Here is a 57,671-nt window from a genome sequence, read left to right on the forward strand (position 1 = left end):
CCCTTATATATTGCCTCCGACGTTAATGACTTAGAGGGCCTTATGCAGTTTTCGAGCAGCTTCCGAGATAGATCCTGTCAATGAGGGATATACGGTAAAGGTCTCGGCAAGGTCATCAACATGCAATTTTTTATCGACTGCTAATGCTAGAGGAAAGATGAGTTCTGAAGCACGCGGTCCAACAACCACACCACCGAGAACTGTTCCAGAATGTTGGCGTGAGAAAATTTTGATGAAACCGTCTTTGACTGCCATCATCTTTGCGCGTGGGTTCGTCGAGAGAGATAGCATGATGGTATCTGCACGGTACGTTCCTTGAGCAATTTCTTTTTCGGTGATACCAACGGTGGCAATCTCTGGTGAGGTAAAAATATTGGCGGCAACTTGGTGAGTACGTAGCGGTTTTACAGCGTCTCCCATCATATGTGCCATAGCGACTCGCCCTTGCATTGCGGCAACAGAGGCTAGAGGGTAGACGCCGGTACAGTCTCCTGCTGCGTAGATACTGGAGATGTTGGTACGTGATACTTTATCGACGATAATATGACCGCTTTGTGTGGTTTTGACTCCAGCGTTTTCTAGTCCAAGATTTTCGGTATTAGGAATAGAGCCAACAGCGATAAGGCAATGTGTTCCTTGAACTTTTCGTCCGTCTGCTAGAGAGACAATTACTTTGGTTCCGTCCTCGGAATAGTTAACGGCTTGAGCTCGTGAACGTGGAATGACTTTAACCCCTCTGCGGTCGAAGACATTTTCAAGGACTTCAGCGGCGTCTTCATCTTCTCCGGGTAGTACGCGGTCTCGAGAAGAAATGAGGGTAACGTGTGAGCCAAGACGGTTGTAGGCTGAGGCGAATTCTGCACCGGTGACTCCGGAGCCGACAACAATGAGTTCTTCGGGGAGTTCTTTGAGTGAGTATAGTTGCGTCCAGTTGAGGATGCGTTCTCCATCGGGTTTTGCTGTTGGCAGTTCTCGTGGGTGTGTTCCAACAGCAAGGAGGATGAATTCTGCTTGTAGTTCGTAGTTCAGGTTGTTGTTTTCTTGGACTTCTACGGTGTGTTGGTCTTTGAGTTTTCCGGTGCCTTCGATAATGGTGACTCCGGCTCGTTCTAATGATCGTTTAATATCTGCTGATTGTTGTTGGGCAAGTCGTAGGAGCCGTTCGTTAACAGTTTTGAGGTCGACGTAGGGTTTGCCTGTTGTTTTTTCTTCAGAAAAGCAGATTCCAAGATCTGCTGTTTCGTCGAGGGATGCCATAATATCGGCTGAGGCGATGAGGGTTTTTGAGGGGACGACGTCGGTAAGTACTGCGGAACCACCAAATCCTTGTCGTTCGATAAGCGTTACCTGTGCGCCGAGGGAGGACGCTACGAGTGCGGCTTCGTACCCGCCAGGGCCTCCGCCGAGAATGATAATAGTGCGTGATGCGTAATCTGTTGTATGAGTCACCCTTCTATTGTGATGCAGAAGATAATTTCATTCAAACTCTTACGCCTTTTTCGTGCAGGTTTCCCACCTTTGAACGCAATTTTGATAGGTTAGCATGTGTGATACATGAGAAAAGTACTTTAACGTCTGCTCTGCCTACTTCTTCCCCAGAGCACCCTGCACACATCCTTGCACAGCAAAGCGCTACACGCATCAGTGAGCTGACCGGAGTCGCTCAGCACGATATTGCTCTAACCCTCGGCTCAGGCTGGGGTGAGGCTGCTCAACTTATCGGAGAAACAACACACACAATTTCCGCAGCAGAGTTACCAGGATTCCACGCTTCTGGTGTAGCTGGCCATGCTGGAACAATTTCTTCTATCTTGACCCCTTCTGGCCAGCGCGCTCTTGTAATTGGCGCTAGAACACACTATTACGAAGGTCGTGGAGTCGACGCCGTTGTTCACGGAGTTCGATGTGCAGCAGCGGCAGGTGTCAAAACAATGATTCTGACTAATGGTTGTGGCGGTCTCAACCCGTCATATTCAGCGGGCATGCCAGTCCTCATTAGTGACCACATCAACGCTACGGCAACCTCTCCCCTATCGGGTGCTCATTTTGTCGATTTAACCGACCTGTATTCTCCTCGTATTCGCGCCATTGCGCAGGATATTGACCCCTCCTTACAAGAAGGCGTTTATTATCAGGCACCGGGACCTCATTACGAAACTCCTGCAGAGATTCGCATGATGCGCACGATGGGAGCTGATTTGGTGGGTATGTCTACCGCGCTAGAGGCCATTGCTGCTCGAGCTGCGGGACTAGAAGTTTGTGGTATTTCGTTAGTCACGAATATGGCTGCAGGTATTCAAGAGACTGCTTTGAACCATGAAGAAGTGATTCAAGCTGGTATCGATGCCGGACCTCGTATCTCGCGTTTACTTGCCGATATCATCGCAAAAATTTAATTCTTTTGTTCCTCATTCCACAGTCATTTTAAGGATTTTCTCGATGGATCAGTCCTCTGACCTATTAGCTCAAGCTGAACATTGGCTGAGCATTGACCCCGACGCCACAACACGTCAAGAACTCGAAAAGTTACTCTCGCAAGTTCGTGACGGTGACGTCCAAGCTGCCACAGACCTCGCCGAGAGATTTAGCGGCACCTTACAATTTGGCACTGCGGGGTTACGAGCTGCTTTAGGAGCAGGGCCAATGCGTATGAACCGTGTGGTGGTACGCCGCGCAGCAGCTGGTCTTGCCTCGTATGTGAGCGGGCGTTCAACGCACGAGAAGTGGTCTGGTATCACCGCTGTTGTTGGCTATGATGCACGCTATAACTCAGATATTTTTGCAGAAGAAACCGCCGCAATTTTTACGGCAGCCGGTATCCGCACACTCTTGATGCCTTCAGCTCTACCAACACCTGTATTAGCGTGGGCTTGCCGTAAGTTTAACGCTGAAGTTGGTGTCATGGTCACAGCTTCTCACAACCCACCCGAAGATAACGGTTATAAGGTATATCTTGGCGGTCAAGCTGTTGCAGAACACGGCCGTGGAGCTCAAATTGTGCCTCCCTATGATGCAGATATTGCTGAAGCAATTGCTCACATCGTTGATGAAGAAATTGTTTTAGCAGAACAAGGTTGGGAAGTTCTCGATCAGAACATCGCCTCAGAATATGTTGAAGCAATTAATCATCTAGACTCAACAGAACCCAGCGACTTACGTATCGTATATACAGCAATGCACGGTGTCGGTGGGCAGACCGTTCTTTCTGTTCTCAACAACGCAGGTTTTACTGAGGTATTTCCTGTGCAGGAACAATTTGTTCCCAACCCTGATTTTCCAACAGTATCTTTCCCTAATCCAGAAGAACCCGGTGCTTTAGACCTTGCTTTTACGTTAGCTCAGCAGAAAAACGCCGACCTCATCATCGCCAATGACCCAGACGCAGACCGTGCAGCTTTCGCAGTGTACGACCCCCACCAAAATTCTTGGCGTCAGCTTCGTGGAGATGAAATTGGTTCACTTTTGGGTGTGGCAATGATCGAGAAGCTCGCCAAAACACCAGAAGGCACTACGAACGCTACGTTTGCAAACTCAATTGTCTCATCTCGTCAGCTAGGTGCTATTGCTCAAGCTCACGGAATCCGTCATTATCAAACCCTCACCGGTTTCAAATGGATTGCTCGCATTGAGGGGCTTAGCTACGGTTATGAAGAAGCTATCGGCTATAGCGTTGCCCCAGATTTAGTCAAAGATAAAGACGGTATTTCTGCGGCACTTGTCGTAGCTCGTTATGCTCATCGTCTCAAAGAACAAGGTTCTTCTCTCATTGAGGTTCTTGACCGCATCGCCCAAGAACACGGTGTATACGCTACTGACCAGATTTCAGTTCGTGTTGAAGACCTTAGCCGTATCGGACAGATGATGAGTTCTCTACGAACGACGACTCCTCTCACCTTAGGTGATTCACCACTATGTACTCACGCTGATTTATCAGATGGTTATGAGGGTCTTCCCCCCACCGATGGTCTACTGTTCTTAAGCGAAGATAATTCACGAGTTATTGTTCGCCCTTCAGGTACAGAGCCTAAACTCAAATGCTATGTTGAGGTTATTGTTCCTGTCTCTGAAGAAGATGGTGCGCTCGTGGTAGCACGTCAACAGGCGCAAGAACGTCTAGAACGTATTGCGCATACGATGAAGATTGCTTTAGGCGTCTAGAATTATTTATTTTTGGGTTTCGCCTTGTCATCTTGCAGTGGTGTGCCCCATATTTTACGGTCATGGAGAATATTTAGATGAATACACCTACTACTGGCGGTTCAGCTGCACAGCTAAGCCCCACTGAACTAGCGCATATGATTGATCACACGATTCTTGCTTCTTCAGCGACAGAAGAACAAGTCCGTTTACTCTGCGCACAAGCTCGTGAACACGGTTTCGCATCAGTGTGCGCAAACCCTGTATGGGTTAGCGTCCTCGCCGAAGAACTAGCCGGATCTGAAGCAGTTCCTTGTGTTGTTATTGGGTTCCCTTTGGGTGCATCTGCACCAGAGGTCAAAGCCTTTGAAACTCAAACAGCTGTATCAGCTGGCGCTCGCGAAGTTGATATGGTCATTAACATTGCTCATGCTCTGAGCGGGAATCGTCAGGCTTTGGTCGAAGACATCCGTGGTGTTGTTCGGGCTGCTCATGATGGTGGGGCAATTGTTAAGGTCATTATTGAGACCTCTGAACTTAACGATGAGCAGAAAGTTCTTGCCTGTGAAGCTGCCATCGAAGCTGGCGCTGATTTTGTGAAGACCTCTACTGGTTTCTCTTCAGCAGGTGCAACGGTTGAGGACATCGCTTTGATGCGACGAACAGTTGGTGCTGATATGGGGGTTAAGGCTTCTGGCGGTATTCGTACACGTGAGCAAGCTCTTGCCATGATTGATGCTGGTGCTACTCGTATCGGAGCTTCTCAAGGTATCGCCATTATTGGTGCTGCAGATGCCGTTGAGGGCGCTTATTAATCTTTAAGAGGTGTAGAAAACTTAGGCACACAATGTGCATAAGTTTTCTACACCATCTATACTGAGGTTTAACTTCTTATTACATATCGTTCGCTTCTGCATTGAGAAAGACGTTTTTCTATGTCACACTACCAGCACGACTACCATAAAGAATCTAGTGGACAGTCTGGTCCGCAGTTCTCTGGTCAAGGTCAGCACCTTGAGAATATTAGTATCTTCTCGGTGTTTTTTGTTATCTTTTTGTCCGGTCTATGGTGCTTAAACACGTTCCCTGATGGTGGATCATTCTGGTTTGCGTTAGGAACACTCATCCTTGGTAGCATCTGGGGCGTTGTCTTCCATGTTTTGCCATCCAAGACAAATACTGCTCAGCGTACCAGCGGCACTGACTTGACCCAGCTCTAATCTTCACCGTCGAAGAGCCATTAAACGCTTAAGAAAAATAGCGGTGGGACATAAGAGAAATTCTTATGTCCCACCGCTATTTTTCTAGAACGTCACTCCCCGCCCACCTTAAAGTCTCATTGTGGGTCAATAATGACTTTGAGGAAGTTCTGAACCCAGTCAATGAGTGGACGGTCACTGAGATCTTTGCCCCCAACACGTGCAGTTTTAGGACGTGGAAGAAGAATCTGAGAATGTGTACTCTCCGGAATTTTCCGGTAAGTTGCATCAGGGTACATACGCTCTAAACGCATTTGACGAGATTCTGCAAGTTGATCTACCGGATAGAACCGGACTTTCGTTCCCATCACAACAATTTCTTGAACGCCTAAAGAACGAGCATAAATACGTAACGATGCCACTAAGAGAAGGTTTTCTACCGGTTCGGGAAGCTCACCGTAACGGTCCTTGAGCTCTTCTCGGATGTCGTTGAGTTCCTCTTCACTATTAGCTTGTGCGATTTGTCGGTATCCTGCAAGGCGTAAACGTTCAGAAGAAATATATTCATGCGGGAAGTGTGCGTTGACTGGGATATCAACTTTAACGTCAATATTCTTTTCTTCTTCACCATCAGAGCGGAACTGAGTGATAGCTTCGCCCACGAGACGAAGGTACAGGTCGAAGCCGACTCCTGCGATATGTCCAGATTGTTCTCCGCCAAGGAGGTTTCCTGCCCCTCGAAGTTCAAGGTCTTTCATCGCTAATTGCATACCGGAGCCAAGCTCATTATGTGTAGCCACAGCTTTGAGTCGTTCTAGTGCTACCGTTCCAAGGAGCTTTTCTGGGGGGTATAAGAAGTAAGCGTAGGCTCGTTCTCGGCCTCTTCCGACTCGTCCACGTAGCTGATGCAGTTGAGATAGGCCATAGTTCTGCGCTTGATCGACGATTAGGGTATTCGCATTAGAAATATCTAGACCGGTTTCAACGATAGTGGTGCAGACGAGTACATCAAATTTTCGTTCCCAAAAATCAACAATAATTTGTTCGAGTCGGCTTTCACTCATCCGCCCGTGAGCGATAGCGATACGTGCTTCGGGAACAAGTTCTTGTAGTTCTCGTGCCACAGATTCGATGGAAGAAACCCTATTGTGTACGAAGAAGACTTGCCCTTCTCGCATAATTTCACGACGAATAGCAGCAGTGATTTGTTGGTTGGTGCGAGCGCCCACGTAGGTGAGAACGGGATGTCGTTCTTCAGGTGCAGTGGCGAGGGTAGAGGTTTCACGAATACCTGTGAGTGACATTTCTAGTGTTCGTGGGATGGGTGTTGCTGACATGGCTAGGACGTCAACGTTTGTTCTGAGCTGTTTGAGTTTTTCTTTGTGTTCTACACCGAAGCGTTGTTCTTCATCAATGATGATGAGCCCGAGGTCTTTGAACTCAACGTTTTGTGAGAATAGTCGGTGTGTTCCAATAATAATATCGGCGCTGCCTTGCGTTATTTCTTCTAGTGCTTCTTTTGTTTCTTTCGCTTTTTGGAATCGGGAGAGGACGCGTATACGTACGGGGAATCCAGAGAATCGTTGTGAGAATGTTTCGTAATGTTGTTGTGCTAGGAGTGTGGTTGGTACGAGTACTGCCACTTGTTTTCCGTCTTGTACTGCTTTAAAGGCTGCTCGGACGGCAATTTCTGTTTTTCCGTATCCGACGTCTCCGCAGATGAGGCGGTCCATCGGTATTTCACGTTCCATATCTGCTTTGACATCGTTGATGGCAGAGAGCTGGTCGGGTGTCTCGTTATAGGGGAAGGCTTCTTCGAGTTCACGCTGCCATGGGGTATCGGGGCTGAAGGCATGTCCTTTTGAGGCTTGTCGTGCAGAGTAAAGTTTGATGAGGTCTGCAGCGATTTCTTTAACAGCTTTTCGAGCACGGCTTTTAGTTTTTGCCCAGTCAGAGCCTCCCATTTTAGATAATGTTGGTGCTTCTGAACCAACGTAGTGAGAGACTTGGTCGAGTTGGTCGGCGGGTACGAAGAGTCTGTCTTTAGGTCCTCCGCGTTTGGAGGGCGCATATTCGAGGACGAGGTATTCTTTGGAGGCTTTGTGTGGTGAATTGTGCGCTGTTCCTGCGATGGGGCGCTGTATCATTTCGATAAATTGCCCGATACCGTGTTGTTCGTGAACAACATAGTCTCCTGCTTTGAGGGCGAGGGGGTCTACAGCATTTTTTCTGCGTCGAGTAGGTAATTTAGTATTTCCGCTACGGGAGATGATGTAGTTGCTGGTTCGTCCGAGGATATCGGCTTCAGTGAGGAAACCAATTTTGGCGTCGTCGAGCATAAACCCTTTTCCTGTTTGAGCGGTGGTTAGCTCAATTATTCCGGGATCGGGGATGTTCTCTAGACTGTCGGTACGTGTGGCAGGAATTTCAGCTTGGTGGAGTACTTCGATGAGGCGGTCGAGAGGCCCGTTGCCGGCTGTTACGGCAACGATTCTCCATCCGTCACGTACTTTCTGGTGAAGTTCTTTGAGGAGTTCTTCAACTTTTCCTGCGTAGGAGTGCGGTTCTCTGGCGTTAAAGGTGATGGAGTCGATGTCGTTTTCGATGGCGTCGTCAATGCCTAGGGCTGTCATGGACCACCATGAGCAGTGGTTTTTGTGTGCGTGTTGGCGCACTTGTTGCAAGTTTTGGAATGATCCCTCGTTGAATTCTTCTCGGTGTTGTCCGACGTCTAGGGGTGCTTTTTCAGCGTCGTTCTCTTCGGATTCTGCGGCACTATCCCATGCTGCGTGAAGGAATTCGTCGTTTGTGGCGACTAAGTCTCTAGCTCGTGTGCGTATTTTTTCTGGTTCGAGGAGGAGTGCGATGGAATGTGTTGGTAAGACGTCGATAAAGGTGGTCATTTTTTCCACGAGTAGTGGGGTCAGTGATTCCATGCCTTCGACGTAGATTCCTCCAGCAATTTTTTCGAGCATAGTGCGTGCGCCAGGGAAGTCTTTTTGTAGTTTTGCGGCTTTGCTCATGACTTCGGGGGTGATGAGGAGTTCGCGGCAAGGTGGTGCGTAGAGTGTTTGTGGGTGTTCTTTTGAGGTGATGGTTCTTTGGTCTGCAACGGAGAACCATCGGATGTTTTCGATTTCGTCGCCGAAGAATTCTATACGTGCGGGGTGTTCTGCTGTCGGTGAGAAGAGGTCTATCATTCCTCCGCGGACGGCGTATTCTCCGCGTTTGGAGACGAGGTCTACTCGTGAGTAGGCGGCATTTTGTAGAGCGTGGATGACGTCTTCAAAGTTTTGTTCTTCTCCGCAGCGTAAGGTGACTGGCTCCATTTTTTCGAGTCCGTCTACGATGGGTTGGATGATGGAGCGGATGGGCGCAACGATAACTTGAGGTGTTTCGGTCTTTAGTTTTCTAAGGAGGCTGAGTCTCTCTCCGACGGTGTCACTGCGTGGGGAGAGTCTTTCGTGTGGGAGCGTTTCCCATGCTGGGAAGAGTGCTATCTTGTCTGGTTTTAGGAAGGATTCGAGGGCTAGGCGTGTATCTTCGGCTTCTCGTTCTGTTGCGGTGATGACGAGAGTGGTTGCTTGAGGTGTTGTTTTTTGGAGGTTCGTTGCAATGTGTGCAATGAGTGGGGGACGTGCTCCGTCGACGGTGCCGATGGCTAGTTCTGTGGTTCGTTTTTCTGGGTTTTGCGCCGCATATTCTCCGATACGAGCGAAGGTTGGTTCTGTTTCAAGAAGTAGGGTGAGTCCCGTGAGGCTCATTGGAGCTTCTTTCTGCTGTTTAGTGTGGATTTAAGCTGTTTATTATTATCGCATAGGAGCGTTGGTGTTGCAGGTTTGGTTTTGGGTCTTGTTTTTTCTTAACTGAACGGTGACTTGCTCAGATATTTTTATATTTGGTGCGTGGCTCATATTTTTCTTTGAGTTTTATCAATAATTATTTTTATTTAATTTTATTGTTGTTTTTTATTGCATAATTCGTTTTCTTAGCGTGACGTGGTTTTTTATCGACACTCTCACCATAGCGTAACCCATAGTGCGTTTTGCTTATATCTAGAGGAGATTTACACTGCCGCCTTTTGCCCAAAGAGACAGGCTCTAGGTTACTCGCCGGTAACACGGATCATTACCGCGAGGTCAAGGGGCCCTTGACTGATGGATTATCACTTTACTCGTCAAGAAGCTCTTGGGATGTTCTTTGGGTTCAAAAATATCCGTTTCAAGCTAATTTTAGCTGTTTTTGCAACCTTGTGTGTTCAACGCGCCACCCTTCCTTTCAATAAGGACTTCAAGAACTTCAAGGACTTTTATGCCGCGTTCAAGGTTCTTCCCTTTCCCCAAGAAAGACACGCCTCGTGTTTTTTGTTGGGCAAAAACCTACCTTTTGGCTATTATCTTCCTCACCAAAAAATATCCAACACCTAAACCCTTGAGCGTCTTTTTATTTCATATTAGTTACATAGTGTCTACTATATATTGTTCATTTTTGAAAACTTGTAGCATTTTTGAACTTTGTAAAGGATTTTTTCACCTTTATATATCCCCTAGGTGCATTTATGGGTACAAAATAATTCCAATTTTTTCCCAGTTCACTCTATAGAATAAAAAAAGTTTGCCCGTCCATAGGCAAACACTCGCATCACTCGCAAAACCACACCACTCAGTATCCACACTGAGAAAAACCTTTGCTGTCTACCCTTTTAGAGGCTTTAATGCATCGAGCACACAGAACACCTCTGCCTAGGCTAACGTCTAAGCAGCTCATGGGAGCGTCCCTCGTTCCTCTCCTTCTACTGACCGGATGTTCTGACGAACAGTCAGAGACAAAAAGCGCATCATCATCGCAACAGCTAGCTTCACCCGATAGCTCTACTGCCACATCCGCATCTCAGGACCCTAAAAACACCCCCGCTCAGCACAACGAAGCGTCAGCAGATTCAACACAGAAACCTGCTAACACAGAGCAAAAACATAAGGAGCCTGAGCAAAAGCTAGAAGAAAACTATGCTGGAGCAGAGTCACTTCAACATTCCAAAGAAGTACAACCTTCAGAAGAACACGTTGCCGAAACAGAAAAGCTCTACACCTCTTACCAGCAGGTACTTTCTGATATTGGAACAGTCAAACCATCTGAACCAACAGAAGAAGACCCTGCACAAAGTGGAGAAGACAGTGCCCCAGCAACAACAGTAACTCTCGACCAAGCCACTGAAGAGAAAATTACCTCTGTTGCAACAGGAAGCGCCGCTGAAAGCTTCATCGCTGCTGCCGAAGAGTTCGCAAATAATCAATGGACTCAAGAAGGCACAGCAAAGGTCGTCGGCACTCCCAAAATAGCTGACGATACATACAACGACCAGCCAGCAAAAATACTTCAGGTATGCCTTGACTCATCACAAGTTAAGGTCAAAAACGCTGTAGGAGACGTTATCAATAACACCTCAGCACCTGAACGTTCACTCAATATTTTTACTTTGATACAAGATAACGGTCAGTGGAAAATCGCATCTCACGATTTCCCGAACAACCCAGATTGCTAAAGGCTATGAAGAAGAAAACACTATCCCAAGCACTTTTAGCTTCTGCCGCAACCGCAGCTCTTGGGCTATCGTTCCTCACCACCACCTCGGCACAGGCGGAGAACACTAAAGATGGCTCATCCAGCGACAAAGCAGCAGCATCGTGCTACGAAATTAAACAAAATAACTCCCGTTCACGCTCCGGAACATACTGGCTTTATACCCCAGAGATGGACGCGCCAGAACAGTTCTACTGCGACCAAGAAACCAATGGTGGCGGATGGGTTCTCATCGGACGCGGACGTGAAGGCTGGACAGAACAATACGCTGGACAAGGAGACCCCCAAAAGCTAGCGACAAACCCTGACGGCACTGACGCCTTCTCCCCTATCCAACTTCCCTCACTAACTGTTGATGCGCTCCTTAACGGGCAGTCCCCCAGCGAACTATCAGATGGTGTACGATTCCGTCGTAGCACCAACGCTGAAGGAACCAAATGGCAGGAGCTTACTGCTCAACGAGCTCAAGCTAAAAACTGGACTTGGGCGCTCCAGGCAACTGCAAACTGGGAAAATATCAAGTTTGATAACCCTTCTTGGACCGATTGGAACCGGTTCTACCACCACTCTCTAGGACGCATCGGAACTTTTAACACCCGATACAATGTCCTTCGTTTCAGCACATCTAAAGAGTTCAACTGGAAACTTGGATTCCAGTTTGGTCCTCGCGTGTATGGAAACACCAGCCCTAACTCCTACCTATGGTCACCCAATGGGTCCTACGCAGTACCATTCACTCAGGTATATCTTCGCCCGAAACTTACTCAGGCTGACCTAAACCTCAACGCTATTGCTGATTCCGGTGCAGCGGCTTCCCAAAAAGTAGAACTACCTAATAGCTACTCATCTGCCATGAAATGGCGCACATCCGAAGCAACCGGAACTGGCACCAAATCAGAGATGAACACCTACGTTCAGGCCATCACACAGGTCGGTGACACAGTATTCACCGGTGGCGACTTTAAAAATGTTGTCAGTGCACGTGGAGAAACTGTCAACCAGTCCTTCATCGCTGGCTACAACGTTAAAACTGCTGAGCTCGTACGTTCTTTCACCCCCAAGCTCAACGGGCAGGTTAAAGCTGTAGAAGCTCTACCTAACGGAACTTTAGCTGTTGGTGGCGAGTTCACCGAAGTCAACGGTGAAAAGGTCGATGGCTTCGTCATCCTCAACCCCGTTACCGGAAAGATTGACCGCACCTACGATTGGCATATCCAAAACCGCCTTTCCTCCGGTGTAACCACGGTCAAGACCATCCACGCTAAAAACGGTTACCTCTACATCGGTGGTATCTTCACCCACGTTAAAGGCTCCGGATCTTCCGCATACGCATATTCCCGTAGCGCTGCACGCTTCGACCTCAACACCGGCTCCGTCGACTGGAAGTGGCGTCCAAACTTTAACGGCACTGTCAACGGCATCAGCGCAGCTGACGACAACTCTGCAGTCTATGCAGCAGGATACTTCTCAACCCTTGGTTCAGAACGTACCTGGAAACTCGCAGCCATCGATTACAACAACGGTACCCGTAAACAAGACTGGGATTGGCGCTTGTCATATAACAAAGGCAACCACAAGAACCAAGGTTTCCAGTTTGACGTCCAAGACGCTCATGACTCAGTATGGGCAGGCGGCGCAGAGCACCTCGTTGCGCAATACAACAAGAACGATCTTTCACGTCGTTCTGCAGCCATCACCAAATCTGGTGGCGATTTCCAAGACCTTCACAAGAGTGGCAACGTAGTGTACGCTGCATGCCACTGCGGTGACTGGATTTATGAAGGCGCACAGACACACGACCGCCCATGGGATGAATCTAGCAATATCCACATGGAACGCCTCGTCAACGCTTTTGACGCAAACACCGGAGCGGTTCTTCCAGAGTTCAACCCCATCATCAGCGGTGCTAGTGGATACGGTATCTGGGAGTCCTTCGTAGACTCCACCGGCGTTCTCTGGGTTGGTGGCGACATCAACCGAAGTGCTGGTGCTTCCGGCGTTCAACAAACTGTTGGTTTTGCTCGTTACGCACCCCGTGACGTCACTCCACCAGCAACACCTGCAAATCTTTCTGTAACGACTCGTAACGGTCAAGATATCCTCAACTGGGATAGCAAAACTAATGGCAAGACCACCTACCAAGTCCTTCGTGACGACCGCGTTATTGCAACCGTTGGTCTTGGCGTTACTACCTACGAGGTCGAGCACGCTGATAACGCTCGCTACTTTGTACGTTCTGTTGATGCAGCTGGAAACTACTCCGCATCAACCCCAGTGGCTATCGCAGGTCTCGGTAACGGTGTAGTTGACCCTGAGAAGCCAGAACCAGTAGATCCTGAGAAACCAGAACCAGTAGATCCTGAGAAACCAGAGCCAGTTGACCCTGAGAAGCCAGAGCCAGTTGACCCTGAGAAGCCAGAGCCAGTTGACCCTGAGAAGCCAGAGCCAGTTGACCCTGAGAAGCCAGAGCCAGTTGACCCTGAGAAACCAGAGCCAGTAGATCCTGAAAAACCAGAGCCTGTAGACCCTGTGGCACCTGTTACTGATAAGGTCCTTATCAACCGTGGCGAGCGCTGGAACGTTCTTCTAGACCCAGTCTGGGCGAATAACTCTTGGCGCGAGGTTGATACTGACGTTACCGGTTGGTACAACGCTACAGCTCCAATGGGTTGGAACAGTGCACAGCTAAGAACTGAGCTCAACTCAAATGTCTTCAAGCAGCCCACATCCATGTACACCCGCAAGGAAATCCAGATTGAGAATCCCTCGGATTATGTATCTTTGGAACTCAACATGCGTTTGGATGACGGCGCTATCGTGTACGTCAATGGTAAAGAGGTCAAACGCCACAATATGCCTTCTGGCTATGTTGACGCTTTGACTCGAGCTACTGCAGCTCCTGCTGACTGGTCTGCAATCAATAACCCAGTTATCATTCAGATTCCTGCCTCTGACCTCATTGAAGGCAAGAACGTTATTGCTGTAGAAACTCACGGATTCACCAACTGGTGGGCACGAGTCTCCTTCGACCTCTCCGCAACCTTGCGTGTTGGTTAGTCGAGACCATAAGTTGAGCTGAGGGCTCAACTCATGTGAGCTGGGGTGTGTTCTTTGAATGCTCAAAGAACACACCCCAGCTTTCTCAGCTTTAATACATCTCACAACAAGACCAAATATTTCGTGGCAACTCATCACCTAAACGATGTTTTCTCGGTACATATTGCCCCACAAACGTCGTTTTAACTTGGTATCTCACAGTATTCTCAAGATTTTGAGGATACTATCTAGTGTCACCGAATACTTCTGCTCTAGCAGATGTAGCCGAAGTTTTTCTCCTCATACACCATGCATTCCACACCATGGTTTGCACTGACTTGATTGGTATGTTTTCGTTTTGAGTACTCAACACACAGCATCTTCTCCGCAAGGTTTCCGTGAGACTCTCGCGGCGTTAGAATCTGCCCAAAAACCTGGCCACGGAGTCCCTGCTTACACTCGTTGGGTGAATCGTCGCCTTGCACGGTATTTCGCGGCAGCAGCTGTCAAATATGGAATCAGCCCCAACCAAGTCACCGCAATTAGCGCTTTCTGGTCCTTCACAGGAATAATCCTCATAATTTTCGCTCCCCCCACCTTCGGAACAGCGTTGAGCATCAGTATCCTTTTCGCTCTCGGATACGCCCTCGATTCGGCAGACGGACAAGTCGCACGAGTCACCGGAGCATCCTCCCCCGCCGGAGAATGGCTAGATCACGTCGTTGATTCCATCCGAGTACCAGCTGTTCACCTTGCCGTACTGATTTCATTCATCCGCTGGCAAGATGACTGGCCAATACACGGATGGGCATTATGGTGGATTCCTATTGCGTTTACGTTACAAACTGTTGGGCACTTCATGAGCCAAATCCTTGCAGAACAGTTACGCAACAACCGTAAAACAGCAGCACCTCCTGCCGGCGGCGCACTCAGGTCTTTCATCAACTTACACATGGATGCTGGCACACTCTGCTGGATTTTCATTCTCTGGGGTTGGGCACCAGCATTTATCGCTGTTTATGCCCTCCTTTTCTGCGCAAACCTTGCCACTACCGCGCTTTCTATGAAACGTAAATTCCAGTCCCTGAACACACCAGCTGACGTATAAAAGAGGTCTGAGCATGTCATTTCCAACTATCTCCGCAGTTATCGCAACTATCGGTTCACGCCCTGAGCTTCTTCGCACAGCAGTGCGTTCTATTATGGAGCAAGATTATCCAGGAGATATCGAAGTCATTGTCGTCTTTGACCACGTAGAAATTGATACGCTCACCGATATTCATATTCCGCAAAATCGTTCCCTCAAAACTATTGTCAATGAGCGTCCACAAGGTTTAGCCGGCGGTCGTAATAGCGGTATATTAGCTGCTTCTGGAGAACTTATCGGGTTCTGCGATGATGACGATTACTGGTACAAAAACAAGATATCTCGCCAAGTTCAACTCTGGGAAGAGAATCCACAGGCTATCGCCATTTCTAGCGGTATTACAATCCGCACTGCCGGCGAAGATGTACAACGGCTAGCACCTGAGCGAGCAACCTTCACAGATTTTCTTCTCTCCCGTATTACCGAGATCCATCCCTCCGCCATGCTCTACCGTAGAGCAGACCTTGACGGCGGAAAAATTGGTCTTGTAGACGAACAACTTCCTAGTGCCTACGGCGAAGACTATGATTTGTTGCTAAGAGCTACCAAACATGCTGATGTGCTCAGCGTCCAAGACCCTCTCATTCTCGTCTTATGGGATAGGCCTTCATTCTTTGCCGGAAAATGGCAGTCTATGGTAGACGGTCTCACCTATCTTCTACAGAAGTTCCCTGAATTTGAACAGCAGCCTCGAGGACTTGCCCGTATCAGCGGTCAGGTAGCTTTTGCGTATGCTGCACTGGGGAACTCACAACAAGCACGACGCTGGGCACGAGCAACACTTTCACGTGACATCACTCAACTTCGAGCGTGGGCTGCGTATATTGTTTCCACCGGTCTAGTCAAAGCACATGTTCTATTAGACTTTGTACAAAAAACAGGTCGGGGGCTATAAAACATGGCGCTAGCACTTCTTAAATCTCGTGGTGGCACACGTTTCGAACATCAACCGGACCCCTACTCCACCCAAAGTTTTGCTCATCTTCCAGCCTGGCCTCTATATACACTCCTTTACGGTTTCCCTATCATCTGGGCGTTGGGCCTTTGGCAGTTCCTACCGACGGTTCTTGCCCTCATCATGGTTGCCTATATGATGATTCGCGGGAATATTCTTGTCTATAAGACACAATGGCTCTGGTTTGCACTCACAATTTGGTGTCTTGTATGTACTGTCTCTCTTCACGGCGGTAGCGATATCCTCGCGTGGGGGCTGAGATTCGTCAACATCTTTAACGTTGGTGTCTACGGCGTTTACTTTTTCAATGCCCGAGAAAAGATATCGGCTCAGGGAATGCTTGGTGGGCTTGTCACGGTATGGTACACCGTCGTCATTCTAGGGTGGTTTGCATTATTCTTCCCAGATTTTCGTCTTATCACACCCATGAGTTATCTCATGCCAGGCGGACTTTTGAATAATCCTCTCGTCCGTGATTATGTGCAACCACCATTGGCAGAAGTACAGCTTCCTTGGGGTGCCCCAGAACCTTATATTCGTCCGTCAGCGCCCTTCCCTTACGCAAATAGTTGGGGTCTAGCCTTTACCTTCTTAACCCCCGTTGTTTTGGCAGTGATTACTGCAGCAACCAAGAGGCGTACAAAAATTATTTTGAGCTTATCCGTTGCGGCAGGTCTTTTCCCTGCAATCGCTACCAGTAACCGTGGCATGTTCATTGGCTTAGCATTATGCGTCAGCTATGTTATTTTCCGCCATGTCCTTGAAGGAAACTTGAAAGTAGCTTTCTACGGGTTGGTTGCAGCCATCATCGCTCTTATTGCGTTAGTTGCTTCAGGAACATTAGCTCAGATTCTAGGACGTCAAGAGTACTCAGATTCAACCGGTGGGCGTGCAGCTCTTTATAAAGCAACGTGGGAAGCTGTTTTAGATTCACCACTCGTTGGCTATGGCACATCACGAATGAATGTCACTATTGGTGTTTCAATGGGCACTCAAGGCTACCTGTGGGCACTCATGTTCTGTTTCGGTTTGGTCGGGTTATTCCTCTTCATGGCCTTTATGCTCTATTCCATCGCAAGCACATGGGGTGTAAGTTCAGCTACCGGTATTTGGATTCACTCTGTTCCGGTATGCGCTATCTGCGTTTTTATCTTCTACAGTTTTGACATCATGCAAATGACAGCAATGATGCTCTGCCTTGCTCTGATTATGCGTTCTATTGTGCATGAGGAGGGTCTATAGTTATGGCTTCTCTTGCTAAAAGTGGGGCAATTTCCTCTGTTTTTGTCATGTATGGTGCTGGCGCTGCGTTTGTTGCGACTCTCATCGTTTCTAATAGCTTAGGAACCTCTGGCGCTGGAGATTTTTTCCAGGTCATGGCACTTTTTGCTATTGGAACATCGTTATCGGTGTTTGGTTCTGATACTGGTTTAGTTCGTACGGTGTCAGCGCAGAAAGCAACGGGGCGTTATTCAGCAATCACGTCTCTTATTCGTTTTGCGGCTATTCCATCGGTAGCGATTTGTTTAGCTATCAGTTCTTTGACAATTGGCTATGCTTGGCTGATGCCTGAGCTCTCTGAATCTTACCGAATGATGCTCAGCGTGACCGCAGCTTTCCTACTTTGCGCAACTTTTATGACCATCTGTTTTGGTGTCTTACGAGGCCTAGGTCAGGTAGTTCTCTTTACCGGTTTGCAAAATGTTCTGCTTCCAACGCTACGTATTGTCGCGGTGTTCTTAGTAGTTACGGTAGCCGGTAATGCTCTTGCATTAGCGTTCTCTTGGGTGATCCCCGTAGTGGTTGTCGCTATCGTTGCATTTTTTGCTGTACGACGTTCACTTCCGACCGAAGAAGATTCGTTAGTTGAGAATCCTTTACCCGCAGAGACTTCTCGTTCTTTCTGGAGCTTTAGCTCGGCCCGTGGAGTTTCTGCTGTCGTTGAGTCTATTCTCGAATGGATTGACGTCCTTTGCGTAGCGGCTTTTGTCGGAGTTGGCGCTTCTGGTGTGTATGGTGCGGTTAACCGTATGGTGCGAGTTGGCGTCATGGTTGAGCATACTGGTCGTATTGTGACGGGTCCTTCTATCAGCGCAGCTTTAGCCGTCAATGATTATCCGCGTGCACAAGAAATTTTCCTCGGCAATACTCGTGCACTGATCGCATTAAGCTGGCCGTTCTATCTCACGTTGGCGTTCTTTGGCCCTCTCTTATTGGAGATTTTTGGCCATGGTTTCTCTTCTGGCGCAGGTGTTCTCTGGGTGATTTGCCCGGCGATGATGGTCGCGATTGCCGCAGGAGGAGTTCAGTCCGTTCTTTTGATGAGCGGTAAGAGCCGCTGGCAACTTTATAACAAGCTTTCGTCCTTGGCCGTTTCACTTCTACTGAATTTCACCCTTGTTCCTGTATGGGGCTTATATGGTGCAGTCGTTGCGTGGTCGGCAGCTATTTTAGTTGATACTTTTCTTGCTTCGTATGAGGTCTTTTTCCTCGTTGGTATCCGTAGTTCCTTATCACAGCTTTTACCGGTGATGGGTATTGCTGGGGGTATACCCACAGCGGTAGCTCTATTAGTGGTCATTTGGCTGGGAGTTACGTGGTGGTCTCTGCTGGTGTATCTCACTATAGCTATAGCACTATATTGCTCAGCTATTTTAGTTTTCAAAAAGTCTATGGGATTAGAAAAACTTTTCAATAAACGTCCACAACAAACTCGTGTTGGCAAACACTTTGCCCCTAAGAAAGAGGTCTAGAAACTTATGGCTAGAAATACTTCTCGTCGAGCAGTCGTCGATTCGCCCCGAGCTAATGCCCGTGCAATTCGTACAGTCTCATTATCAGCACAGCTGAAAAAGATGGTACGTCATCCTATGGTGATTGGCGTAACGGTTCTCGTCTGTGTCTTTATTGCAGGCGTATTCTCACTGATTGCAACACCAAAGTATGAGGCTTCAGCAACCGTTTTAGTCAATCCTCTATCAACAAACCCTAGCTCTTCAAGCCACGGTAATGTCTCCATCAATACTGAAGCTTCAGTTGCGAGCTCTCGTGAGGTAGCAGAGGCTGCAGCAAAGTCACTAAGCTCTTCACACGATGATTTAGTCTCTGAGCTACGTCAATCTATTGAAGTTTCTGCGCACTCTGGCACCGCTATTTTTGATGTCAAGGCAACAGCTTCTTCTGCACAAGACGCAGCAGAGTACGCAAATGCGGTAGCACAGGCCTACCTTGCGGTACGTTCTGATGCGTTGCAGGATTCTGTTAATACGGTTGCTGCCGGAATTGAAAAGCAGATTAACGCTCTTGGCAAAAATGGTAATGATGCTGCACGCACCGCATTAGAAGAACGTTTAGCTCAGGTACGCATTACCGACACTAATGCTGGACGTATTATTACTTCAGCAAAGGTTCCTCAAGACTCTACAAATCTAGGGTTCATTAAATGTATTTTTGTCGGCGCGGTATCGGGTCTTTTGTTAGGTGCCATCATTGCATGGGTATTAGATTCTCGTGCACGTACAGTGAACTATCGTGACCGCGCAGAAGATATTTTGGGAGAAGATGTCTTCGTCATTCGTGACACCCAAGATATCGAAGATACTCGCCGTGCTTTCCGCTCTATCGGCGTAATCAATGGTGATTTCCGCAAAGCCAATATTGCTGGTGCCGTATTGTATTCTTCGGTTCCACGTGCTTCTGACGATTTTGCGGCAACATTACGTCAAGCTTATGCGGATAAGGGCCTAACGTTTGTTGACTCCCCTGCTTCATTGCTTTCGCAGAAGAAACTGTCTCCCTCAGATACACCTAATGTACTAGTCACTGATCGTGGCACAGAACTTTCAGAAGTATTATCTGCAGCGGATGCTCTTGGCGCTTGCGTTGTAGTGCTTACTCCTGAAACTTCAGTCAATGATTTAGAAGAGTTCGTCAGTGTTGCTGAGCACATCACCGATGCACATTTCTTGTATGTCTTCTTGACCTCCTAAATTTTCCGTCCATTGTAAGGATTGACCATGAAAGTACTACTTGTAGCGAGCGCTGGAGGACATCTAGCACAGCTGATTGCTCTCGATAAGTTCTGGAAAGAGCATGAACGTACTTGGGCAACTTTTGAGTTGCCTGAGGTCAAGGCTGCTCTTGAAGGAGAGACGATTGATTGGGTGTATTTTCCGACAACCCGCAATATCCCCAATGCTGTTCGTAATCTAAAAGTCGCATGGAAGACTTTGCGACGAGAAAAGCCGGATGTGGTGATTAGTACTGGTGCTGCGGTGTCGGTGTCATTTTTTGCAGTTGCAAAACTTTTAAAAATACGCACTGTTTTTATTGAAGCCTATGACCGTATTACGATGCCAACGATGAGTGCACGGTTATGTTATCCCATGAGCGATTTGTTTGTCGTTCAGTGGGAAGAACAGCAGAAAGCATTTCCAGAGTCAGTTAATATTGGGGCCATTATGTAATGATGCGCTGTTCCGTTAGCACAATGTTGTCACCATTTTTATTCGTTCCGTTTGTGAAAAGAGATGTACATGAGCGATTCTCAGAACATGAGTACCCCTTCACTTCAACAGCAAGGTTCTACTTCTGATGTGTCAGGTGAGTTGCAGAACCAGCCGGTCAGTTATGACCTTGTGGTGTCTTTAGGTACGGACTATCACAAGTTTGACCGGCTTGTTGAATGGGTTGAGTCGTATCTTCTCAATCATCCGACGGTTACTTGTTTGTTTCAGCATGGGTTTACTGAAGGTGCCGAACACGCAACAAAAAATATTGACAGAATGCCTCGTTCTGAACTGTTAAAGATTTATGAGGAGGCTAAGGTGGTTGTGGTTCAGGGTGGCCCAGGGTCTATCCTTGATGCGCGTGAAGTTGGTGTTATCCCTATTGCGGTGCCACGCCTTGCAGAATTTGATGAGGTTGTTGATAATCATCAGGTTCAGTTCTCACAGGTGATGGAAAATAATGGTGAAGCTTTTGTTGCTATAGATGCGCGTGATCTTGCACAGAAGATTGATGAGGCGTTGAACAATCCGCAGAAGTATCTTGGCTCTCGCCGTGTTCCAGGAGCCGATCAGGCCTCAGAAAATCTCTCTGCAGGATTAGCTTCTTTGGCTCAGGTGCAGGCAGGTCATGATATGCGTAAGTTTATTCGCCGTTGGAGACAAGTTATTCGAGGTATTGTCCGTTCATAGGACGGGTAGAGTCATAGTCATTCTTTTATAGCGAAAACCTGTTAACGTAACCGTGCTGGGACGAGGTTTTCGGTTAGCTTTATAGTAAGAGTTTTTTATGATGCTACTGTCGTTATAGGAATATCTTTTTCAATTCGCTCTTTTAGGAAGGACAGTTCATGGCAATTCAAGAAACCACTACGGTTAATGCCCCTATCGACCGCGTGATTGAGGCATATGCTTCTGAAGACTTTGCGCGTTTTGTATGCGAAAAAATGGGTATTGGCTTTGAGGGTCTCGAAGTTTCGGGAGATACTGCAGGCGCGTTTTCTGCTGTGAGCAAGCGTTCTGTTGCAGCTGACCGTGTTCCTGATATTGCTCAGAAGTTTGTTTCTAAAGGCCTTCAGATGACCCAGTCTGACACCGTTTCTGCTCCAAGTGCTGATGGTAGCCGAACGATTAGCTCCGATATTAAGGTCTCGGGTATGCCCGTTTCAGCGCGAGCAACGCAGAAGCTTACTGCCTCAGGGGAAAAGACTGTTATTGAAGTATCTGGGCAGGTATCTTGTTCAATTCCTCTAGTAGGTAAGAAAATTGCTGCTGCCGCAGAACCTTATGTGGGTAAGGTTCTTTCAAAACTTGGTTCTCTTGTAGAACAGTGGGTTGCCCAAAACTAACACATTTGGTGTCCTTTTGAGGGCATGATTAAAAGAGTTGTGGGGCTAAGAACATCTGTTCTTAGCCCCACAAGTCTTTTTAAGTCTTAGAAGAAAACAGTTTAGCTTCGTGGTTCTGTTTCCATTAGTTTATCGAGGACTTGGCGTAGTTTTGTTGAGGAGGTATGAGCGGTATAGGGGAAGTACACAACCTCAACACCGACCTGAGCAAAACGTTGTTCTAAGTCAATACCGCGTGGTGTCCCTTTCCAGTCATCGCCTTTGAAGAAGGTGTTGTATCGGACCTCTTTCCAGGTCTCTAGCTTGTCTTCAAGGACTTCTGCATGAACACGGTCTACAAAATCAATGTGGGAGACAATTTCCATACGTTCAGCTAAAGGTATGACAGGCTTCCTACCTTTAGTAATTTCTAGAATTTCGTCTGAGACGACTCCTGCAATTAAGTAATCGCAGTGTTTCTTAGCTTCTCGTAAGATGTTCAAATGTCCTACGTGGAAAAGGTCAAATGCTCCAGCAGCATACCCGATGTTCATAGGTCCCCTAAATACTCTTGTCATAGATGTTTTGACTTTTCAAGAGTACGTCAGGTTGAGGAAGAAACACCTATTATTCTTAGGCATAGTTTTAGGGACAACAGCCCACAAAAACTACTTTTTTAGGCTCTGACCAGTAAAAACTATATGATTAGGGTAGCTTTCTCATAACAGTTGTTAGAACTGTCAGCTTATGAGTTCTGCAACTGAGCTTCTTTTGCCGCCTCTTCGGCAGCAACCCACGAAAGCATCGCACATTTAACACGTGCAACAAATCGAGAAACACCTGCAAAAGCTGCCGCATCCCCTAGGAGTTCTTCATCTGGTTCAATCGTCCCACGAGAACGTAATAGCTGACGGAATTGTTCCACCATCTCGTTGAACTCTTCAATGCTTAAGCCTTGAGCCATCTCAGATAGCACTGATGCTGAAGCCATAGAAATAGAGCAGCCGTCACCTTCCCAAGAAATATTCTCAATGTGTTGCTTGTTCTCGCTGAGACGGACTCTCAAGTTAATTTCGTCTCCGCAAGTGGGGTTATATTGGTGGTTATCTGCACTAGGGTGTCCCTGATTGTCGTTAAGCCCCTCCCCCAAACGTTGTTTAGAATGGTCAAGAATTATTTGCTGGTATAAAGAATCTAGTGAACTCATAAGGCTATCTTTCTTAGCGAAGGTTTAGTATCCAAAGTAGCTGCGTACTTGTGCAAGCTCTTCAAGGAAAATATCAATATCTTCAGTTGTATTGTAAATATAGCTTGACGCGCGGGTAGAAGCAGTAAGGCCCAAAGCACGGTGCAATGGTTGAGCACAATGATGTCCAACACGCACCGCGATACCTTGCATATCAAGTAGCTGTCCAACATCGTGAGGGTGCACTCCCTCTACGTCAAAAGCAACTAGTCCAGCTCGTGTCTGCCCTGCTTCAGGGCCTAAAGAACGAACTCCGTCAAGGTTGTTGATTCCGTGCACTAAACGCTGCCCTAACTCATGCTCCCAAGCATAGACCTGATCCATCCCAATATTTTGAAGGTAACGCACCGCCTCAGCTAGAGCAATAGCTTGAGAAATTTTTTGAGTGCCTGCTTCAAATTTTGTGGGAGCTTCCATAAATTTAGCTTCTGTCATGGTGACTTTTGTAATCATCGAACCACCCGTCAAAAAAGGAGGCATATTGGCAAGAAGCTCTGCTTTTGCATAAAGCACCCCAATACCGGTAGGGGCAAGCATTTTGTGCCCAGAGAACGCTGCAAAATCAATATCCAGTTCATGAAAATTCACCGGCATATGTGGAACCGACTGGCAGGCGTCAAGAACAACGAATGCGCCTACCTGACGTGCTAATGACACCAAAGTATCTACCGGATTAATACACCCAAGAACGTTCGAAACATGAGTAAAAGACAGAACCTTCGTTCTCTCCGTGATAAGGCGTTCAGCCTCCTCTAAATTGAGAGTCCCATCTGCATTAAGCGGTATCCAACGCAACGTTGCACCAGTTTTTTGAGCAAGTATCTGCCACGGAATCAAGTTTGCGTGATGTTCTTGTTCAGTAAGAACAATCTCGTCTCCCTCAGACAACGCGAAAGGTTGTGATGCGGGTGCGCCGATACCAGATGAAGCATTCGCAAAAGAATATGTGATGAGGTTTAACGCTTCTGTAGCATTAGCCGTCCATACTATTTCGTTCTCTTGTGCACCAACAAAACCGGCAACAACCATACGAGCCTGCTCAAAGAGTTCTGTCGATTCCACAGCAAGAGTATGTGCACCACGATGGACCGCAGAATTAGCCTGCTGATAGAAAGACTGTTCAGTCTGTATCACCTGATAAGGATTCTGGCTTGTCGCACCAGAGTCCAAATACACTAGCCGTTTCCCGTTAACTTCAGTATTGAGCAGAGGAAAGTCCTCGCGTAGCTGTTGTACCGTCTGGTCGTTCAAGACAGTTCCTGAAGCTAATGCATAAGGGTGCGTCACGAGTTTTCTCCTCTAGGGGTCTGCCAACGGATAGTCAATAATAGTTATGATGCGCCGTGTAGCACATCATAACACCATGTTTTGATAGCTTATTCTTCAGTGACAAAAAATGATAGTCACAGCACGGTAAGAAGCCCGAGCCTCAGACTTCACCATAACTTTTTGTGCAGCATCTTAGGAAGATTCCGATGCCGTATGAAACTTCTGCTGTGCAGCAATAAGACCGTCTGATAACAACATATGTACTGCCTGCGCTGACTGATCAATAAGGAACGGCAAGGATTGCACCTCATCTGAACTAAAAGGTTTAAGAACAAAATCCGAAACACTCATCCGCCCAGGAGGACGCCCAATACCCGTGCGCACACGGTAATAATCTTTAGTCCCGAGTACCTTAGTAATATCTCGTAACCCGTTGTGCCCGCCTTCACCACCACCGCGTTTGAGCTTGATAGTGTCAAAAGGAATATCTAGTTCGTCATGAACCACCACAATATTTTCCGCAGACACACCATAAAATTGGGCCAACTGTCCTACAGGCGCACCAGAAACATTCATATATGTCAAAGGTTTAGCAAGAACAGCACGTGGACCACCAATACCTAAACGCCCTTCAAGAACCATTGCTCGTGCTTTACTGTGACGTTTAAAATTTCCGCCTACGCTCTGAGCAAGCTCGTCAAGGACCATCTGCCCAATATTATGACGGGTACGTTCATACTCTGCCCCAGGATTACCTAGCCCAACAACCAACCACACGTCACTCATAATTTTCCTTTGATTCGATACTCCACGTCTTCAACCAGATAGATAAGTCTCTCAAACAACAACGACCCGCACACCATCATAGTATGCGGGTCGTCGCCACCTTCATCAGGTCAGAAGATGAAAAAGATTATTCTGCGTCTTCAGCAGGTGCTTCTTCAGCAGCTTCTTCTGCAGTCTCAGGCTCAGGAACGTCGAGTTCTTCAGGCTCAGAAACGTTAACAACAAGCAGTTCAGCGTCTGCAACGAGGGTTACATCAGCAGGAAGCTTGATGTCGCCTGCAAGAACGTGGTTTCCAGCTTCGCGACCTTCGATATCAACGATGATAGCGTCAGGAGACTTCAAAGCGTCTGCCTCAACCAAGAGAACAGTTTCTTCGAGGTTAGCTACAGCGCCCTGTGCAACTTCGCCTTCAACCTGTACAGGAACCTCGATTTCGACGCGCTCGCCGCGCTTAACGATGAGGAGGTCCATGTGCTGAAGTTCAGGACGAATAGGGTGACGCTGGATGTCTTTAATCATGGCAAGAACTTCTTCGCCTTCAATGTCAAGAGCAAGAATAGCGTTTGCCTGACGTGCAGCAAGAGTAGTTGCGTGACCAGGAAGAACAACGTGCTTGGGATCTTCACCGTGTCCGTAGATTACACCGGGAATGTCGCCTGCCATACGGATACGACGTGCGTATCCTTTGCCGAAGCCTTCGCGAAGAGTTGCGGAAATTTTGATGGTATCTGACATAAGAGATACTCCTTTCAACTGGATATATTGCGCCATACAGTGTACTGACGCCAGAATATTATTCCAGTTCAGCCACCGTCGGGTTCGGACCTACCTACAGATGTTCTGTAGATATTCCACCGCCTTGGCTTTCTCAAGTGGTGTTGTTTCTTATATCTGAAGAGACAACCGTTCAATTATGCCTGATTAATGGTACTCAGGCAAGGGGAGGTTTGGGGTATCTCAAGTCATAGATACCCCAAACGTCTATATTTTTAATCCCGTAAACCCTCAAGGTACTTTGTGAGCGCTTCTTGATGGTCGCGAGGGGTAAACCCAGTAGCAATGATTTTTGACAGGTTCATTGCAGAGTTCATAGGACGTGGTGAGTAGTTCTCAGCTTCTGCAAAATATTCTGCGGTAGTTGTTTCACTCACACGTTGAGGGTCATGTCCGCACGCTTCGTAGACGTTTTGAGCTAGTTGCGCCCAGCTAATAACTTCTCCAGTGTTCGATACATGGTAAGTACCATAGGGTGCTTTGGTCTCAAGCAGATGTAAGAGTGCACCAGCAAGGTCTTCAGTGAAGGTTGGTCTGCCGTATTGGTCAGCAACAACAGCGGGATCGATACCACGCTCTGCAAGTGAACGCATAGTGAGCACAAAGTTTTTACCTTCACCAATAACCCAACTGGTTCGCACCAAATAATGTGCGTCGAGGGCATTAACTGCGCATTCTCCAGCGGCTTTGGATTGCCCGTAGACTCCAAGAGGTGCTACTGGCGCATCTTCAGAGTATTCTTCTGGGCGTTCAAGGCTACCGTCAAAGACGTAGTCCGTTGATACATGCACCAATGGGATGTTTGCTTCACGCGCAATCTGAGCTAATGCGCTCACACCAGTGGCGTTAACCGCCCATGCGTCAGTGCGTCCTTGCCCCACCTGCGCGTTATCGACAGCAGTATAGGCTGAAGCGTTGATGATGGCGCGTAATGAACGCCAACGATAGGCTTTCTCCCAGCTTTTAGGTTCAGTCATATCTATTTCATCGCGAGTTGCTGCGATATATGGGATATGACGTTCGGTGAGCTGTCGTACGAGTTCTTTACCGAGTTGCCCTTGAGCTCCAATCACAAGAATAGGAGCTTCTTGGACAGGTTCTACAGCGTCTAAGCGTGGATGATTTTTGTCTTTATCAGAAAGTTCTGCCTGTTCGAGAGGAATAGGCCAGTCGATAGCAACAGTTTCATCGGCAAGGTTCAAGAAAGAGTATTCACCTTGTGCTTGAGCGGACCAATGGTCGTTGACGACGTAGGTGTATGCAGTGTTATCTTCAAGTGTTTGGAAAGAGTTTCCGACGCCACGAGGAACGAACACCGCCTTATCTGGTCCGAGTTCAACGGTAACGACTTTTCCGAAAGATTCTCCAGCGCGTAAGTCTACCCATGCACCGAAGATTTTTCCGGTAGCTACTGAAACAAATTTATCCCATGGTTCAGCGTGAATTCCGCGGGTTGTTCCGACGCTTGCGTTGAAGGAGATGTTGTTCTGTACTGGCCCGAAGTCAGGTAGTCCAAGCGCCACCATTTTTTCGCGTTGCCAGTTTTCTTTGAACCAACCTCTGTTATCTCCGTGAACAGGCAGGTCAATCACGAGAAGCCCCGGAATATCAGTGGTGTGCACGGCAAGATCATGAGTCATCTTTTACTGCCCTGCTTTCGCGTATTTTGCTTCAACTTCAGCTTTGAGAGGTTCCCACCAGTCTCGGTTGTCTTCATACCAGCGGATGGTATCTGCAAGTCCTGATTCAAAATCAGTAAAGCGAGGTTCCCAGCCGAGTTCTTCACGCAGACGAGTGCCGTCGATAGCGTAACGCAGGTCGTGTCCGGGACGATCTACGACGTGTTCAAAGGCGTCTTCTGGCTTACCCATCAAACGCAAGATTGTACGTAGCACGGTGATGTTATTTTCTTCGCCGTTCGCCCCGATAAGATAGGTCTCTCCGATTTTTCCTTTGTTAAGAATGGTCAGCACAGCAGAGGAGTGATCTGAGGCATGAATCCAGTCGCGCACGTTCAGGCCTTCTCCGTAGAGTTTTGGTTTGATTCCGGAGAGAACGTTGGTGATTTGTCGTGGAATAAATTTTTCGATGTGTTGATAAGGCCCGTAGTTGTTGGAGCAGTTAGAAATGGTTGCTTCAATACCAAATGAACGAACCCATGCGCGCACAAGAAGGTCTGATCCAGCTTTTGTGGAAGAGTACGGCGAGGAGGGGTTATAGGGGGTGCGTTCTGTAAATTTTTGAGGGTCGTCGAGTTCGAGGTCACCGAACACTTCGTCAGTAGAAATATGGTGGTAACGGGTTTTGTGTTCACGAACCGCCTCAAGGAGGGTATACGTACCAATGAGGTTAGTGTGAATAAAAGGTGAAGGGTCGTTCAATGAATTATCGTTATGTGATTCTGCTGCATAGTGAACGACAGCATCTGCCTGTTGCACAAGTGGATCTACCACGTCGCGGTCTGCAATATCGCCTTTGACAAGCTCAAAACGCGATGAGTCTAGACCTGCTAAAGATTTCTCGTTAGCAGCGTAGCTCATAATATCGAGCACAGTTACATGATGATCGGTGTTCTCTAAAAGGTGGTGTACGAAGTTTGAACCGATAAAGCCGGCTCCGCCGGTGACAAGAATTTTTCCCATAGTTACATGGTACGGGAAGTATTATTCGTAGCGTTTGCACAAATAACAAATATTTCATTGATTTTCATGACACAATAAAGCGTATGAAGGGAATTATTTTAGCGGGGGGAACCGGTAGTCGACTCCACCCCATCACACTCGGCATCAGTAAGCAGCTCACTCCTGTTTACGACAAACCAATGATTTATTATCCGCTCTCAACTTTAATGTTGGCGGGTATCCAAGATATCCTCATTATTACAACACCAGAGGATAGTGAACAATTCCAGCGTCTACTTGGGGACGGATCGCAATTTGGAGTTTCATTCACGTACAAGGTGCAGCCCTCTCCAGATGGCCTAGCACAAGCGTTCTTATTGGGAGAAGAACACATCGGCAACGATAGTGTGGCGCTCGTACTAGGTGACAATATCTTTTACGGCCCGGGCCTAGGCAATCAGCTTCGTAAATATAGCAACATCGAAGGAGCCGCAGTCTTCGGTTACCGTGTTGCTGACCCAAGAGCTTATGGCGTCGTTGAATTTGACGAAGATTTCAAAGCTCTCTCAATTGAAGAGAAGCCAGAGAACCCTAAGAGCGATTACGCTATTCCAGGGTTATATTTCTACGATAATCACGTTGTCGAACACGCTAAAAGCATTAAGCCTTCTGCCCGCGGAGAGCTAGAAATCACCGATTTGAACAGGGTCTACCTTGAGCAAGGAAAATTGCAGGTAGAGGTCCTTCCTCGTGGAACTGCATGGCTAGACACCGGAACTTTTGATTCTTTAGCAGATGCAACGAGCTTCATTCGCACTGTTCAAGCACGTCAAGGTCTATCTATTGGTTGCCCTGAAGAAATTGCTTGGCGTATGGGATACCTCAGCGACGAGCAACTAGCTCAGCGGGCACAGCCGTTAGTAAAGAGTGGATACGGACAATATCTTCTCAATCTCTTGAAGTAGTTCTCAAAGCACTTACGTCATTGGGCACTCGACGTTTCGTGAAAGCAATTACTTTTGAGAGTTTTCTATCACTCACTGAAGTAGACAAAGCGACCAGTGTTAGAATGACCAAGACTTAAACTATCTTTATCTCCACCATCATTCCGCCTTTTGAAGGTTTTACAATATGACAATTCTTGATTTTGCGCGTCTGCTCAGGGTTAACCTGAAACTCTTAGTCATCGGCGCACTCATCGGAGCCCTCTTAGGGCTGGGGTATTCACTCCTCCAACCTAAAATCTATGCTTCATCTGCCACCGGCTACGTCACTGTTGGGCAGTCTGAGGGTATCGGCGATGTAATTTCCGGTAGCTCAGCAGCAAAAGATAAAGCACGCTCTTACCTAGCATTAGTATCTTCCGGCCCTGTTGCAAAACAGATTCTTGCAGAGAACCCTGACCTCAAACTCTCTGAAGGTCAGATTCGTGGAAGTTTACGGGCTTCTCTCGAAGGTGAGTCTGCTCTTATCCGAGTTCGTGCAACAGCAACTAGCCCCGAAGGCGCTCAGGTACTAGCAAACTCTTCTTTAGAAGCGACAGCAAAAGTTGTTAATGAGCTAGAAGGATCCACTACTGTTCGTGTTGTCCCTCTTGATGACGCAACACTCCCTGGCGCTCCTATCAGCCCTGACACGAAAAAGAATGTTGGCATTGCTGCACTCATTGGCTTGGTTGCTGTCTTTGCTGTCATCTTCCTACGCCGTGCACTAGACGTCAAAGTTCGTACTCGTAACGATGTCATTAAAGCTACTGATGCTGGCATTTTGGGCATGCTCCCAGAGACTGAGAGCCTTTCTGAAGATCAAGTCACCACGAACAAAGACGACCATGCTTCTCAAGAAGCAGTTCGTCAGCTACGTACAAACCTCCGCTTCGTCAACGTTGATAAACCACCGCGTTCTATTATTGTGACATCTTCTGAACCTGGCGAAGGTAAGTCCACTGTGGCAACTTCTTTGGCTCGTTCTTTGGCTGAAGCTGGCGAGCCAACCATCATTATCGATGCTGACTTGCGTCGTCCAACCATCGCAAAGAAGTTTAAGATTGACTCTAAGCTTGGTTTGAGCCAGCTCCTTGCCGGTCAGATTACGCTTCAGGAAGCGACCCGCCCATACAATGGCAGCCCAAACCTTCACATCTTGCCAGCAGGACATACTCCCCCGAATCCTTCTGAACTGCTTGGTTCAGAGAAAATGAGTCAGCTTATTGATGATCTTACGAAAGAGTTTAAGGTCATCATTGACGTTCCTCCGCTTCTTCCTGTAACCGATGCTTCGCTCTTGGCTCCATCAGTAGATGGCGTACTCCTCGTAGCAACAGTGGGAAAGACTCGTAAGGAACATCTTGAAGAGTCCTCGAAGATGATTAGAAAAGTTGGGGCTAACCTCTTTGGTGCGGTCATCAACCGTACACCGCTTAGCGGCCTCGGCAATTCTTACTACGGCTTTGGCTATGCAGGAACCTACGGAGGATACACCTCCTACTATGGTTCTGATAAAGATAAAGCCAAAAAAGCAAAAACCAAACGTAAAAAATAGCATCTAGCTATCAGGGGTGGTGTGGTACTTCGTAGATACCGCACCACCCCTTTCGTCTGGTATGGTGTAAGACCCTCCCAGCATACCTCCAGAGATTTTTAGAGATACAATGGTACTAACGCATAGATTCAAGGGACATAGATTTTGAGCGATCATCTTCAAAGCAATAGCTCTACTACAGAGCAACAGGTTTCTTTGCCTGTACGTATTCGCCTATCTCATGCTTATTTTCAGCATCTAGCTGATCTCAACGGTATCGATATCCTACATATTAAAGGTTATGCTTTCGAAAAAGAAGCATACCGCCCAGGTAGAACAAGTACCGATGTCGATGTACTCGTACGGCCTGCCCATGTAGAACGTTTTATCTACATCCTCAATCAAGCTGGTTGGCAGACCCTAGCTCATTTTGAAACAGGTTCCATTTTCGAGCATGCACAAACTCTTTATCACCCATCGTGGGGGTTAACAGACATTCACCGTTATTTCCCAGGCCTTGGGTATGAAAACCCTACACGAGCTTTTGACCAGTTATGGGAAAGGCGTCGTGTGAAAGAAATAGCGCATTACCCATGTATGGTTCCGTCTCTCATAGATATGCAACTCATCGTCGTTTTGCATGGTGCACGAGCTTCTGCAAAAGTTAAACCTGATATAACGTTCTTAGATTCTTCTCTTGAGGCTTCTGACTGGGATAATTTACGTACTCGAGCAGAAGAGCTAGATTCTTTATTAGCTTTTGATACGGCTCTAGGGAATATTGAAGCGCATAAAGATAGCCGTCACTATCTCCTCTGGAAATCTGTTTCGGAAGACTCAACGCCAGCCATTCAATGGACAGCTCGTCTACGAAGGGCCAAAACATTAGGCGATAAATGGAGAGTTATTAAATCCATCGTTGCAGTCAACGAAGACCATCTAGCGATGACCTTAGGTAGAAAACCAACCCGTCAAGAACTTCGAGAAAAATTCTTTGAACGATTTACAGCTATCAGGAGAAAACGATGAGCACCCCACAATACACTCATTCTTCTTCTTGCGCGTTCGTTCTGAACCATGAGGTTGAAACACATCAAGAATTCTATGCAGTCTATCTTGCTGACTTACGCACATCAGAAATCATGATTCTTGAAGGCTCTAGCGCCGCAATCTGGGTACTTTTAGAAGCCCCCATGACCTTAGAAGAACTGATCAACGAAATCAGTGAAATCTATCAGGTGCCCGTTGAGGATATTAAAGATGAGGTAACAGATTTTATCCAGTCTTTTGTTTCTAAAGGGTATCTCAAAGAAAACAGCTAAAAGAAAAGAGTGGTACGAGAATTTCTCTCGTACCACTCTTTTATCTCAATACATTCTTGAGGCGTCACAATGATTAGTTCTAGAGGGAAGCTAATTTCTGACGAAGTTGTCGAACGAATTGCTTTTCAGAAAACTTTTGAATATATTCACGAATATGCTGAGCGTCCCATTGTTCAGGGTTGAAAGTGTCTACAGCATGATAAATATTTTCTTGTGTCGGTTTCTCAATAAAACACCCATTCACGTTCTCTTGAATGGTGTCTAGATAACCACCCGCTCGTAAGGCAATCGTTGGTTTTCCATAAGAGCCAGCTTCTAGGGGCGTCAGCCCAAAATCCTCGTAAGAGACCGCTAATAAAGCACGACAATGAGCATATGCCCCACTTAGCTGTGCATCAGAAACATTATGAGCAAAACGGATATTATCCGCCGCCATTTTTTTCAATTCCTGAGCCATTGGCCCAGAACCAATAATAAGAAGTTTCTGACCTAACCGGTTAAACGCTTGCACAACATCTGCCACATTTTTATACGGCAAAAGACGAGAAACCACGAGAAAATAATCGCCGTCAGCCATAAACTCTTCTAATCCGGCAATAGGTTCGATTACGTCCGTTGAACTCGTAGAATACGGCGGGAAGATAATCTCAGCATTCTTTCCGTATACGTCGAAGATACGTTGACGAATCACCGTAGAGTTACCGACATAAGGGCCCGCTTTCTGTGCAGCACGTTTATCCCAATGGATTAATGCAGGGCGAAGAACTTTCAATGCGACACCAATTAATGGGTGAGTAGAATTCCCTAAATACTCATCGCTCAGGTATAGCCATCGTGCCGGAGAGTGGCAGTAAATGAGTGATGCACCAGAAAAGTTAAAGCCATGCGCCCACCCTGTGCTGGAGACAAGAGTCTTCCGTGCTGGTACGCGAAGGAAAGAGCTTGCAAGCGGAAGGACGGGTAGAGCCAAACGATGATTCTTGCGGAAAACTCCTATTTTGTTTAAAGGAGAGACAACCACTTTTGCGTCTTTAAATTCTGGGTACGTATTCTCAGGATCATATAACGTAGTGTAAATCGTAGCTTCCGGAAAAGCTTTATGCATAGCAAGCACAACGCGTTCTGCACCACCACGTTGTGTGAGGTAGTCATGAGCAATAGCGAACTCTTCTGTTATGGGTGCGGTGCGAGAGAATTTGCGAAGGAAGTTCTTGAACTGGGGGAAAAGAACCATGGAGTTTAGAAGACCTTTCGGGCGCGTTGAGGATATGTAATTCCGGCATATCCAGCAGACTCTACAACAAGTGAAATAAGTTTTTCTGAAACTTTACGAGGAAGCCTATCAGCCACAGAATCAATAGCTGATCCAAAGATATTAATGGTTTTCTCGGTGGTTAGAGCGGCAACAGCTTTGACAGCAGTTCCCCACAAACCATGGAGTTTAATGTCCCCTAAAACTTCATCACCATGTTTATCAATAAAGATTGCCCGTGCAGCGCCAGAGTGTAAAGCTCTGGTTGCTCGTCCTGCAGTTGTTGTTGCCGCGATATAGTGACGAGATTCCAGCTCTGGTGCAAGAATAATGGTTGCTCCAGCTTGATGGAGCATATACCCCATATCAACGTCTTCCCAACCGTAAAGTCGGTATCGTTCGTCATAGCCACCAACTTTTTCGTACATGTGACGGCTCAGCGAAGCATTTGCATTCCAAAAGTTCCATCGACGATCAGGAGAAACTCGATATGCGTCTTCTCGGAACTTTATATCGCGATGGTATCCATAAGCTCGTGCATAAGCATTATCAGGATACACATTGTGGACTAAACCAATCACTCCAGTCTCACCATCGCCCTGATGTAGGCGGATATGTTCCGCAATAAAATCTTCGCCCGGTTCAAGATCATCATCACAACGAATCAGAATCTCTGCATCAGCAGCCTGATGCCCTGCGTTAAGAGCTTTAGAACGTCCACGATTTTCCGGAAAAACGATAGCCTCAATGTTGAGAATACCGCGCTGTTGGTAGGTCTTTACGACGCTCTCAGATCCGTCAATATCACCATCGCAGACAACAATAACTTGAAAATCTTTTTCGGTCTGTTGTTCTAGAGCATCTAAAGGATAGTGAAGTTTAGATGCTCCTCCCCTAGTGGGGATAATAACTGCTGCTTTATACATTTAAAGGTGCTCTCCCATGAGTGAATTACGTACTCTTCTAACGCAAAGAGTCTAAAGGTTGTTAACAATATCTTTTGAGGAGTTCTTCCACACGGGCTTTTCCTGCTTCTGGAGAAAAGTATTCAAACCAACGCCAGTAGAGGTTTTCTACCGTATGTTGTAATTCTTCTGGACTTTGCAATAGCTCCTTGCCCATACGACGAATCATCCTTGCCAAATCTGAAGCACAAGATTTTGCGGATACCCAAGGATAACCTTCACCAAGTATTTCAGGCAGTGCTCCCGCGTCAGAGATGATAAGAGGAACCTTGGCACTCATCGTTTCAGCCGCGACAAGACCAAAAACCTCGTTACAGATTGAAGGAACAACCAATATATCGACATTCTTCATCAAAGTTGCTGGTTCAACCCATCCAAGAAGTTCAAGGTTCTGTCCTAACGCTGATAATGCATACTGTATTTTTTCCTGACTGCGTTTGTCGACAAAGTGAGGTTCACCAGCAAGTACCAATGAATAGTTTTCTTCAGGGAATTCTTGATTCAATTCTTGTATGGCATAAGCGAGGACATCTGTTCCTTTAATTTCAGATGGGCGACCAAGAAAACCTACTTTAATGTTTCTCGGTGAGCATGTTCTTCGTTCTAAAGGCATAGGTACTTCGTTAACCCAGTTATAGAACGTCTCAGTTCCAGATATTTGGTCACTTACAAAATTACTGGGGACTAGCGTAACTAGAGCTTTTCTTCGAGCAATGGGAACAAGATATTTCAGTTTTCCTTCGGGAAATTGGTGCAAGTGAACGATACGGTTGGGATGCCCTGCAGTAGCGAATGAGGGAACTAACCCGTTACACCACAACACGCCTTCGCGATACTTTTTATCCCATGCACGAAGCTGAGCAATATAGTGTTTACGTGTCGTTGCCGGTAATACGATGGTGTCAAATCCCTCATCTTGTGTAGCTTCGACCAGCGTAGATGGTTCGGCAGGTCCGACAACGGTGACGTGGTGGCCCAAGCTTCGAGCAACGCGGGCAATATTCAGGAGCATGACTTCTCCCCCGCCGATATCACCATTATTTGTGGCGATCGTTAGTTTTTTCATGCGTTTTTCCTCTGAGCTCCGAATTTTTCTAAAAGATAGTTTTTTACACGTCCACTAATTGTTGTCTCAACAAAACGATATAAGAATGATGCCCATAATACTACGATAGCAAAAACAACTATTCGATTAATCCATCCTGCCCCAAGATAAGGCGTTAACAAATATATAAGTATAAATCCCATAACATTATGATTTAGATATGCAGAATAAGATATCTTTCCCATGAAGTATATTGGACCTCTGTCAAGAAAAGGACATGTCTGAAAATGAACGACAGTAAAAAATATAACAGTTACTATAAAAACTGAAACCCCATACGTTATATTATGTTGAATATACGCATTATAAGCAGCAATAAACATCAATAACGGCATATACCATTTAAATTTACGATCATAACTATAGAAGAACATGATCATACCAAAAGAAAAGAGAGGAGCATGCTCTGCTAAAAATAACCATATAATCATTTTTGGTATACCAGTTGGTTTAATAAAAATATTGCAAAGAATAAAACCTAAAATAGACCAAAAAATAGCAAAGCCAATAATAAATTTCTTATTTAACTTACCTTTATTCAGCACAAGGTAAGTTAACATCAGAATATAGAACTGCATCTCTGTTGCAAGAGTCCAGTACACCGTATCGACGTTGGGGACCATCAAGAAACGCTGAAACATCGTAATATTTACAACAGCATCTTTAATGGTAATAGCATGATTTTCAGCTCCTACTACGAGCAGGAGAAAAGTAGAAACTAAAAGTGCTACCCAATAGGAAGGATACAACCGTGAGAAACGGGATATAACAAAGTTCTTTGCCGTTTTCCCTCGAATGGCTGTTAATAAAATAACAAAACCACTAATCATAAAAAATAGTTGAACGCCAAGAGCCCCAAAAGAAAAATCATAGGGAGATTTGGGCTGAGATGGGAAAAACTCGTTATAAGGAGACCCAAAATGTCCTATAATAACACCAAGAATCGCTAGACCGCGAAGCCCGTCTAAAGCATAGAAACGACCATTCTTATAGTCCTGAGGATTAAGATATTCAGGAAGTTTTTTATGCTTCATAAGTCGTCCTTGTATTTTCTGCCTAATTTTATTAAGTATCGCATTTACTATCTACTACTGATATAAGTCATTATTCAAAGAGTGATTCTCGTGTAGTTTTCCACATGGAGAATCACTCTTTGATAGTTGTACTATACCGATTTATATTTTTGTTGTTCCTCTTGCTGCTGATAATATCCAATAGCATCTTTAGGTTTCAACAAGTAGGAAAGACCAAGACCTACCGTAATTGCCCAAGGAATAGTCAGAATAACTTCACCAAGACGCCAGCTGCAGATAGCGAGAAGAACGATAGCCGCCTCAGCAACGATAATACGTTCTTTACCTTTCTGGTATTGCTGTTTCCAGAAGAATATTGCCAAAAGAGTAATGAGTAAAACCGCGAACATCCAAATCCACCCACCTTCAACGAAGAGAGTATAAAAAGAGTTATGGAATAGCCACCGGCGGTCATCCCCGCCGGGTAAGAATATGTACGCTTGTCCAAGTCCTTGACCGTGCCATGGAGTCTGAGCAACTTTTTCCAACGTCGCGGCGTCGATACGTGCACGCAATAAATCGCTACCATCACGGTTTGCAAAAACACCAGCTTGAGCGTAGTTTTCTGTTAGGTAGTCCACTGCCCACACAATGAATATAGCTAAAACAAATTTTGCGAAAAGACCGATTCTCTTACCAAAGGTCAACCATAGAAGTGCAAACATGTAACCGGCGAGAGAAGTGCGCGAACCAGTTTCCCAAAGCAGAACGCTAAAGAGTATAAAAGCTAATAGCTTTTTCTTTTTATCATCAAGGTACGTAAAAAAGAGCAAACCAATAAAAGCGTACCAAAGCCCGGAAACGTTCTTATCACCAAGCCATCCCGTCAAAAATCCAGTATAGGCGTCCGGCGCGATACCAGCATAATATGCAGCGGCGTTGAACATCATGCCGGTTGCAATACCAAAAATTAAAGATCGTGCGTCAATTCTTTTATCTCCGATAAAAAGGGCTAGAAGAATCACTACAGAGATGCGGAATGCCCTTCTTACAGTCTCGTCAACGGTAGAAATTCCAAAAGTGACAGAACTTATCGAAGCATAAGCAAGTGCCAAAACAGCAATAACAATAAACAAATTAAGCCGAGAATCATCATAATGTGATTTCCGTGTGGACGCATGAGCTACAAGAAGAACAGACACTATAGTGCCTAGAGGGAGCCCAAAGAATGTTGTTCCCAAAACAAACATAAACATACCAAAGATAAAGTCAATCAGGACAATCCTGCCAACGCTCTCTTTGAGATGTTTTGCTTCGGCAGTAAGAGCACCGTTCATACGTTCAGAGAGGGAAGCTGCACTCATGAGGAACTCACTTTCTGATAGATGTTCACGATATTAGCTGTCATTTCTTCTACACTAACCCACTGCTGTTGGGACGGTTTTTCAGCGTGTGCTTTTTGAGTAAGTTTTTGGGCAACGAGCTTAATGACGTCTTCACGGTTATCTTTAGTAATAGCAGGAACAAGATCTTCAGGAGCAACAATCTCGCGGTTTCCGCCAACATCGGTGGCGATAGTCTTCATTCCAGCAAGGTGAGCGTCAATGAGCGTGTATGAAAGATTTTCCCATACTGATAGCTGAACTAGAATATCGTGTTCTGCCATGGCTTGGACAGAATCCACGAACCCTGGGAAATGGACTTTTGTCTCAATGCCAAGGCTTCGTGCCTGGTCTTCTAATACCTCACGTAATGGGCCGCTACCCGCAATAGTTAAAGAAGCATCAGGGTTATGTTCAGAAAAATGAGCAAACGCTTCAAGAAGTACGTCAAGACCTTTCTCTGGAGAAAGACGAGAAAGAGAAAGCACTTTTATATTTTGAGATGTTCGCTCCGTACGATAGCTTTCTAACTGTTTCAAAAGATCAGTACCGTGAACACCGTTCAGAACGACGTTCACACTAGAGGCACCCCATTTACGGCGCATCTGTTCAGCCGTCGAACGGGACACCGCAATCGCAGCATCTGTACCAGCCAAGCGGACACGATGGATTCCTGCCATTAAACGAGAACGCCACGAGCTCCCATGATATACCTCATCGTTACCAGCAATACCGTGTTCGGTTGTCACTAAAGACGGTACACGAATGCTTTTCTTCACCAAAGATTGCAATTTAAGACTCTGAGTCACAGCACATGCCACAACATCAGAGTATGCAAGATGTGAGTGAAGGATACGAGGCTGAACCTGTTTTATTGCTGCTAACAAAGATTTAAAAGAGGTAGCAAAACCGTAGTCAGGGCCATACTGCGCGGTAATAACCTCAGTTCCTTGCTTTTGAAGCTGACGGGTGAGTTCACCTTCAGGTGCGAGGACAATCAGCTGATAGCCGGGTAGCCCGGCACGTGCAGAATCTACAACGTGCCGGGCTACTCCACCAAATTCAGGAACCGGAATTGCCCAGAGAGCAACCGGCAACTGGGATGTGTCTTTTAGAGCCACTTTTCAAGCCGATCTAGAGCGGTAAAGAATCCTTCACCGTTGTTGATATGGCCCTGCCAAATTTCTGGAATAAAGGATGACTGAGGAGTCAGCTCACGAAGCTGTTTACCGAGAGCTGCCCAGTCGACATCGCCTTCACCCACTTGAACGCCTTCACCGTCGACACCTTTGCCATCTACCAAATGCAGGTGGATAGAGCGTGGTGCCAATAGTTCTACTGCTTCAGATAGCGGAATCTTCAAGAAGTTTGCAGCCAACATGGTGTGTGAGATATCGAGGCATAGCGCGGTGTTATAGGTATCTGAGAATTCTGCGGTGTCTTGAGGGTCAAGGAAGAGGTTATGGTATTGCTGACCGCCCATCAACCAAGGATAAGGCGGCAGAGTTTGCGCCGCGATACGGACCCCAGAAGTATCTAGTTTGCCAAGAGCCTCACCAATACGCTCATACTTATCAGCACGTGCAGAAGCAGGGATATGTCCGTCTTTGGTGAAACCACCCATGGTCACGACCATGACAGGGTCATCATCTACGGTGAAGTAACGGGTAAGGTCACGAGTAATGTCGATGGTGCGTTGAACCTCAGCGATGGAACGCTCCCAAATATCTTGGTCACGGGAGGCGAGGTCTACTAAGAAATCACCAGCAAAGAGGTCTGGCAGGTGAGTTGTAAAGCTCATGGGAAGCTTCTGGTCAAAGACATCGTCGATGTTAATTTCGAGATCTTTATACGAGAAATGGAACTCAAGAAAATCAGGCTTTGAGTCTTCGATGAGGGGTTTGTAGTCGTGGTAACGGACAGGAAGACCCCAAGGACGGTCAAAGGTGAAGTCTCGACGAGTCACAAGGTCATCTTTGAGGTCCCCTTCAAAGAAGAAGGAGCCTGCTTCAACGTCACGTTGCATGGTACGTCCGACAAGTTGCGGCAAGCAGTTCGGCTGGAGTCCACGGCCAGGAGATTTAACAGCAACGTCAGCTTCTGAAACGATCTCGCCTTTAGCAATATTACGAGTTGCAACCAATGATTTTGCCAAGTTTACGCGGTTCATAAGCTCACCAGTAGACACTTCACGAGGAGCTGCTGTTCCGATAGCTTCTTCTACTTCACGGATTTGAGTCACCATTGCGGTGAATTCTTCTGGAAGCAACGAGACGGTGTGGTCGTTGCCTTCAAGAGTTTTATCGATAGTGAAGTGCTTTTCAATAATTTTTGCTCCGCGTGCTACAGCAGCGACCGGAACGTGATATCCGCGTTCGTGTCCGGAGTAGCCGACAAGGCACTGACCAATTTCAGCAAGACGATCCATGTATGCAAGGTTGACGTCTTTGAACGGTGCCGGGTACGCAGATTGGCATTGTAAGAGAGCGTACGAAGCTCCACGATTCTGTAGGAGTTTGACCGACTCACGGATTTCTTCTTCACGGCTCATACCGGTAGAAACCAGCATGGGTAGACCACGAGAGGCAACGTCTTCAAGAAGTTCATGGTTTGTGAGGTCGGCAGAAGCAATCTTCATGCCTTGAATACCGTAATCGACAAGAGCCTGAACAGAAGGTGCGTCCCAAGGGGTACACATAATGTCCATATTGTGTTCTTTGACGTGGTCAAAGACTTCGTACATCTGGTCAACAGACAATGAGAAACGTGAGAGCAGGTCAAGGGTATATTGTACGCCGAGGTCTTCACCTGCAGATTGAGAACCTGCTTGACGGTATAGCGCATCCATATCACGTAGCTGGAACTTCACAGCGTCTGCGCCGGTTTCTACTGCAAGGTCAACAAGACGCTTTGCTAAATCGACATCACCTTGGTGGTTGTTTCCAATTTCTGCGATGATGAATGCTGGGCTGTCTTGGGTAATCTCATGTTTACCGATACGAAGAACATCCTGTTCGTTCATAGCAATAGCAATAAGGTGTCCTCGCTCATCGACGAGTGGAAGATGGGAGATACCTTTAGCGAATTCTGCTTTGAGAGCTGCCGTATCCGTGCCAAAAGGCATACTGTGAACGTTCTTATTCGCAACCTCAAGGGCAGAAGTTTCCAAAGATTCGGTGGGGTGAGCGATCAACCAGCGACGGAAATCTCCATCAGACAGAGCGCCTTGAAGCACACCGGACTCGTTTACAAGAAAGATGATGCGCTGTTGGTTTGCAGAAATTTTTTGTAGAGCGGTGAGAACGGGATCCTCAGAAAACACTACATAGGGGGTGGTATTACGTTCGATAATCATGAGGAGCTACTTTCGTTATGGGTCTTAAGAATCTCGTTGAGCTGGTGTTCGGCTACAGCAAAGTCAATAGGTGCGTCAATGTCAACGCCTTCTACCTCGTCGAGTAAGAAAAGCTCAATATTCTCGGCAAGACGGTTATGGTACTTTTCGTAAATTTCGGTGGCCGTGATATACATTGAGCCGTTTTCACGGTAACGGTAGGTTTCGCGGGTCAGTTCTTGACGGCGGGGACGAGCCATCACCTCATATTGAGCTTGCGGTGGTTCTGTAGCAGTCCAGATGAAAGGACCGATAGGAATGACTCCCACCATAGAGTCAGAATCAGAGCTAGCAAATTGACGGACGGCATGTTCAAGAGTGCCAGGTAAACGAACGGGGCTTGTTGCTTGTAAAAGCATCACAGCGTCAGGGCGTCGTCCCTGCTCTTCGACAAACTCAATAGCGTGCTCGATAACAGGCTCAGTAGCTGTAGTATCTTCCGCTAAATGAGCAGGACGCATAAAAGGAACTTCAGCCCCATATTCACGAGCGATATCTGCGAGTTCGTGGTCGTCTGTTGAAACGATGACGTCCATAATGTGTTCTGGTGCCAGAGCCTCTTGTGCTTCAAGAGCTTGTTCAATAGTCCATGCAACCAGAGGTTTACCTGCGATGAGTTTGAGGTTTTTCCGGGGGATTCCCTTAGAACCTCCGCGCACAGGAATAACGCATAGAATGCGCATTATTTCTCCAATTTTTCTGCGATGATGCGAGCGATAGTATCAGCGGGTGCGGTACATGGTTGAACCGGAGGTTCAGTGGGAGAATCGCCCCAACGATTCATGCCGTACCGTTCCCAAAACTCAATAAGCCATGGTTCTGGTTTAGGGTGATACACCCAAGAAGGAATACCTCGAATAGCAGCTTCTAAGACTCCCGTCGAGAAGATTGAAACGACTGGATGAGTCATCTCATTAAGAGGGATTGCGGACGTGTCCACAGTTATTCCTCGTTGTCCCCATAATTTATGAGTTATTAAAGACAGTTTATCCTTTTCCGAAGGATGTGGTCGATAGATTGCACCGTGATTTAGACAGAATTTATACCCAGCCAGAGCAAAAGATAAACGCGGTAGCTCAGCGCCATGCATCTGCCCTAAAAACACCGGAGTAGAATCAATACTCTCAATATCAACTTTGGGTTTCTGCGCCGCTTCATAAAATAGTTGAGAGCCTACTGTATGAACAGTAATATCTTCTCTTCCCGAGCGCCAAAAATCACCATCAGCATCACTAAAAGCTAATAAAGTTGAATTTTCTGGAAGTGGAGGGGCAAAAGGTGTCATCAATCCGTGCTGAACAACGATAAACTCCCAGCCCATCTTCTGAGCATCACGGTACACGGCAGCGCCTAATGGAAGATAATGCCCAGCAGCTAAAACAACCTTAATATCGCGGTGTTGTGTAAGAACATCGGTATCGACCTCTTGAACCTGCCATGGCCCTTGAGGAAGTAGATACTCAACGTTTATAGGAGCAATCACTGCAACCCGAGAATCCTTCAGATACTCTACGGGACGCAACAAAGAAACAACCGAAGTAGGAGAAGTCGATTCAAGAACAATCAAGAGCTCAGGTTCAGGATGATTCATATGCAGAACACCTGAAACAGCGCAGGATACGATGTTTTGTTCTTGACGTCCCTTCAGCTTACGAAGTAGGTTTTTTACTCGTTGTTCTGGTTTAGAGTTAGCTTGCCATTGTTGCCAAGTAGACAAATCGCGAGGAAATTTTAAAGCCATAAAGTCTCCAAGACTTTGACGCGCTCATCAAATGTATGTTCTGCTAACGTACGGCGTTTCCCTGCTTCACGAATTTTCTGAGCCCACTGTGGGTCAGCAACGATACGTCGGCATAACTCGATGAGCTCTGCGGTAGAAGAATACGTCAACACTTCAGTCCCTGGCTCATAGTATCGAATGACATCGTCACGATCAATAATTTGTAGACCCCCAACACCAGAAGCCTCAAAGGTGCGCATCGTAAAGCCGTCTTGGTCTCCATGAATGTTGAGTGTTCCGGGTGACGCCGCCATCACACCGTATGCCTGAGAGCGATCTAAATCGCGACCAGTCGGCAAACCGGGGTCTTTAAGCTGACGAGTTCGTGCTACGTCCCACCAGTGACGTGACCATTGTTTACCATAAGCTCGAACTGGAATACCTGCCTGATGAAGAGCCTTAAGCATACGTTCACGCCCCTCATAGCGAGCACCGACAAAACTAATATATGTTTCCTTTGAAGGCGCAATCTTCATGTGTGAGTCATAAGCTAAAGGAACATCAATAGCATCAAAACCACGAGATTTTAGGTCTTGTACGTCGGCAGGACTATAACTTGCGATAGGACCGATGTGGTAAAGCAACTCGTCGGTATAGCGCATACGACGAAGCTCATCGTACATCCACGTACCATAACGAACCCCTGAACGTTCAAGGGTCTCCCACCAACGGTGGCCAAGCTGGTCACCTTTGACAACCAAGACAATATCTGGTTTCTGCTCCGAGAAAACAGCAATAGCTTTCTCCGTAACCTGATGCTCTAAATTCTCTGGACGAAAACGTTCAGGAAGATCATGCAAGATTTTATTCGTAATACGTTCTTGAATATTTCCAGGAGCATCATAAACGTGGGCGACAACTTCATAGCCTAGGCGGACGATAGAATCTCGAATCGTCATCCAATAACCATGGAACCCAGGAGAAACTAAGAGTAATTTCGGTTTAGTCATTATGCTCTGCAAGGCCCCGCTCAGTGAGTTCTTCTAGAGCAGTCTCCCAGGCAGAACTATCTGCACCAGGAGCTTTCCAAGACTTCTGAATAAAGTCAGCGATTGCTTCACGTGCACTCCAACGCGCCTGAGGTGCGCCCAAAGAATACGCATAAGACATATCAGCAAGAGCATGATCAATATCGCCAGCTCGTTTGATATCTACGTGTTCGATTATCGCTTCAGAACCACCAGGGACAGCGTCAATAGAATACTGAGCTAGTTGGTCTAAGGTAATACGCTCACCTGAACCAGCGTTAATAATACGGGGAGATTCGTCCAGTTCAGGGAGGTTTGTTAACGCCCAAATCAGAATATCTGCGACATCTTCTACGTGGATGAAGTCACGGGTTTGAGTACCATCCCCATACACAGAAAGGTTCTTACCCTCACGAAGGCGTGCAAGAAAAGCCGCCAATACGCCGGTATAGGGGTTATGGAGGGCTTGTCCCGGACCGATAACGTTCTGTGGGCGGACGATAGTTGCCGGTACTTTGCCAGCAACTACCTCACGGACGATATCTTCACCCTCAGATTTAGTTTCACCATATACAGACAATGGTTTGTGAGGATCTGACTCTTTAGTTGCATGCTCGGCAGAACCTTCTCCATAAACAGCTCGTGAGCTCAGTGAGACAAGAGGAGCATTCCATTTAACAGCATATTCTGCTGCATATCGAGTACCGTCAACGTTCACGCTACGGTAACGCTCAGTTTCGTACATAGACTGGGCTGTTCCGGTCTCAGCCGCAAGGTGAATAATGGCATCAGCACCTTCGAGGTTCTCCCATGTTTCGGGAAGCGCCACGTCGCCAACAATAATTTTTCCGGGGAACTGCGCTTTTTCTGATTCAATATCTTGATGCACTTGCTCTAACAAGCTATCGAGCGCAACAACTTCATGTCCTTGTTCAACAAGTTTTTTTGCGGTTTTCAGACCGATAAAGCCGACTCCGCCAGTTAGTAGAATTTTCATGTTTCCCTAAATTTTATATAGATAAGATACGAGTATTTTTAATTAGTTTAGAGGTTTAGCAGGAACACCGGCAACCACTGCCCCAGCAGGAACATCTTTTGTCACAACAGCACCGGCACCGATAATGGCACCATCACCAATCGTGACGCCAGCTAGCACTACCGCGTTCTGTCCGATAAAGACTTGATGTCCAACCCTAATTTCACCACGAGAGACAATGTGAGATAGATCCTCACGGCTATGTTCTCCAGAGTTAATCATGACGTTATCGGCGATAACGCATTTTTCACCAATCGATACTGGTTTAACAGCATGAAGGTGCGTTCGATGCCCGATATATGTTCCTGAGCCGATGGATAAAGTCCCACCAGATTCGGCTTGCAACCAGCTGCCCTCATAGATAGTGACGTTTTCGCCAATACAAATGGAATCAACACCACGCATTTTTAGAGGTGAGACAATAGTGCTGCCATGACCAAATTCTTTGAATCCTTTGGCGTAAAGAGTCTTTGAAAGAACAGCAGATATATGCCAGCGAACAGAGGGGACAGACTCAATAATCTTTTGAGCAATATTCATTTTCTAATGGCCTTTCAGATAACTGAGTTCTTTAGAAAGAATACTTTGCGCATGAACATCCTTATTTCGTAAAGAACGTACAACGTTGACGAGAAAATTAGCGTAGCTAACAGCAGTTAGGGAACGGTGAAGTTGTTTTTTGAAGCCCCATTTTTCTGCGTATATAAATCGAGAGTCAACCAGCCAACCAATACGTTTATCGTCAGCAGAAGATCCACCGCCGACATGTTCAACGCTCACTTCTCCGGCAAAAATAGATGGTACGCCATTCTCGGTTAAACGTTTCTGTAAATCGACTTCTTCACTATTCATATAAAAACGAGGGTCGAATCCCCCGATAGCACGGAATGGTTCAACAGGCAGGAGCATGCACGCACCCACTACCCAATCAGTGTGAACGGTCTTTCCGGTAACGCACCGAGTATCGTGCCCTACCAAGCGATGCCACCAGGTAGTCCCCTTAAAACGGGCAAGAGGTGTAAACCATTCACAAGCATGATGGAAAGCAGTCGGGAATTTTCGTCCTACCCACTGACCTTTCCCGTCGTGGTCAACAACCTGAGGGCTATATACACCTACCCCATGGCGTTCCTTTTGGCTGAGCATATCTGCAATAAAAGTTGGCCCAATCGTTAAATCACTGTTGAGAACAAAAACCCAATCAGATTGGGCAACCTCGATACCAGAATTGACAGCTTTGCCAAAACCGCCGTTGAGTTTACGACGAACGACGGTAACGCCCTCTAAATCAGGAAATGGTGTAGGGGAACAATCATCTGAAACAATAATTTCTAAAGGAATAGAAAGCTCTTGAGACTGTAGCTGCTCGATAAGAGGCATCGTATCTGCGGGATTACCGTAGAACGGAATAACTACTGATATTGAGGTAGTTTTATTCACGTATTTCCTCGTTCTAACTATTTCATTTCTTTCTTAGTTCATACTAGCCTAGAAAAGAAGCACGACAGTCTATCCTCTAACGAGAAATTCCTCATGAATTCTGACGTATCATACGACATCGCATATTTTGTTGAGTTCACGTTTTATCATCTAACAGCACCACCGCAATAGAAAAATCTCGTTATGATTTCTATAGAGACTTCCACTCCGTTGAGTTTGAAGATCAACCTCTACCACACTCGTCATTTCCAAACATATAGGGGTTTCTTTTGTCTACAGAAGAAGAGAATGAACGTATTAGTTCCTACACAAAGCGCAATACTGGTTTAGCAAAAGCTCAAAACGTTGTGAAGTATCGTACACGACAAGTAATAGCTAAATGCATTAGCGTCGTGCGAACTGGGCCAGAAAAGGTGTATTTAATACCCCGTATTGCGCGTGGAGGGAATTGGCTCTACGAATGGATGAAAGCCCATGCTGAACATCACGAAACAGGCAACGACGTATATGTTGCACAGATGCCCGGCATGGATGTTTGGTTAGAAGAGTTCCCCCTCCTTAAAGATTTCACTCTTGATGCTCAAAAAATACGTTTTCGTTCACTTCGTGAGATAGGAATGCATCAACGCATCCGCGAACAATTTACCGAGGAACAGATACAACGTTTTGTTCACGAAGTTCTCTTGTCCTCTGAGCATTTTCAACAAAAAATTGCTCACGCACAAAAATATGTAGGAGAAGACACTCTCGTTATTAATGTTCGTAGAGGAGATTACTACTCGCACGCTCATATTCATAAAAACTTTGGGATTGATACCGTTGCCTATCTTCGTGAAGCAACACAGCACATGCTCAAAGTTCATGCACCAAGCAATATTCTTGTGACCAGTGATGACACTCAATGGTGTGCCGAACATCTTGGGTTCCTTGAAGATATTGCACCAACACAGTTTGAAAAAATAGGTTATGGAATGTTCGGCGATTTTGCCGCATTAGCGGTATCTCGCCACATTATCCTAACGAATACGACCTTTGGCTATTGGGGCGCTTATGTCGCTACAGTACGGCAGAATGCTCAGGTGTGGGCACCAAATGTACATGAGCTAGAGCAGAAGATTGACCATCGAACTTCTCAAGCGCCTTTTCAACACCTGCAATCATGGACTGCAGTTACCCCCACCGACGGGTATCATAGTTGGTTAGAAAGTGAAAGATAAATACGTGTCTCATATTAAACATCTCTTACAGCAACTCAAACACCGTGCTTTTTTAGCTCGTACTGACGTTCAAAAAATTCATCAGGCACGTCGTTTAAGACAAGACCCAGAGTTTGCACAACAATTACAGAACGTTCAAGAGCACTTTGAGTTACCTGCACTCCCCCATGTTTCTGGTATATGGGCAGTAGCTATGGTTAAAAATGAACAAGACGTTATTATTGATTCGATTGAGCACCTCTATGCACAAGGAATCGATCAAATACTTGTTGTTGACAATCTGTCTACTGACTCTACCTACGCGATGCTTCAAGACTTGTCTCAAAAGTACCCTCTTATAGTTGGTAAAGACCATGAACCAGCGTATTACCAATCAGCAAAGATGACCATTCTCAGCGACCTTGCTTTGGCTCATGGTGCCCAGTGGGTTGTTCCTTTTGATGCAGATGAGTTCTGGTATGGCACAGACGGATCTTTATCACAGGTGTTAAAAGAGAATTCTTCTGGATCAAGAATACTACAAGCAAGCATCTATAATCAGTTTCCTCAACCTGATGGTACTTGGCTTATCGATACACAAGCACACCATGATGTTAAGGTTGCTTTTAAACCCACAAAACATAGTATCGTTCAGATGGGTAATCATGCTGTCCTTCGTTCAGGCGTTCCAGAACTCGAAAAACTCATGATTATTCATCGTCCGTGGCGTTCTTTAGAACAGTTTATTCGCAAGATTCGTCAGGGTGCTCGTAGTTTAGAACTAACTAACCTGCCTCAAGAACTTGGCTACCATTGGCGAGTTCTCGGAGAATCTAGTGATGCCGAGCTAGAAGAATTATGGAATAAGTTAGTAACAGGCCAAGAAGTCCCTGAAGTCGTTGCGTGGAGGCCTAAAGGCAAGTTGACAACTTTAGCTACCAAAACCCCACAGAGCTGGTCAGAAGTATCAGAAGTACTTAGCTGATATATCAAACGGTGGGTGGAGAAAAACTTAAAAGTTTTCTCCACCCACCGTTTTTATCTGTTCTTTACGGGGTGGTATTACCCTAGCTGCCCCAATTCTACGAGGTTAGCGAACTCGGGGTTACTTGCTTGAACTTGTTCAAATGTACCGATACTCTTCACCTCGCCTTGAGATAAGAACACCAGCTGATTGACGTTTCTTACCGTTGAAAGACGGTGAGCTACGATGATGACGGTAATTTCTTGTGCAATTCGGTTAATAGTTTGAGTGATACGATGTTCAGTCTCATTGTCTAAAGCCGAGGTCGCTTCATCAAGTACAAGTAGAGAAGGACGGCGGTACATAGCACGTGCAATGCCTAGACGCTGTCGTTGTCCTCCAGAAAGACGTGCTCCGTGCTCACCAATCATTTGGTCAATGCCGTGCTCCATGGAGTTAATGACATCTTCTAACTCTGCGATACGGATACATTCCCAGACACGCTCAAGGTCAATTTCTTCTTCTCGTAGACCGAAAGCGATAGCTTCTTTGATGGTTGAGTCACCTAAAAATACGCTCTGGGGAACATACCCTACTCGAGAGAACCATTCTTCAGGATTTTCACGAGTAGATTTTCCGTTGCATAAAACGTCACCTTGATCGGGTTCGATGAGCCCGAGAATAATATCAACAAGGGTTGTTTTACCAGATCCAGAGCCTCCGACAAAGGCGATAGAGGTTCCTTGAGGAACGCTGAGGTTGATATTGTTCAGAACGTTTTGATGTCCGTCAGGATATTTGAAGTTAAGGTTCTTAACCTCTAAAGCAACAGGAATGGTTGATTCATTCACTTTCGCAAAACAACCGATAGGCGGATCTTGTCGAATGAGAGAAAGTCCCCCATTCTTTGAAATTGTCTCTAAATCTTTTTCGATGATTTCAATAGCTTTCGATCCGACTCGGACGTTTCCAATAGATGCGACGAGTCGGGTAAAGCTAGGTAGCACACGAACACAAGCACCAGCAAAAAGTATTAAGAACGCGGCGGAGGAAGAACCATTTTGGCTCGTCAAAATACCAAGTAATAGGGCAATACCGACAATGAAGATAACCTCTAACATGTATTTGGGGAGGTCTTGGTAGAAAGTTCCTCGACGAGAGGCCTCTACCGCAATCAGACGCTTGTCTTGGTAACGGTGTACATGGCGTGCGGTTACCCCGTGCATACGGTTTTCGCGGAAGCCAACGATTGATTCTAGGGCCGCATTCATAGCGCTCACCGAGGATTCCATGATTTTAATACCTTGTTCAGTGTTTTTCTTCTTCAAGAAATATTGCAAGATAAAGGCGAAGAACCCAAAGTAGGCGAATGCGATGAGGGCTGTTCCTGGCATCACCGCAAGTAGCAGAAGCATGAGGACCAAGATAGTGAACAGCTCGCCTAACGCCGCCAGAATACCACCAGAATATATTGCGTATGCTTGACCGGTAGCGTCATTGATAGTGCGCAGAATTTCGGCGGTTGTTCGGTGGCGGTTCACAAGATACGGTTCGTTCATGTATCGGTGTAAGAGACTTACCGAAGCGGCAGTTTGTTGATGCGCAATAAATCCGGAGCTCCACCATTTGATGGCCAGTGATGCTACACCTTTAAAGATAAAAGAGAAGACAAGAATAATACTCAGATAGACAATAAGTTGAGTACGTCCGGGGTTTCCTAAAATATCTGAAATGATTGCTAGATATCCGGTAATTTCGCTTCCTGTTGCAAGCTGAATAATCGGCATAATTGCAGCGATGCCAACCATATCAAAAAGCGCGACGAGGAATAGTCCTAGAACGTTGAGCATGAGGAAAATAAATTTCTTCCCAGGGAAGAGTATTCTCATACGTTGGTATATTTTTTTCATGAAAAGTATCTTCCTCTAGTCCGCGTTGTCATAGATGGGATGAAAGGTGTCTCTGCTAAATAATGCGTCAAAATCGCAATTAGAGTAGATGTAACCAAAGTTCTCAAGAGTAGAGTTAGACCGCGCAATATGAGCACAGGATGAGTCTGATACTTGCACTTTTATACTGGTATGCATAACGAAACCGGTGCGATACGTCATGTATGGTTGTCCCTACCCCTATATTTTGTAGATGTTCTCAAATAGAACAGTCAAAGATAAAATTTTAGCCTGTGAAAGGTTTCCCCTTCCAAAAGTTTCCCTACTTATATATGGCTATACTCAGTATAAATGGGCTATCGACATTACAGGAACGCTCAGACTGTAAAGTTAGCCACGAAATAAGGGCTTACCCAAATTTCTGCATTCTAAAACAAATAACAGGGTAAAAGAGTCTGAGCTCCCCTACCCTGTTATTGGTTACGTTTGAAACAAATATTTAGTTTGAGCGTCCGTTGAAAAGACTGGTTACTGATCCTTCATCAAATACTTCTTTAATTGCTCGAGCAAGAAGTGGAGCAATAGAAAGTACTGTGAGGTTCTCGAATTGGTGGTCTTCTCCCACGGGGAGGGTATTAGTCACGACCACTTCAGAAGCACCTGATTGTGAGAGACGCTCAACTGCTGGATCAGAGAATACGGGATGAGTTGCCGCAATAATTACATCTTTTGCACCGTTATCGGTAAGCACCTTAACTGCGCCAGAAATTGTTCCGCCGGTGTCAATCATATCGTCAATTAGAACACAGGTACGGCCTTCAACATTACCCACAACTGTTTTTGATACAGCTTTATTAGGAACATTGATGTCACGAGTTTTGTGGACGAAGGCCAGGGGCGCCCCACCGAGTAGCTCTGCCCACTGCTCAGCGACTCGAACTCGTCCAGTATCAGGAGATACCACAGTGATATTGCTGATGTCTTCAACCTGATCTCGTACGTGCTCCGCCAACAGTGGAATGGCCATGAGGTGGTCAACGGGGCCGTCAAAGAATCCTTGAATCTGCGCGGTGTGTAAATCAACGCTCATGAGACGATCTGCACCAGCAGTTTTGTATAGGTCTGCAACAAGACGAGCAGAAATAGGTTCACGTCCCTTATGCTTCTTATCCTGACGAGCGTAAGGGTAGAAAGGTGAAACGACAGTAATAGAACGGGCAGACGCACGTTTGAGAGAATCAATCATGATGAGTTGCTCCATCACCCACTCATTGATGGGAGCAGGGTGAGACTGAATCACAAAAGCATCTGCACCACGAACAGATTCCTCGTAGCGTACGTATGTTTCACCGTTCGCAAAAGTATATGCGGAAGTAGGAAGAACCTCACATCCGAGTTCTTGAGCAATTTCTTTGGCGAGTTCTGGGTGGGCTCGTCCTGAAACAAGAACCATCTTCTTTTCGCCAGGATTAGTAATTGCAGTCATTTTATTTTTTGCTCTCCTCGGAAGAGTTTTTCGCTTCTGCACCCGCAGCTTCAGCAGCTTCAGCTGCCTCCGTACCTGCGCGGTTTTTGACAACCCAGCCTTCGATATTACGCTGGGGAGCTACGTTAACAGCTAGCGCACCGGCAGGAACATCCTGTCGAATAACTGTTCCGGCGCCGGAATACGCGCCGTCGCCGACATTAACCGGAGCAACATACATGTTATCTGAGCCCATGCGAACATATGAGCCGATAGTTGATCGGTGTTTATTGACTCCGTCGTAATTGACAAAAATAGAGGCAGCACCGATATTGGAGTGGTCTCCGATGGTAACGTCACCGGCATATGAGAGGTGAGGAAGTTTTGAACCTTTACCGATGGTTGCATTCTTTGTTTCGACGAATGTGCCGATTTTACCAGATTCGCCGAGAACAGTTCCGGGACGAAGGTATGCGAAAGGCCCAACAGTAGCATCATCGCCGATGGTTGCTTCTGAGCCATGAGTGCGTGACACTTGAGCACGCTGACCGACAGTAACATCTGTCAGGGTGGAATCAGGTCCGATAATGGACCCAGTTCCGATACGCGTTGTACCGTGTAGCTGTGTGCCAGGAAGAATAGTAACGTCTGGGTCAATTTCTACAGTGGAGTCAATCCATGTATTTTGTGTATCTACGATGGTGACGCCGTTACGCATATGCAGTTCTAGGGTACGGTCGTTAAGTTTTCGTCCAAGCTGAGCTAGCTGTACACGGTCATTTGCCCCTTCAACTTCCCAGCGATCGTCAATCGCAAGGGCGGCGGTGCGATGTCCTGCTTCACGAGCGATGTGAAGAACATCTGTAATATATTTTTCGCCTTGTGCGTTATCAGTTGTTACCTGCGCAAGAGATTCACGAAGAACTTTAGCGTCAAAAGCGTAAATACCCGAGTTAATTTCGGTGATGACCAGTTGTTCGGGGGTAGCGTCCTTCGCTTCGACAATGGCGGTGACTTCACCAGCCTGATTACGGACGATACGCCCATAAGCACCAGGCTCATCAAGGTGTGCTGTCAGCACAGTGACTGCGTTATGGTCTTTTTCGTGAAAAGCAATTAGCTCTTGCAGTGTCTGAGCACGCAAAAGGGGAACGTCTCCGTAAGTAACTACAACAGTTCCAGAAACTTCCCCTTGTTCATCAAGACCAAGTAAACCAACTTCAACAGCACGACCTGTACCGGGAATGTCATCTTGATCCACAATATGCACGTCACTGTCGAACGCTACGACATGTTCAGCGACACGTTCTCGTTGATGTCGAACAACAACAGCTAATTTTTTAGGATTGAGTTCACGAGCCGCAGCAATTGCGTGCTCTACCATTGAACGCCCTCCGATGCCATGCATGACTTTTGGCATCTCAGATTTCATGCGAGTCCCAGCCCCAGCGGCTAGAACAATAACAGCGGACGGGGCGAGTTTTTCTGCGATATTCACAGTTTAGGACTCCTCGAGGGTGGGAAACGGTTACTTCAATGTAGTTATCTATATAGCTGAAGTTAACCTTGCTCCGCCACTAGGACTCGAACCTAGAATAACGGCTCCAAAGGCCGCTGTGTTGCCTATTACACCATGGCGGATTGTCAGTATTTTCTCGGTTTGTAGACCTTGAATCAACCAGACGATTCACTATCATACCAAAGCTAAGCGAATATCAAAATTCCCGCGCTTTGATTTATCCCACTTTTATTATTCTTAGTGTCCTAGCCACGCAATAATCACGTTGAGAGATTCTTCAATTTCTTTCACAGCTTTCTGTGCAGCCTTAGCACCACGCCGATAAGGGTCAGCGATATCGTCTTTAGCGAGGGGTTCACTATCGTGCTGTTTCATATACGAAATAGGGTCTGAACGACGTCCAGCACCCTCACGCAGGCGAGACATCTCACGCAACAAACGCACCTTAGAACGGTATTGCGGCCATTCCTGCACAATCCAGTCAAGATGGGCACGCTCCATCACCAATACTAATTCCGACTCAGCTAAGAGTCGGGTATTAATCTGCTTCGCTTGATGCCCAAGATACGGCACTCCACGACGCTCCAGCTCCTTATCAATGTGTGAAGCCACCGGACTGCCAACAACAGCACCAGTTCCTGCACTATCAAAAATCCACGGCGAATCAGAAGGCACCATAGATTGCGCAAGGTACTGGGCAGAAGCACTACGTGCAATATTTCCGGTACAGACAAAAAGAATCTTTTTCGCACCCTCAGGTATTTTTCGTGACACAGGTGCAGCAGGAGTAATCGAAACTACAGGAGATTCCTTTGCAACGATAGAAGTTTTCCCTGTGGGCGGGGTAACGACAGCAGCCTGCCCTGTGGATGGGTTAGGAGCTTTAGGTGTGGCGGGTGAAAAAACCTCGTGTTTACGCTGTTTGTTTCCTCCAAGAAGGTTCTTTAACGCCCCTAGGCCAAATCTCGCCATGCTCCTCTTTCCTTAGATACGTTTTGTGCCAATAAGATATTTTGACTCAAAGTCTAATTTTAGCAAGACTTCCTTAACGCAACCGACTAATTATCAGCTGTCCCCTAAACAGGGTATTACTCCTCGTTTAGAAAATACTCACACTAAAACACTCTACCGCTCTAGCCCAAAGCACCACATAAACACACCAAGCTATGTAGGCTATACATGTGGCACATTTACTTGGCGGAGAATCACTCCATTTAGAGTTTCCTACACGCACTATCTTTGAAGGCATCACCGTAGGTGTTAACGAAGGACACCGTATCGGCATCGTCGGTAAAAACGGTGACGGAAAATCAACACTCCTTTCCTTGCTTGCAGGACGATTACAACCAGACAGCGGAAAAGTAACCGTCCGTTCTGGAACACGCATTGGATTCCTCACCCAAGCTGACACTCTCAACAATGAGCACGCCGTCGGTGAAGCAATTGTTGGTAACACACCAGAATATGAGTGGGCATCAAACCCTAAAATTCGTGATGTTATCAACGGTCTTGTACAAGACCTTGATTGGGACGCCAGCGTCTCTTCCCTCTCAGGAGGGCAACGACGACGTGTCGCACTAGCAGCACTATTAGCTGGAGACTGGGACGTTCTCATGCTCGACGAGCCCACAAACCACCTCGACGTAGAAGCTATTACATGGCTAGCAAACCACCTCAAAAATCGGTGGTCCAAAAATGCTGGTGGATTACTCACCGTCACACACGACCGGTGGTTCCTTGACGAAGTCTGTACTGACACATGGGAAGTGCATGACGGAATCGTCGAACCATTTGAAGGTGGTTACGCAGCTTATATCCTGCAACGCGTCGAAAGAGATCGGCAAACAGCAGTGGCCGAAGCAAAACGTCAGAACCTCATGCGCAAAGAACTTGCATGGTTGAGACGAGGTGCACCAGCACGCACCTCAAAACCAAAGTTCCGTATTGAAGCCGCCAACGAACTCATTGCAGATGTCCCTCCCCCACGCAACACCATCGAACTATCGCGGATGGCAGTTTCACGTTTAGGGAAAGACGTTGTCGATATCGAAAATGTTTCTGTCAGCTACCCTGATCCAGAAAACCCGCAACAGTCAAAAGAAGTCCTCAAAAATATCACTTGGCATATTGCTCCAGGAGAACGCACGGGGATACTTGGCGTTAACGGTGCTGGAAAATCAACGCTTCTAGGACTAGTTACGGGTGCCGTTACACCGGTTAGCGGAAAAGTAAAGCACGGAAAGACCGTCAAAATTGCGACGCTTACTCAGCAACTAGAGGGACTCAAAGAAGTTGAACATGACAGAGTTTCAGAAGTAATCTCTCGCAAAAAAACCTCATATGTTGCCGACGGCAAAGAAATGACACCTGGACAGCTCCTTGAACGTTTAGGGTTTACAACAGCACAGTTATCTACCCCTGTTAAAGATTTATCAGGTGGGCAGAAAAGACGTTTACAACTTTTACTCATTCTTTTAGACGAGCCAAACGTCCTCATCCTCGATGAACCGTCTAACGACCTTGATACAGACATGCTCGCAGCCATGGAAGACCTACTAGATACCTGGCCAGGAACACTACTTGTTGTCTCACACGACAGATATCTGATGGAACGTGTAACCGACCAGCAATACGCCATTATTGATGGAAACTTCCGACATCTACCCGGCGGGGTTGAAGAATACGTGAATCTTTCTGCTATGGGAAAGGGCGGAAGCTCTGCAGGAAACGGCTCTGGAGCATACGCACTCCACAAAAATTCTGCAGAAGATGACGCTCAGCCCAAAGTTTCTGGGGCAGAACTTCGCGCAGCTCAAAAAGAAATGAACCAGATAGATCGAAAGATGTCTAAACTCAGTTCAGAAAAAGAACGCATTTCTTCCATCATGGCAGAACACGACCCTACCGATTTTGCGGGGTTAGGAAAACTACAGCAAGATATCAGTGAACTTGACGCTTCTATCGAAGAACTAGAGCTACGTTGGCTCGAGCTCTCCGAAATTCTTGAGTAGTTTATACTCAGTACGTCCGCATTTGATACGAACTTTAATCACCGTTTACCAAGGGGAAAATCATGAAAAAAATTCTCAGCACATTGCGCACTGAGTTAGGGCAAATAAGTTACTCCTTTAAACAGCGTAATAGCAAAGACAAAATAAAAGCTCAATATAAAGCTATTAAAGGAATGCAGCTTCATTCGACGTTGCCCCCAAGAACCCTCAAACGAGAGGAGTTATGGGCAGTAAGCGTCGTTAAAAATGAGATAGATGTACTTCCTCTAGTTATTGACCATTTTCTTGCGCAAGGAATAGATAAACTCCTTATCGCCGATAATCTTTCGAGTGACGGCACTTGGGAATATCTCCAAGAAAAAGCAGCAAATGACCCTCGAATACTTATTTCTCGAGATACCGTTATTGAACATACCCAATCAGAGAAAATGACATGGCTATCTCATATTGCGTGGCAACGTGGTGCGCGCTGGATTATTCCATTTGACGCTGACGAGTTTTGGTATGCACCCTCCACAACCCTCAAATCATTCCTTAAAAACACAGATTCTTCCGTTATATATGCTCGTTTCCATCACACAGTACCTGTTATTGATTCGCCACAAGATCTCAAAAATACAGAACTAATCATGGATACCGCAAATTCTTTCCCTGGAAAAGTTGCTTTTAAAACGCACCCATTAGCCATTATCTGGCCTGGCAACCATAATGTTGCCCGTTTAGGAAAACAATCCTGTGACTTAGACATTATCCACGTCCAGTATCGAGGCGTACAACAGATTGCACGCAAAGTTCGCCAAGGAACAGAAAGCAGTAAGCTTACAGGTGAAGACCTCTCATGGTTTGCCCCGCACTGGGAAGCTGGT

49 protein-coding genes and 1 tRNA gene (1 of these 50 running past the window's edge) are annotated in these 57,671 nt (G+C 46.5%); 23 read left to right on the forward strand and 27 right to left on the reverse strand.

Going from position 1 to position 57,671, the window contains the following annotated elements:
- Positions 1 to 30: 30 nt before the first annotated feature.
- A complete protein-coding gene (locus tag ACN081_RS05230; RefSeq protein ID WP_419103975.1) occupies positions 31 to 1,449 on the reverse strand; it encodes an NAD(P)H-quinone dehydrogenase in 1,419 nt (472 codons plus the stop codon).
- A 131-nt stretch (positions 1,450 to 1,580) separates the two neighbouring features.
- On the opposite strand from ACN081_RS05230, the gene ACN081_RS05235 reads away from it, so the two are divergent.
- The 4 genes from ACN081_RS05235 (at position 1,581) to ACN081_RS05250 (ending at position 5,357) form a co-directional block, all read left to right on the forward strand.
- Positions 1,581 to 2,396, forward strand: coding sequence for a purine-nucleoside phosphorylase (locus ACN081_RS05235; RefSeq protein ID WP_419103989.1), 816 nt, complete (start codon positions 1,581 to 1,583; stop codon positions 2,394 to 2,396).
- A 43-nt stretch (positions 2,397 to 2,439) separates the two neighbouring features.
- Complete coding sequence (locus ACN081_RS05240) at positions 2,440 to 4,158, forward strand: phospho-sugar mutase (RefSeq protein ID WP_419107159.1); 1,719 nt, start codon at positions 2,440 to 2,442, stop codon at positions 4,156 to 4,158.
- 77 nt (positions 4,159 to 4,235) lie between these two features.
- Positions 4,236 to 4,952, forward strand: a complete 717-nt coding sequence (gene deoC, locus ACN081_RS05245; protein WP_419107160.1) for a deoxyribose-phosphate aldolase — start codon at positions 4,236 to 4,238, stop codon at positions 4,950 to 4,952.
- Between the two features lie 120 nt (positions 4,953 to 5,072).
- Positions 5,073 to 5,357 (forward strand): hypothetical protein, encoded by a 285-nt coding sequence (locus ACN081_RS05250; protein WP_419103978.1) that lies wholly within the window; start codon positions 5,073 to 5,075, stop codon positions 5,355 to 5,357.
- 116 nt (positions 5,358 to 5,473) lie between these two features.
- On the opposite strand, the gene mfd is transcribed toward ACN081_RS05250, so the two are convergent.
- Positions 5,474 to 9,100 (reverse strand): transcription-repair coupling factor, encoded by a 3,627-nt coding sequence (gene mfd, locus ACN081_RS05255; protein ID WP_419107161.1) that lies wholly within the window; start codon positions 9,098 to 9,100, stop codon positions 5,474 to 5,476.
- Positions 9,101 to 9,493: 393 nt separating this feature from the next.
- Here mfd and ACN081_RS05260 point away from each other — a divergent pair, with 393 nt between their 5' ends.
- From ACN081_RS05260 to ACN081_RS05310, 11 genes are all read left to right on the forward strand, one after another.
- Positions 9,494 to 9,763 carry a hypothetical protein gene (locus ACN081_RS05260; protein ID WP_419107162.1) on the forward strand — a complete coding sequence of 90 codons (270 nt, stop codon included), beginning with the start codon at positions 9,494 to 9,496 and terminating at the stop codon, positions 9,761 to 9,763.
- 338 nt (positions 9,764 to 10,101) lie between these two features.
- Positions 10,102 to 10,878 (forward strand): hypothetical protein, encoded by a 777-nt coding sequence (locus ACN081_RS05265; RefSeq protein ID WP_419107163.1) that lies wholly within the window; start codon positions 10,102 to 10,104, stop codon positions 10,876 to 10,878.
- A gap of 5 nt (positions 10,879 to 10,883) precedes the next feature.
- Positions 10,884 to 13,973 carry a fibrinogen-like YCDxxxxGGGW domain-containing protein gene (locus ACN081_RS05270; RefSeq protein WP_419107164.1) on the forward strand — a complete coding sequence of 1,030 codons (3,090 nt, stop codon included), beginning with the start codon at positions 10,884 to 10,886 and terminating at the stop codon, positions 13,971 to 13,973.
- Between the two features lie 337 nt (positions 13,974 to 14,310).
- Positions 14,311 to 15,060, forward strand: a complete 750-nt coding sequence (locus tag ACN081_RS05275) for a CDP-alcohol phosphatidyltransferase family protein (RefSeq protein WP_419103982.1) — start codon at positions 14,311 to 14,313, stop codon at positions 15,058 to 15,060.
- A gap of 13 nt (positions 15,061 to 15,073) precedes the next feature.
- Positions 15,074 to 15,994, forward strand: coding sequence for a glycosyltransferase family 2 protein (locus tag ACN081_RS05280; protein ID WP_419103983.1), 921 nt, complete (start codon positions 15,074 to 15,076; stop codon positions 15,992 to 15,994).
- Between the two features lie 3 nt (positions 15,995 to 15,997).
- A complete protein-coding gene (locus tag ACN081_RS05285; protein ID WP_419107165.1) occupies positions 15,998 to 17,296 on the forward strand; it encodes an O-antigen ligase family protein in 1,299 nt (432 codons plus the stop codon).
- Between the two features lie 2 nt (positions 17,297 to 17,298).
- Complete coding sequence (locus tag ACN081_RS05290; protein ID WP_419107166.1) at positions 17,299 to 18,807, forward strand: lipopolysaccharide biosynthesis protein; 1,509 nt, start codon at positions 17,299 to 17,301, stop codon at positions 18,805 to 18,807.
- Positions 18,808 to 18,813: 6 nt separating this feature from the next.
- On the forward strand, positions 18,814 to 20,043 hold the full coding sequence (locus ACN081_RS05295; RefSeq protein ID WP_419103986.1) for a Wzz/FepE/Etk N-terminal domain-containing protein: 1,230 nt from the start codon (positions 18,814 to 18,816) through the stop codon (positions 20,041 to 20,043).
- A gap of 27 nt (positions 20,044 to 20,070) precedes the next feature.
- On the forward strand, positions 20,071 to 20,520 hold the full coding sequence (gene pssD / locus ACN081_RS05300) for a PssD/Cps14F family polysaccharide biosynthesis glycosyltransferase (RefSeq protein ID WP_419107167.1): 450 nt from the start codon (positions 20,071 to 20,073) through the stop codon (positions 20,518 to 20,520).
- A 69-nt stretch (positions 20,521 to 20,589) separates the two neighbouring features.
- Complete coding sequence (locus ACN081_RS05305; RefSeq protein ID WP_419107168.1) at positions 20,590 to 21,252, forward strand: glycosyltransferase; 663 nt, start codon at positions 20,590 to 20,592, stop codon at positions 21,250 to 21,252.
- A gap of 158 nt (positions 21,253 to 21,410) precedes the next feature.
- On the forward strand, positions 21,411 to 21,908 hold the full coding sequence (locus ACN081_RS05310; RefSeq protein WP_419107169.1) for a DUF2505 domain-containing protein: 498 nt from the start codon (positions 21,411 to 21,413) through the stop codon (positions 21,906 to 21,908).
- 101 nt (positions 21,909 to 22,009) lie between these two features.
- On the opposite strand, the gene ACN081_RS05315 is transcribed toward ACN081_RS05310, so the two are convergent.
- From ACN081_RS05315 to rfbB, 7 genes are all read right to left on the reverse strand, one after another.
- Entirely contained in the window at positions 22,010 to 22,441 is a 432-nt protein-coding gene (locus ACN081_RS05315; RefSeq protein WP_419107170.1) for an adenylyltransferase/cytidyltransferase family protein, read from the reverse strand.
- Between the two features lie 191 nt (positions 22,442 to 22,632).
- Positions 22,633 to 23,094 carry a Fe-S cluster assembly sulfur transfer protein SufU gene (gene sufU / locus ACN081_RS05320; RefSeq protein ID WP_419103322.1) on the reverse strand — a complete coding sequence of 154 codons (462 nt, stop codon included), beginning with the start codon at positions 23,092 to 23,094 and terminating at the stop codon, positions 22,633 to 22,635.
- A gap of 24 nt (positions 23,095 to 23,118) precedes the next feature.
- Complete coding sequence (locus tag ACN081_RS05325) at positions 23,119 to 24,420, reverse strand: cysteine desulfurase (RefSeq protein ID WP_419107171.1); 1,302 nt, start codon at positions 24,418 to 24,420, stop codon at positions 23,119 to 23,121.
- Positions 24,421 to 24,594: 174 nt separating this feature from the next.
- Positions 24,595 to 25,188, reverse strand: a complete 594-nt coding sequence (pth, locus tag ACN081_RS05330) for an aminoacyl-tRNA hydrolase (protein ID WP_419107172.1) — start codon at positions 25,186 to 25,188, stop codon at positions 24,595 to 24,597.
- Positions 25,189 to 25,315: 127 nt separating this feature from the next.
- Complete coding sequence (locus ACN081_RS05335; RefSeq protein WP_419102086.1) at positions 25,316 to 25,924, reverse strand: 50S ribosomal protein L25/general stress protein Ctc; 609 nt, start codon at positions 25,922 to 25,924, stop codon at positions 25,316 to 25,318.
- A 254-nt stretch (positions 25,925 to 26,178) separates the two neighbouring features.
- Entirely contained in the window at positions 26,179 to 27,603 is a 1,425-nt protein-coding gene (rfbD, locus tag ACN081_RS05340; protein ID WP_419107173.1) for a dTDP-4-dehydrorhamnose reductase, read from the reverse strand.
- A gap of 3 nt (positions 27,604 to 27,606) precedes the next feature.
- The gene (rfbB, locus tag ACN081_RS05345; protein WP_419103326.1) at positions 27,607 to 28,605 is read right to left on the reverse strand and encodes a dTDP-glucose 4,6-dehydratase; all 999 of its coding nucleotides are present in this window, start codon (positions 28,603 to 28,605) and stop codon (positions 27,607 to 27,609) included.
- Between the two features lie 83 nt (positions 28,606 to 28,688).
- Here rfbB and rfbA point away from each other — a divergent pair, with 83 nt between their 5' ends.
- The 4 genes from rfbA (at position 28,689) to ACN081_RS05365 (ending at position 32,426) form a co-directional block, all read left to right on the forward strand.
- Positions 28,689 to 29,549: a glucose-1-phosphate thymidylyltransferase RfbA gene (gene rfbA, locus ACN081_RS05350; RefSeq protein ID WP_419103327.1), complete on the forward strand. Its 861-nt coding sequence runs from the start codon at positions 28,689 to 28,691 to the stop codon at positions 29,547 to 29,549.
- A 166-nt stretch (positions 29,550 to 29,715) separates the two neighbouring features.
- Positions 29,716 to 31,125: a polysaccharide biosynthesis tyrosine autokinase gene (locus ACN081_RS05355; protein ID WP_419103328.1), complete on the forward strand. Its 1,410-nt coding sequence runs from the start codon at positions 29,716 to 29,718 to the stop codon at positions 31,123 to 31,125.
- Between the two features lie 144 nt (positions 31,126 to 31,269).
- Positions 31,270 to 32,133, forward strand: a complete 864-nt coding sequence (locus tag ACN081_RS05360; protein ID WP_419107174.1) for a nucleotidyltransferase family protein — start codon at positions 31,270 to 31,272, stop codon at positions 32,131 to 32,133.
- On the forward strand, positions 32,130 to 32,426 hold the full coding sequence (locus ACN081_RS05365; protein WP_419107175.1) for a PqqD family protein: 297 nt from the start codon (positions 32,130 to 32,132) through the stop codon (positions 32,424 to 32,426). The genes ACN081_RS05360 and ACN081_RS05365 overlap by 4 nt, the downstream gene beginning before the upstream one ends.
- 79 nt (positions 32,427 to 32,505) lie before the next feature.
- On the opposite strand, the gene ACN081_RS05370 is transcribed toward ACN081_RS05365, so the two are convergent.
- The 13 genes from ACN081_RS05370 to ACN081_RS05430 form a co-directional block, all read right to left on the reverse strand.
- On the reverse strand, positions 32,506 to 33,660 hold the full coding sequence (locus ACN081_RS05370) for a glycosyltransferase (RefSeq protein ID WP_419107176.1): 1,155 nt from the start codon (positions 33,658 to 33,660) through the stop codon (positions 32,506 to 32,508).
- A 5-nt stretch (positions 33,661 to 33,665) separates the two neighbouring features.
- Entirely contained in the window at positions 33,666 to 34,604 is a 939-nt protein-coding gene (locus tag ACN081_RS05375) for a glycosyltransferase family 2 protein (protein WP_419107177.1), read from the reverse strand.
- A 61-nt stretch (positions 34,605 to 34,665) separates the two neighbouring features.
- Entirely contained in the window at positions 34,666 to 35,709 is a 1,044-nt protein-coding gene (locus tag ACN081_RS05380; RefSeq protein ID WP_419107178.1) for a glycosyltransferase family 4 protein, read from the reverse strand.
- Positions 35,706 to 36,782, reverse strand: a complete 1,077-nt coding sequence (locus ACN081_RS05385; RefSeq protein WP_419107179.1) for an acyltransferase family protein — start codon at positions 36,780 to 36,782, stop codon at positions 35,706 to 35,708. Before ACN081_RS05385 ends, ACN081_RS05380 begins: the two co-directional genes overlap by 4 nt.
- A 131-nt stretch (positions 36,783 to 36,913) precedes the next feature.
- Positions 36,914 to 38,125 carry a zinc ABC transporter permease gene (locus tag ACN081_RS05390; RefSeq protein ID WP_419107180.1) on the reverse strand — a complete coding sequence of 404 codons (1,212 nt, stop codon included), beginning with the start codon at positions 38,123 to 38,125 and terminating at the stop codon, positions 36,914 to 36,916.
- Positions 38,122 to 39,264 carry a glycosyltransferase gene (locus tag ACN081_RS05395; RefSeq protein WP_419107181.1) on the reverse strand — a complete coding sequence of 381 codons (1,143 nt, stop codon included), beginning with the start codon at positions 39,262 to 39,264 and terminating at the stop codon, positions 38,122 to 38,124. Before ACN081_RS05395 ends, ACN081_RS05390 begins: the two co-directional genes overlap by 4 nt.
- On the reverse strand, positions 39,255 to 41,498 hold the full coding sequence (locus ACN081_RS05400) for an N-acetylneuraminate synthase family protein (protein ID WP_419107182.1): 2,244 nt from the start codon (positions 41,496 to 41,498) through the stop codon (positions 39,255 to 39,257). Before ACN081_RS05400 ends, ACN081_RS05395 begins: the two co-directional genes overlap by 10 nt.
- Positions 41,495 to 42,220 carry a cytidylyltransferase domain-containing protein gene (locus tag ACN081_RS05405; protein WP_419107183.1) on the reverse strand — a complete coding sequence of 242 codons (726 nt, stop codon included), beginning with the start codon at positions 42,218 to 42,220 and terminating at the stop codon, positions 41,495 to 41,497. Before ACN081_RS05405 ends, ACN081_RS05400 begins: the two co-directional genes overlap by 4 nt.
- Complete coding sequence (locus ACN081_RS05410) at positions 42,220 to 43,278, reverse strand: RNA-binding protein (RefSeq protein WP_419107184.1); 1,059 nt, start codon at positions 43,276 to 43,278, stop codon at positions 42,220 to 42,222. The genes ACN081_RS05405 and ACN081_RS05410 overlap by 1 nt, the downstream gene beginning before the upstream one ends.
- A complete protein-coding gene (locus ACN081_RS05415) occupies positions 43,269 to 44,267 on the reverse strand; it encodes a CgeB family protein (RefSeq protein ID WP_419107185.1) in 999 nt (332 codons plus the stop codon). Before ACN081_RS05415 ends, ACN081_RS05410 begins: the two co-directional genes overlap by 10 nt.
- Positions 44,260 to 45,282, reverse strand: a complete 1,023-nt coding sequence (locus ACN081_RS05420) for an NAD-dependent epimerase/dehydratase family protein (RefSeq protein WP_419107186.1) — start codon at positions 45,280 to 45,282, stop codon at positions 44,260 to 44,262. The genes ACN081_RS05415 and ACN081_RS05420 overlap by 8 nt, the downstream gene beginning before the upstream one ends.
- 42 nt (positions 45,283 to 45,324) lie before the next feature.
- Entirely contained in the window at positions 45,325 to 45,861 is a 537-nt protein-coding gene (locus ACN081_RS05425; protein WP_419107187.1) for an acyltransferase, read from the reverse strand.
- A gap of 3 nt (positions 45,862 to 45,864) precedes the next feature.
- Positions 45,865 to 46,761 (reverse strand): glycosyltransferase family 2 protein, encoded by an 897-nt coding sequence (locus tag ACN081_RS05430; protein WP_419107188.1) that lies wholly within the window; start codon positions 46,759 to 46,761, stop codon positions 45,865 to 45,867.
- Between the two features lie 269 nt (positions 46,762 to 47,030).
- Between ACN081_RS05430 and ACN081_RS05435 the strand changes: the two genes are divergently transcribed.
- On the forward strand, positions 47,031 to 47,978 hold the full coding sequence (locus ACN081_RS05435; protein WP_419107189.1) for an alpha-1,2-fucosyltransferase: 948 nt from the start codon (positions 47,031 to 47,033) through the stop codon (positions 47,976 to 47,978).
- A 4-nt stretch (positions 47,979 to 47,982) separates the two neighbouring features.
- A complete protein-coding gene (locus tag ACN081_RS05440) occupies positions 47,983 to 48,942 on the forward strand; it encodes a glycosyltransferase family 2 protein (protein ID WP_419107190.1) in 960 nt (319 codons plus the stop codon).
- A gap of 77 nt (positions 48,943 to 49,019) precedes the next feature.
- Here ACN081_RS05440 and ACN081_RS05445 read toward each other — a convergent pair whose 3' ends face one another.
- From ACN081_RS05445 to ACN081_RS05465, 5 genes are all read right to left on the reverse strand, one after another.
- Positions 49,020 to 50,831: an ABC transporter ATP-binding protein gene (locus ACN081_RS05445; protein ID WP_419107191.1), complete on the reverse strand. Its 1,812-nt coding sequence runs from the start codon at positions 50,829 to 50,831 to the stop codon at positions 49,020 to 49,022.
- 478 nt (positions 50,832 to 51,309) lie between these two features.
- On the reverse strand, positions 51,310 to 52,296 hold the full coding sequence (locus tag ACN081_RS05450; RefSeq protein WP_419107192.1) for a ribose-phosphate diphosphokinase: 987 nt from the start codon (positions 52,294 to 52,296) through the stop codon (positions 51,310 to 51,312).
- 1 nt (position 52,297) lies between these two features.
- Positions 52,298 to 53,767: a bifunctional UDP-N-acetylglucosamine diphosphorylase/glucosamine-1-phosphate N-acetyltransferase GlmU gene (gene glmU, locus ACN081_RS05455; RefSeq protein WP_419107225.1), complete on the reverse strand. Its 1,470-nt coding sequence runs from the start codon at positions 53,765 to 53,767 to the stop codon at positions 52,298 to 52,300.
- 77 nt (positions 53,768 to 53,844) lie between these two features.
- A tRNA-Gln gene (locus ACN081_RS05460) sits at positions 53,845 to 53,916 on the reverse strand.
- A 115-nt stretch (positions 53,917 to 54,031) separates the two neighbouring features.
- On the reverse strand, positions 54,032 to 54,766 hold the full coding sequence (locus tag ACN081_RS05465; RefSeq protein WP_419107193.1) for a hypothetical protein: 735 nt from the start codon (positions 54,764 to 54,766) through the stop codon (positions 54,032 to 54,034).
- Between the two features lie 209 nt (positions 54,767 to 54,975).
- On the opposite strand from ACN081_RS05465, the gene ACN081_RS05470 reads away from it, so the two are divergent.
- Together ACN081_RS05470 and ACN081_RS05475 are read left to right on the forward strand one after the other, a co-directional pair.
- Positions 54,976 to 56,805, forward strand: a complete 1,830-nt coding sequence (locus tag ACN081_RS05470) for an ABC-F family ATP-binding cassette domain-containing protein (protein WP_419107194.1) — start codon at positions 54,976 to 54,978, stop codon at positions 56,803 to 56,805.
- A 62-nt stretch (positions 56,806 to 56,867) separates the two neighbouring features.
- A protein-coding gene (locus ACN081_RS05475; protein WP_419107195.1) for a glycosyltransferase family 2 protein crosses the window boundary here: on the forward strand, positions 56,868 to 57,671 show its 5' portion. The gene runs 168 nt beyond the window's last position; only the first 804 of its 972 coding nucleotides appear in the window; it begins with the start codon at positions 56,868 to 56,870; its stop codon lies beyond the right edge, outside the window.

It is taken from the genome of Rothia sp. P13129, assembly GCF_048512865.1.
GTDB lineage: Bacteria > Actinomycetota > Actinomycetes > Actinomycetales > Micrococcaceae > Rothia.

Excerpts from the sequence above, each read along its gene's own strand:
- ACN081_RS05390 (WP_419107180.1), bottom strand. The coding sequence starts at position 38,125 with ATGAGTGCAGCTTCCCTCTCTGAACGTATGAACGGTGCTCTTACTGCC.
- ACN081_RS05310 (WP_419107169.1), top strand. The coding sequence starts at position 21,411 with ATGGCAATTCAAGAAACCACTACGGTTAATGCCCCTATCGACCGCGTG.
- ACN081_RS05365 (WP_419107175.1), top strand. The coding sequence starts at position 32,130 with ATGAGCACCCCACAATACACTCATTCTTCTTCTTGCGCGTTCGTTCTG.
- ACN081_RS05305 (WP_419107168.1), top strand. The coding sequence starts at position 20,590 with ATGAGCGATTCTCAGAACATGAGTACCCCTTCACTTCAACAGCAAGGT.
- ACN081_RS05240 (WP_419107159.1), top strand. The coding sequence starts at position 2,440 with ATGGATCAGTCCTCTGACCTATTAGCTCAAGCTGAACATTGGCTGAGC.
- ACN081_RS05465 (WP_419107193.1), bottom strand. The coding sequence starts at position 54,766 with ATGGCGAGATTTGGCCTAGGGGCGTTAAAGAACCTTCTTGGAGGAAAC.
- ACN081_RS05355 (WP_419103328.1), top strand. The coding sequence starts at position 29,716 with ATGACAATTCTTGATTTTGCGCGTCTGCTCAGGGTTAACCTGAAACTC.
- ACN081_RS05250 (WP_419103978.1), top strand. The coding sequence starts at position 5,073 with ATGTCACACTACCAGCACGACTACCATAAAGAATCTAGTGGACAGTCT.
- ACN081_RS05335 (WP_419102086.1), bottom strand. The coding sequence starts at position 25,924 with ATGTCAGATACCATCAAAATTTCCGCAACTCTTCGCGAAGGCTTCGGC.
- ACN081_RS05380 (WP_419107178.1), bottom strand. The coding sequence starts at position 35,709 with ATGAAAAAACTAACGATCGCCACAAATAATGGTGATATCGGCGGGGGA.
- sufU (WP_419103322.1), bottom strand. The coding sequence starts at position 23,094 with ATGAGTTCACTAGATTCTTTATACCAGCAAATAATTCTTGACCATTCT.
- ACN081_RS05385 (WP_419107179.1), bottom strand. The coding sequence starts at position 36,782 with ATGAAGCATAAAAAACTTCCTGAATATCTTAATCCTCAGGACTATAAG.
- deoC (WP_419107160.1), top strand. The coding sequence starts at position 4,236 with ATGAATACACCTACTACTGGCGGTTCAGCTGCACAGCTAAGCCCCACT.
- rfbA (WP_419103327.1), top strand. The coding sequence starts at position 28,689 with ATGAAGGGAATTATTTTAGCGGGGGGAACCGGTAGTCGACTCCACCCC.
- ACN081_RS05400 (WP_419107182.1), bottom strand. The coding sequence starts at position 41,498 with ATGATTATCGAACGTAATACCACCCCCTATGTAGTGTTTTCTGAGGAT.
- ACN081_RS05445 (WP_419107191.1), bottom strand. The coding sequence starts at position 50,831 with ATGAAAAAAATATACCAACGTATGAGAATACTCTTCCCTGGGAAGAAA.
- ACN081_RS05265 (WP_419107163.1), top strand. The coding sequence starts at position 10,102 with ATGGGAGCGTCCCTCGTTCCTCTCCTTCTACTGACCGGATGTTCTGAC.
- ACN081_RS05410 (WP_419107184.1), bottom strand. The coding sequence starts at position 43,278 with ATGGCTTTAAAATTTCCTCGCGATTTGTCTACTTGGCAACAATGGCAA.
- pssD (WP_419107167.1), top strand. The coding sequence starts at position 20,071 with ATGAAAGTACTACTTGTAGCGAGCGCTGGAGGACATCTAGCACAGCTG.
- ACN081_RS05375 (WP_419107177.1), bottom strand. The coding sequence starts at position 34,604 with ATGTATAAAGCAGCAGTTATTATCCCCACTAGGGGAGGAGCATCTAAA.
- ACN081_RS05420 (WP_419107186.1), bottom strand. The coding sequence starts at position 45,282 with ATGAAAATTCTACTAACTGGCGGAGTCGGCTTTATCGGTCTGAAAACC.
- ACN081_RS05370 (WP_419107176.1), bottom strand. The coding sequence starts at position 33,660 with ATGGTTCTTTTCCCCCAGTTCAAGAACTTCCTTCGCAAATTCTCTCGC.
- ACN081_RS05450 (WP_419107192.1), bottom strand. The coding sequence starts at position 52,296 with ATGACTGCAATTACTAATCCTGGCGAAAAGAAGATGGTTCTTGTTTCA.
- rfbD (WP_419107173.1), bottom strand. The coding sequence starts at position 27,603 with ATGACTCATGATCTTGCCGTGCACACCACTGATATTCCGGGGCTTCTC.
- mfd (WP_419107161.1), bottom strand. The coding sequence starts at position 9,100 with ATGAGCCTCACGGGACTCACCCTACTTCTTGAAACAGAACCAACCTTC.
- ACN081_RS05290 (WP_419107166.1), top strand. The coding sequence starts at position 17,299 with ATGGCTTCTCTTGCTAAAAGTGGGGCAATTTCCTCTGTTTTTGTCATG.
- ACN081_RS05280 (WP_419103983.1), top strand. The coding sequence starts at position 15,074 with ATGTCATTTCCAACTATCTCCGCAGTTATCGCAACTATCGGTTCACGC.
- ACN081_RS05315 (WP_419107170.1), bottom strand. The coding sequence starts at position 22,441 with ATGAACATCGGGTATGCTGCTGGAGCATTTGACCTTTTCCACGTAGGA.
- ACN081_RS05285 (WP_419107165.1), top strand. The coding sequence starts at position 15,998 with ATGGCGCTAGCACTTCTTAAATCTCGTGGTGGCACACGTTTCGAACAT.
- ACN081_RS05295 (WP_419103986.1), top strand. The coding sequence starts at position 18,814 with ATGGCTAGAAATACTTCTCGTCGAGCAGTCGTCGATTCGCCCCGAGCT.
- ACN081_RS05415 (WP_419107185.1), bottom strand. The coding sequence starts at position 44,267 with ATGACTAAACCGAAATTACTCTTAGTTTCTCCTGGGTTCCATGGTTAT.
- ACN081_RS05405 (WP_419107183.1), bottom strand. The coding sequence starts at position 42,220 with ATGCGCATTCTATGCGTTATTCCTGTGCGCGGAGGTTCTAAGGGAATC.
- pth (WP_419107172.1), bottom strand. The coding sequence starts at position 25,188 with ATGAGTGACGTGTGGTTGGTTGTTGGGCTAGGTAATCCTGGGGCAGAG.
- ACN081_RS05270 (WP_419107164.1), top strand. The coding sequence starts at position 10,884 with ATGAAGAAGAAAACACTATCCCAAGCACTTTTAGCTTCTGCCGCAACC.
- ACN081_RS05260 (WP_419107162.1), top strand. The coding sequence starts at position 9,494 with ATGGATTATCACTTTACTCGTCAAGAAGCTCTTGGGATGTTCTTTGGG.
- rfbB (WP_419103326.1), bottom strand. The coding sequence starts at position 28,605 with ATGGGAAAAATTCTTGTCACCGGCGGAGCCGGCTTTATCGGTTCAAAC.
- ACN081_RS05425 (WP_419107187.1), bottom strand. The coding sequence starts at position 45,861 with ATGAATATTGCTCAAAAGATTATTGAGTCTGTCCCCTCTGTTCGCTGG.